Raw genomic sequence first — 57,671 nt, 5'->3', positions numbered from 1 at the left:
TGAACAAGATTCTCCTTGAAGAAATCAAAAAACGCTAAATAGCAAAAAAACCGCCTGATGAAAAAGGCGGTTTTTTTGATTGAAATGAAAGGGTCTTACTATAGATTCGGACCACAGCCGTATATCAATTTAGAGATACTTTTCTTATAATGAAGCATAAGCGAAAGTGCACATTCGAAGGGGGAAAGGTGAGCTAAATCAAAAAACAGCACGTTATGTTACTGAAGAAACAGCCTCAATTGTTCCACTGCTCTTAGAACAGCAGGATCCTCACACTTTTCTAAATTAGTCAGCATTCCTTGGATGACTGGCTTACGAGGTTCAGCTTTTGCCAGCTCTTCTTCAATCACTTCAATGGATACAACGGTATCATCAGAAAGCAGATGCTCCAGCTTTAACAAACGAAGCTCCTCTTGAAGGGAAGCAGCACTAGGCGCTTCATCGTCCCAAATGGTTTGCTTCAAAATCGGCTTCGTCTGAGAGCGAAGCAATCCTTGAACCAGATCATCAAACCGTTCGAGTATAAAGGATGAGAGCTCATCAAATGATAATTGCATTTGATCCTGTAAAAGCAGAACCTGCACATACGATTGGATAATTCCTTGAATCATGACTGACAGGTCAGTTATATATGGTTCGATCTTCTGTCCATAAGTGGTCAAGATGGAAATTTGAATTTCATCATTCATTTGCTTTTTCACAGTTTTTGAATACTTTTTAATTTGCTGGTTTTCCGGAATAATGTTCTCGCTGAGGATCAGAATGATAAAATCCTTGTTCTCAGCAAAATGCTGAAACTGTTCAGCAATTTGTTTCTGAAAGATCTCTCTCGGCGCGAGATGCTGATTCTCTTTTCGAATCGTTTCGATAGTTTGCATCGAAGTGTCGATATAATATTCAAACGCTCGGTTGAAAAGCTGTTCTTTTGATTTGAAATGTAAATAAAATGCGCCTTTTGATATTCCGCATTCATCTGCAATTTCCTGAATGGTCGTAGAAGAAAAACCCTTTTTCGCAAACAATTGGATGCTTGCTTTAATGATTTTTTCTTTTTTTTCGTTCATGAAATAAGGCCCCTTCAGCTTTAGAATGTTACGTCAAACGCAAGTGAAATGGTTGACGGCATTGTATATCACCGTTTATTATGATATAGAATGACCAGTCAGTCAATACATAAAGGAAAATGGAGGATATAATGAATTCGATCATCAATTTTGTATTAAAGAATAAGTTCGCTGTATGGCTCATGACGATTATCGTAACAGTTGCTGGTCTATATGCCGGATTGAATATGAAACAAGAATCAATCCCGAATATCAACACTCCAGTCATTACGGTTTCTACAACGTACCCTGGCGCAACGCCGGACGAAGTATCAGATAAGGTGACAGATCCAATTGAAAAGTCAATTCAAAACCTCAATGGGGTCAGCGTAGTCACTTCTAATTCTTTTGAAAACGCATCATCCATTCAAATCGAGTACGATTACAGCAAAGACATGGATGAAGCAAAAAAGGAAATTGAAGATGCGATTAGCAATATCGATTTCCCTGAAAATGCAGAAAAACCTAAAATCGCACGCTTTAGTATTAATGCGATTCCAATCCTAGCCCTTAGTGTCTCAGGTGATAAAGAATCATTACAAGACCTTACACGAAAAGTAGAAAATGACCTCGTTCCTTCACTTCAAGGGTTAGACGGCGTCTCTTCTGTTGAAGCTTCAGGACAGCAAATCAAAGAAGTAGAATTTTCGTTTAAAGAAAAGAAACTAAAAGAATACGGTTTAGATGAAGAAACCGTCCAAAACATGATCAAAGGCTCTGATGTGAATGTACCATTAGGTCTATACACATTTGGCAACAAACAAAAATCAGTTGTCGTGGACGGCAATATTTTAAGCGTCAAAGATTTGAAAAACATGCGAATTCCAGTCACACCAAGTGCAGGCGGCGGTGCGGGAAGCGCTGGAGCTGGAGCACCATCTAGCAGCGCAGGTGCGCAAGGTGCCGAGCAGCAGGCGGGAAGTGCAAGTCAGCAGCAAGCAGCAGCACAGCAGCAAACAGGTGCAGCAAGCAGTCAATCTGTAGAGCTGCCAACGATCAAGCTGTCTGAGATTGCAGATATTAAAGTCGTCAAAGAGGCAGAATCGATCTCTAGAACGAATGGGAAAGACAGTATCGGTCTGCAAATTGTCAAAGGCTCTGATGCCAACACAGTGAGTGTTGCAGAAGAAGTGACAAAAGAGCTTGAGAAATTCAAAAAAGACAACAAAGGAATCAAAGTAAGCACCACATATGATCAAGCAGAGCCGATTAAAGAGTCTGTCAGCACAATGCTGAACAAGGCGATCATCGGAGCAATCTTTGCGATCATTATCATTCTCTTGTTCCTGCGAGATATCAAATCAACATTAATCTCGGTCATCTCCATTCCGTTATCTCTGTTGATTGCTGTCTTACTATTAAATCAGCTGGATATCACGTTAAATATCATGACACTTGGTGCCATGACCGTTGCCATCGGGCGTGTTGTCGATGACTCGATAGTGGTCATAGAAAATATCTATCGACGAATGGCGTTAAAGGATGAACCGTTAAAAGGCAAGGCACTCGTCAGAGAAGCCACAAAAGAAATGTTTATCCCAATCATGTCTTCAACGATTGTGACAATTGCGGTATTCTTACCGTTAGCATTAGTAGGTGGAATGATTGGTGAACTATTCATCCCATTTGCCTTAACGATTGTGTTTGCGTTACTTGCTTCACTGCTTGTCGCTATTACAATTGTTCCAATGATGGCACACACTCTATTTAAAAAGAACCTGTACGGCACAGCGAAAAAGGTAAAAGAACATAAACCAAGCAAGCTTGCTGGCGGTTATAGACGTGTACTTAATTGGACACTCAACCATAAATGGATCACATCAGGAATTGCCATTCTTATGCTTGTCGGAAGCTTATTCTTAGCACCACTTGTCGGTGTCAGCTTCTTACCACAGGAAGCAGAGAAAACGGCGATGGTGACATATACACCTGAACCTGGACAAACGAGAGAGCAAGCAATTGATGAAACGAAAAAAGCTGAAGAATATTTGATGAAACGTGACCATGTCAATACAGTTCAGTATTCTCTTGGCTCTTCAAATGCCATGACAGCAAGTGTTGGCGGTAACTCTAACGGTGCATTATTCTTCGTACAATATGACGAGGACACACCGAATTTTGATAAAGAAAAAGATCGTGTAGTCAAAGCCCTGCAAGACAAAGCGTCTAAAGGGGAATGGAAATCACAAGACTTCTCATCTGCTGGCGCCAGCAATACTGTGACGTACTATGTGTACGGGGACAAAGCAAGTAATATTGAAGGCACAGTAAAAGATGTTGAGAACATCTTAAAAGATGAGAAAAACCTGAAAAATGTCAGCACAAGCTTATCTGAGAAATACGACGAATATACGTTTAATGCAGATCAAGAAAAACTGGCGAAACTAGGTCTAACTGCTTCACAAATCGCTCAAGCGATTGCACCTCAAAATAGTGAAACAACACTGACAAAAGTCACAGAGGACGGCAAAGAACTTGATGTGAAGCTTCAAACGGAAAAAGATGAATATAAGAGCAAAAAAGATTTAGAAAATAAAAAGATCACCACACCAACAGGGCAAGAAGTCCGAATTGGTGATGTCGTCAAAGTAAAAGATGGGACGACAGCAAATACGGTGACAAAACGTGATGGAAAAATCTACGCGGAAGTGTCTGGTGACATGACAACAGACGACGTCTCAAGCGTAACGCAGGATGTTCAGAAGAAAGTCGACAAGCTTGATCTAAAATCTGGCGTAACGATTGACACAGGCGGCGTAAGTGCGGATATCCAAGAATCCTTTACACAGCTTGGCCTTGCAATGCTTGCAGCGATTGCCATTGTGTATCTCGTTCTCGTCATCACATTTGGCGGAGGTCTTGCACCATTTGCAATTCTCTTCTCACTTCCATTTACGGTTATTGGCGCTCTCGCTGGATTGTTTATAGCAAAAGAAACCATCAGCTTAAATGCCATGATTGGATTGCTCATGCTGATCGGTATCGTTGTAACAAATGCCATTGTCTTGATTGACCGCGTGATTCATAAAGAACAAGAAGGTCTCTCAACAAGAGAAGCGTTACTTGAAGCAGGTGCAACAAGATTACGTCCAATCTTAATGACGGCACTTGCGACAATTGGTGCACTGCTGCCACTCGCATTAGGATTTGAAGGCGGAAGCCAGATCGTATCAAAAGGACTTGGTGTTACCGTAATTGGCGGTTTAACAAGTTCTACACTTCTCACATTGGTCATCGTTCCAATCGTGTATGAAATGTTAAGCAAGTTTAAACGTAAGAAAAAGTACGCAGAAGAAGAATAAGAGGAAGCCCCGCTCATTGGCGGGGCTTTTTTTATTTTGAAATCTGGCAAACAGCTTTTCTCATAAGTTCTTCAAATGCGTGGAAAAAGGCATCGCGATCGACATGGTCAATCACTTGAATTGATTTTCCATCTGGATGTTCTTCTGTCCGTCCTTGCTTTGGCGTCTCGGTATAAACGATCGCATTCACTTCTTTTGAACGGGTAAATGATAATGATGTAGAAGCAAGAGTAATTGTTGTCAGCACGTCCCATAAGTAATACGTCGAATTGGTTTCATGATGAATGAGCGGCGGACAAAAGGCGTAGCACTGACCGATAAAATCTATTCCAATATGAGAACGAAGAGAAGCCCAGCGCTGACGTACATCAAGTGTAAGCGGGACTTGATTTGTACTTTCAAGTGCGACCATTTCAATAGGAAACGGTTCCTGAAAGACAGTGCTCACAGCATAAGGATCCCAAAATGCATTCCATTCTGCTGTCCCGTCATGCTCGGGTTCTTCTACATTGCCTTTTTCAAGGAACGTACCGCCCATCCACACCAATTTCTCAATTTTGTTAGAGATTGAAGGATCTTCTTCTAAAGCGCGTGCAAGATCTGTGAGCGGACCAGTAAAGAGCAGGGTGACAGGTTCTTTTGTCTTCTTAACTGTTTCAATCAGATGAAGGTGTGCTGGCAGCTTGGACACTTTTGTATCAACAGTACCTTTTTCATTTAAAATTGGTAGAGCATCTACATAGAAAGCATGCATACGCCACTCCTTCGGAAATGGATTGACGCCTCTAGAAGTTGAAGCAGCGACTTCAATTTCATAAGGGCTGAATCGATCAATGATTTTTTGAGATGCACTGAGCGCAGGCTCTAAATAACAATCAGCAGGAATCACAGACATTCCGATGACTTTCAGATGTTCCATTTGAAGGAGAAGAAATAAAGAGACGAGGTCATCAACACCGCCGTCATGATTAAAATAGACAGGCTTTTTCATCGCATATCATCCTTTACAGCGTTTTCTTTTATCTTATCAGAATGCTTTCTTACTGAGTGAAATGTGCTTGGAGATTTTACATATTAGGTGGTTGTTTTGTTGCCATTTTCAAATCTCATAGTATAATTAAAGGTTGTTAGTGGTGAAAATAGATTGCATAATGAATATAGGATGATGATGAATGAAACGTGCTCGAATTATATACAATCCGACATCTGGGCGTGAACTCTTCAAGAAGAATTTACCGCAGGTTTTGCAAAAATTTGAACAAGCTGGCTATGAAACTTCTTGTCATGCGACGACATGTGCAGGAGATGCCACGCAAGCAGCAGAAAAGGCCGCACAGAGAGATTTTGATTTAATTGTAGCAGCAGGTGGAGACGGCACGATCAATGAAGTCGTCAACGGACTAGCACCGCTTGAAAAAAGACCAAAACTAGGAATTATTCCAGTTGGAACGACAAATGATTTCGCAAGAGCACTTGGAATTCCACGAGAAGGTGTTTTGAAAGCGACAGATGCCATTATTGAGGGTGTAGCGAAGCCGCTTGATATCGGTAAAGTCAATGGCCATTATTTTATTAATATTGCTGGCGGCGGCCGGTTAACAGAGCTCACCTATGAGGTGCCTAGTAAGCTGAAGACCATGCTTGGACAGCTTGCTTATTATTTAAAAGGCATGGAGATGCTTCCATCTATCCGCCCGACAGAAGTCGAAATTGAATATGACGGCAAATTGTTTCATGGAGAAATCATGCTGTTCCTTGTTTCACTCACAAACTCAGTAGGCGGCTTTGAAAAACTAGCGCCAGATTCCATTTTAGATGATGGGATGTTTGACCTAATTATTCTAAAGAAGGTCAATCTAGCAGAAGCAATTCGAGTAGTCAGCCTTGCTCTCAGAGGCGAGCATATTCATGATAACAATGTCATCTACGCAAAAGCGAATCGCGTAAAGGTAGATGTAAAAGATAAAATGCAATTGAATTTAGATGGTGAATACGGCGGCATGCTGCCAGGTGAATTTGAAAACCTGTATCGCCATATTGAATTTATTGTGCCAAAAGAAACAGCTGAAAAAATAGGGTGAAGACTGAACTTGGTTCCTTATGGCGGCCAAGTTTTTCTTTGCAAATGAGGTGATAAAATTGGTGAAAATGAAACCGCCTGTTGAAAAGAATGAATACTACAATGTAACCTTCGAAGACTTAACGCATGAAGGTGCAGGTGTAGCAAAAGTTGAAGGATTCCCTGTCTTTGTACCGAATGCCCTCCCTGACGAACAAGGGAAAATCAAAGTCACACGAGTCAAAAAAGGATTTGCTTTTGGACGACTCATGGAGCTGACAAAGGAAAGTCAGCACAGGCAAGATGCGCCATGTCCCATTTACAAGCAGTGCGGCGGCTGTCAAATTCAGCATATGAGCTATGAGGGCCAGCTGCTATTTAAACAGAAACAAGTAAAGGACGTTTTAGAGCGGATCGGCAAGCTTGATATGAGCCGTGTAAAAGTTCATCCTGTACTCGGCATGGATGACCCTTGGAATTATCGAAACAAAGCACAAGTGCCAGTTGGTGAACGCGAAGGCGGACTTGTTGCAGGATTTTATCAGCAGCGTACCCATGAAATCATTGATATGGAAAAATGCTTGATTCAGCAGTCAGAAAACGACGAAGTGGTACAGGCAGTAAAAGACATATGCAATGCGTTTGGCATCAAAGCATATAACGAAGAGCGACACAAAGGCTGGCTGCGTCATGTGATGGTTCGCTACGGTATTGCAACAGGTGAAATGATGGTTGTGTTTGTGACTAGAACGGCTGATTTTCCGCAAAAGCAGCAGGTGATTGAGCAGATTATAGCACGCTTCCCACACGTTCGGTCAATTGTACAAAACGTGAATTCAAAGAAAACAAATGTCATTTTCGGAGACGAAACAACCGTTTTATGGGGCGAAGAATACATTTATGACACGATTGGCGACATCAAATTTGCCATTTCAGCCCGCTCATTTTATCAAGTGAATCCAGCTCAAACAAAGGTGCTTTATGACAAAGCGCTTGAATATGCAGAGCTGCAAGGCGAAGAAACTGTTATCGATGCCTACTGCGGAATCGGTACGATTTCCTTATTTCTCGCACAAAAAGCAGGCAGAGTATATGGGGTTGAAATTGTTCCAGAAGCAATTGAAGATGCAAAACGCAACGCTGCCTTAAACGGAATCAATAATGTTGAATTCGCAGTCGGCGAAGCAGAAACCGTCATCCCAAACTGGTACAAAGAAGGCATCAAAGCAGCCACGCTAGTTGTCGATCCGCCTAGAAAAGGCTGTGACGAAGCACTGCTTGACACCATTTTAAAGATGAAACCAAACCGAGTTGTTTATGTTTCATGTAATCCAGGTACGCTTGCTCGTGATTTGCGCATTCTTGAAGATGGCGGGTATGTGACAGAGGAAGTGCAGCCTGTGGATATGTTTCCGCATACGTCACATGTCGAATGTGTAGCAAGTCTTGTGATTAATCAGTAATGTATTGAGACATCCCGATTTCGTGAAAAATATCGATATCGGGATGTTTTTTATTTTCGCTTGCTCTAATTGCATAAAAAAGGCTAACCAGAGGTCAAAAATTAATATTCACCCCGCATTTAGTTATGGAATGTCCTTTTTTGCAATTTTGCCCGGTTCATATTAAAGTATATAATGATAAAAATTACGGAAAGACTTTATAGAAGGACATGCCCTTTAGGCGCAATGTCATGAGAGGAATTGGATGAAAGATGAGTAAAAATTTCTGGCGTGATTTACCGCGGCCATTTTTTATATTAGCACCAATGGAAGAAGTGACAGATGTTGTGTTTCGTCATGTTGTGAGTGAGGCGGCGAGACCTGATGTGTTTTTTACAGAGTTTACGAATAGTGAGAGCTATTGCCATCCTGATGGCATTCAAAGTGTGAAGGGGCGTTTAACGTTTACAGAGGATGAGCAGCCGATTGTTGCTCATATTTGGGGAGACAAGCCTGAGAACTTTAGACAAATGAGTATTGGAATGGCGGAATTAGGATTTCAGGGGCTTGATATTAATATGGGCTGTCCTGTTCCAAATGTCACGCAAAACGGGAAGGGCAGTGGCTTGATTCTTCGTCCAGACGTTGCCGCAGAGCTGATTCAAGCGGCAAAAGCTGGGGGATTACCTGTCAGCGTGAAAACAAGACTTGGTTTTACTGAGGTCGACGAATGGCGCGGATGGCTTAGACACATTTTGGAGCAAGATATTGTGAATTTATCAATCCATCTTCGTACAAGAAAGGAAATGAGCCAGGTGGATGCGCATTGGGAGCTCATTCCTGAGATTAAAAAACTTCGTGATGAAGTAGCCCCTGATACTCTTTTGACAATCAATGGTGATATTCCTGATCGTCAAACAGGCTTAAAGCTCGCTGAACAGTATGGAGTGGACGGAGTGATGATTGGGCGCGGGATTTTCCATAACCCATTTGCCTTTGAAAAAGAGCCGAAGGAGCATACAAGTGATGAACTGCTTGGTCTTTTAAGATTACATCTTGATCTCCATGATCAATACTCATCACTAGGTTTGCGTCCATTCAAGGCACTGCACCGTTTCTTTAAGATTTATGTAAAAGGATTCAGAGGAGCGAGTTTCTTAAGAAATCAATTAATGAATACATCATCAACAGATGAAGTGCGTGCCATGCTGGATGAATTTGAAGCGAGAAATCAAGAACAATCATGACCAACAAGAGGAGGGGGGCAAACCCTTCTCTTTTTTTATTAAATAGGACTATTGAACTAGTTCTCTTAAATGGTGAAATGAGACAGAAATAACAATTGAAGGTATTTCATTTGAAACCATTTTGGGATAAAGACAGTGAAAGCGAAGAAATATTTAAGAAAATCGATGAGAAAGGTATTGCAAAAGCGGAAAAGAAGCTAGGCGTCATCTTGCCGGATACATATAAAAAACTGATTCTCGAACAAAATGGCGGGTATACCCTGCATAACGCTTTTCCCACGGACCAACCGAATGGATGGGCAGAGGATCATGTGTCATTTGATCATTTAAGAGGAATTGCCAAGAATGAAGGCATTATGGATAGTGATTATTTAATAGAAGAATGGGAATTGCCTGAGGGACTTGTGCTCATTTGTGGAGATGGTCATACGTGGATTGCATTGGATTACAGAGAAACAAAGGAACATCCGCCGGTTCATTACTTTGATCTAGAATATGAGACGGATTTCAAATTAGCAGATTCGTTTGATGAACTGCTTGCTGGGCATTATACTGCTGAATAGGAAAAGGCAGCCGCAAGTAGATATATTTCATTAAATCCGCTGTTATACAGTGTTTTTTGAGAGAGACAAAAGAGTCTCTCTTTTTTTTGCGAAGCAACATTGAATCTCTCTCCAAAACGGTACCTGTTCTGTTTAAGTCCTATTATTCAATTGCTTCACTTTCCACTCACTAAATTTTCTGACGATAATATCTGCCACAATGTAAAATGGCAGAAAGCTGGAGTTGTCCACTTTGTTATATAAGTGAAACGGGGTGCTGCTTACATAGATGTTAAACATGGCATTTTGTGCAAGGAGGTTATTCCTTAATGTGGTCATGCTGATAAATTTGATATGTCTCGTTTTCACCAATTGAATGATTTCATCTAAATTCTTCGATTCACCTGATAAAGAAATGATAAATAAAAGGTCATCCTCACCAAATTCAATGATTCCATCTGTTAAGTCCCGCTTGCTTCGTAATACTTGAGATTTCTTATGCAGTGACCATAGCTGCCGCTGTACATCATTGGCCAAATCGAGTTGTGCAGTTCCTGTACCATAAATATAAATATACGGTGCGCGATCTATCAGTTGATTTAATTGATGAAAGTCCAGCTGCTCCATATATTTTCTTGTCTGCCGGATATCTTGATCAAGCAGCTGCATTAAATCTTGTGTTGTCTCTTCAGTGAAAGCATTTAATTTCACATAAGACTTTAAGTCACTATAGCCGTCGAACCCTATTTTCTTGGCAAGCCGATGGATGGATGAGATGGAAGTATGAGCATAACGGGCAAGGTCCTGAATTTTCATTGTCTTCATTTCTTCAAGATGATCATGGATCGTTTTAATAATGTGTAGGTCATTCTTATTTAAATCTTCGAAGTATTCATTAACCAGCTTGTCCAGTATCATGCGATGTGCCCTCCAACATGAAAATATTTTCTTCCTGTGAAAATATAATCTAATGTTACAACTTGATTTCTAAATACGTCAAACCTATTGGTTTTTGTAAGCGCTGCCTTTACAGTGGTGTTATGGATCAAGCAAAGGGGTAATGCTTATGAATGCAATCAAGCGGTTTGGCAGTGCTATGGTAGTTCCTGTACTTTTATTCGCGTTTTTTGGTATTGTTGTCGGCCTCGCGACTTTATGTAAGAATCCAGCGATTATGGGGGAAATGGCTGCAGAAGGTACGATGTGGTATAAGGTTTGGACACTGATTGAAAGCGGAGGATGGACGATTTTCAATCATATGGAATTAGCCTTTGTGATTGGATTGCCTATCTCACTTGCAAAAAAAGCGCAAGCCCGTGCAACGCTCGCAGCTTTGATGATTTATCTCGTATTTAACAATTATATTCATGCTATTTTGACACTTTGGCCGTCTGCTTTTGGTGTTGATTTATCGCAAGGTGTTGAGAATGTAGCGGGGGTAAAAGAAATTGCGGGTATACCTACGCTGGATACAAGTATCATTGGTGCGGTGATGATATCTGGAATCGTCATTTGGATCCATAATCGTTTTTATGATCAAAAGCTGCCTGAAATGCTTGGAATTTTCCAGGGGCTTGTATTTGTTGTCATCATCGGATTCTTTGTGATGATTCCTATTGCTTTTGCCGTTGCGTTTGTCTGGCCCTACGTTCAGCAGGGAATTCAATCTCTCCAAGGGTTCATGGCACAGTCTGGTTATATTGGTGTCTGGCTGTTTCATTTCTTGGAAAGGGTGTTAATTCCAACAGGACTTCACCATTTTATATATACACCTTTTGAGTTTGGTCCAGCGGCTGTAAATGGTGGGTTAAAACCATATTGGATCGCTCACTTAAATGAATTTGCGTCCTCAACTTCCGATTTGAAGGATCTTTATCCATACGGATTTTTATTACATGGGAACATTAAGATGTTCGGCTGTTTAGGGATAGCTCTAGCCATGTATTTTTCTACACCGAAGGAAAATAGAAAAAAGGTTTTGGCTTTGGTATTACCCGCCACATTGACAGCCATATTTGCGGGAATTACAGAACCGCTTGAATTTACGTTTCTATTTCTCGCGCCTTATTTATTTGTCATACATGCACTTCTTGGAGCCACCATGGTGACAATCATGAATATGTTTGGTGTTGTCGGCATGATGGGTTCCGGGCTGATTGAAATAGCTGCATTGAACTGGATTCCGCTCTCTTCAAATCATGGAGGGGTTTATCTAATCCAAGCGATGATTGGACTTCTCTTTACTGCATTGTATTTTGTCATATTTAGATGGATGATTGTGAAATTTGATATTCCATTACCAGGACGAAAAGATGAGGAGGAGACGAGACTATATACCAAACAAGATTATGAGAGTCATAAAAAAGCTCATGACAAAAAGGAATCACCCGTTTATGCATCAGAGTATGAAGAGAAAGCCGTTTATTTCTTAGAAGGCCTTGGCGGTAAAGAAAACATTAAAGATGTGACAAACTGTGCCACACGACTGCGTATTACAGTGATTGACCCTAGCTTGGTGAAAGATAGGGACTACTTTACAGAAAATAAACTGGCACACGGCATGGCTAAGAGTGGTCAAAGCATTCAAATCATTGTTGGCTTAAGTGTACCGCAAGTAAGAGAGTCCTTTGAGACTAAACTTTCATTAGATTGAAAAAGGAGCTGGATATCATGAAAAGATTTAATATTACCATTGCTGGAGGCGGAAGCACATTTACACCGGGAATCATTTTGATGCTGTTAGACTATTTAGAGGAGTTCCCAATTCATACAATTAAACTCTATGATAATGATGAAAATAGACAAAAGACGATTGCAGATGCATGTGAGATTATGTTAAAAGAACGAGCACCAGAAGTACGATTACTGGCAAGCACGGACCCAGAAGAAGCGTTTACTCAAGTCGATTTTGTGATGGCACATATTCGTGTCGGAAAATATGCAATGCGTGAATTAGATGAGAAAATTCCATTGAAGCATGGAGTTGTCGGACAGGAAACATGCGGTCCAGGCGGGATAGCTTACGGAATGCGTTCTATTCCAGGTGTATTAGAACTTGTCGATTATATGGAAAAATACTCACCTGAAGCTTGGATGTTAAACTATTCGAACCCTGCAGCGATAGTAGCAGAGGCAACACGTAAGCTAAGACCGAATTCTAAGATTTTAAACATATGTGATATGCCAATTGGCATCGAAGAATTAATTGCAAAAAATTTAGGCTTATCTTCACGGAAAGAACTAGAAGTAGATTACTATGGTTTGAATCACTTTGGCTGGTGGACAGATATTCGAGATAAATCAGGAAATAGCTTAATGCCTGAGGTGATTAAGCATGTAAGCCAGCATGGTTATGCAACAGATGGAACATCTGAACTAGAACAGCAGAAGAGCTGGAACAGCACATTAAAAAAGGCCAAAGATATTCAAGCGCTTGATCCAAAAACGGTCCCTAATACGTATTTGAAATACTATCTATTTCCAGATGAAGAAGTAGCACATTCCAATATAGAATTCACACGTGCCAATGAAGTCATGGAGGGACGGGAAGCTTTTGTTTTTAGTGAGTGTCAGGCCATCATTGATAAAGGAACTGCAAAGGAAACAAAGCTGACCATTGATGAGCATGCTTCCTATATCGTTGATTTGGCAAGAGCCATTGCTTTTAATAAAAAAGAACGGATGCTGATGATTGTAGAGAACAATGGCGCCATTAGAAACTTTGACCCAACAGCAATGGTCGAAATTCCTTGTATCGTTGGCAGCAATGGTCCAGAAAAATTAGTAGTTGGAGAAATTCCTAGATTTCAAAAAAGTCTCATGGAGCAGCAAGTTGGCGTAGAAAAATTAGTAGTAGAAGCATTTGAAGAAGGGTCCTATCAAAAACTATGGCAGGCCATCACATTATCGAAAACGGTGCCGAGTGCAAAAGTAGCAAAAGATATTTTAGACGACTTAATTGTGGCAAATCAAGCATTTTGGCCAGAATTAACATAACAGGAGAATAAGCAATATGGGCGTGACAGTGCTCATATTGCTTATTTATTGTGATGGAGACGAAAAGACCCCTTACCAAAAGGGGCCCGTCATTCCTTACTCCGCACTCTCCTCAACCTCACGGCTATCCTCAGTTTCACCAATATAAATAGGGCCGTTTGCGTGGTCGATTCGGATTGGCCATTCGTATGGAATTTGAAGACGTCTAGCGATGGCTCTCCAGAATTTTGTGGAATCCAATTCGAATTCTTGGAAGTCTTTTAATAAGTCTTTGTAAGACGAGCCATCAAATTGAATGTACATATCTTGAAGGCGCATGAACGCGACATGTCTCACTTCTAGTGCTGCTGCGGCTTCCATTTCTTCTTCTGTTGCTTCTCCGATGATTGTACCTGCGGGCGGTAGCATGTCGTATACGTTAAATTCCTCTTCTTCTTCGTGTGCTGCATTGTGCTGTTGATCTGACATTTTTCTTCACTCCTTCTCGTTTTCAAGCAAAACTTTATTCCGTGCTTACTTCTATTATCGGAAGGAAATGTGAAATGTGGAATGAAAAGAGGAGCAGATCCACAGCACTTGCTTTTTTCTCTTGAATCATCTATGATCAATTACAGATATAAAAGGTCTATAATAGATAGAAAGGAGTTTCCTCATGAAATATTCTAAAGCGACCAACTATGCGCTACATACGATGGTGTTTTTAACTCTGGCGCCAAAAGGTAAAGCGATTGGCGTTGAGCCACTTGCTAAGATGCAAGACCTTTCACCAACCTATTTATCCAAAATTTTAACAAAGCTTGTGAAGGCGGGATTGATTGAATCAACACCTGGTGCAAAGGGAGGATACACCCTTATCAAACGAAAGGAAGACATTTCGTTTTTAGATGTCATTCAGGCTGTAGAAGGACAAACGAATTTATTTCGCTGCTCTTTAGATCATGACTCCTTCATGCCTCATGATGGCTGTTTGATTGAACAAGTCATGCAGGATGTGGAAACGAAAATGCAGGAGACGTTAAGTCAAAAACGGTTAATTGATATTGCGAACCAAATTGAGCAGACAGAAAAAAATCCATTTTTCAAGATGTGATTTTTTTGAACTAATTATAGATATTAAGAGTCTTTAAAGTCTTTAATAAAAAGGAGAGATTGATATGTTATTAGATTGTGCGATTATCGGAGGCGGGCCAGCCGGATTAAGTGCAGCACTTGTTGTAGGACGAGGCAGAAAGCAGGTCATTGTATTTGATGATGAACTCCCAAGAAATCGAGTGACGCAGGAATCACATGGATTTATTACAAACGATGGAATGACACCATTTGAGATTAGACAAGCCGGAGAGGCAGACCTTCAAAAATACCCTAATATTAAAATCAAACGAAATAGAATTGTTGATATACAAAAGAAAGAGGAAAGCTTTACGTTACTGACACACGAAGGGGATGCATTCGAAGCGAAAAAAATCATCTTGGCAACTGGACTTCAGGATATACTTCCAGAGATCGATGGAATTCATGATGTGTACGGAAAAACGTTGTTTAGCTGTCCTTTCTGTGATGGATGGGAATTAAAGGACAAAGCACTTGCCCTCATTGCAGAGAATCAGCGAGCCTTGCATATGGCTAAGCTTTTATCCAATTGGACAAAGGATTTGATCGTGTTTACGAATGGGCACATGTTGGCTGAAGAGGACAAGTCACTTCTGACGGCGCATTCTATTCAAGTCATTGATGTGCCTATTGTATCGATTGATCATGACAATGGTGAGCTGCGCTCTCTCCAGCTTGCAAATGGGGAGACAGTGAAAAGGGAAGGCGGTTTTGTCGCAAGTGAATTCAAGCAGTCAGCGCCATTTGCCGAAAAGCTGGGCTGTCAAATGACGAAGAATGCGGGGATTGAAACAGATATTCTTGGACATACAACCGTCAGTGGAGTCTTTGCATGTGGTGATAATTTAGGCGGTCCTGCTCAGTTAGTTCTTGCAGCAGCAGCAGGGAGCCAGGCAGGAATGGGCGTCATTCATGAACTTGTGCAAGAAGAGTTTGAAGAAAAAACATCTCTATGAAAAGAGATGTTCAGCGGAGAGCGGTTTTCCGTTTTGCTAAGACGTGAGCTGTCCATTCAAAAAGTGCGTAGATCACAAAGAAGATCAGGATCCAGCTGCTGGCATCGACCCATACATTGGTGATATGAATGATGTTCGCCTGATCAAGTCCAGTCTGTATCCACATAGTGATCAATGCGGTGAGGAACACCTGTAAAAAACATTTTTTCAATTGGTTACACCTCCATCTCTTTCTATCATATAAGAAATGACAGTTAATTTCCAATTGTTTCCCTGTATGTTTCAACGGTAAAATAAGAAATAAAATCAATGGAAGGACATGACATGAGCGATCAAACAAATAGCTTTTTAAAAAGTCATTTTCCTGATCTTGTCCTCACCCCGCCTCTTTTTTATGAGTGGTCTATTGGGCTTCGCTTTGAAGTGGCAGATTGGTCATTAGGAAAGCAATCAGTTGTATTAGAAAAAGCGGGAGATCGTGCTTTTGAGATTGTAAAATATGCTTTTGATTCAGAAGACGAAATGCTGCTTGTAACGGATGTGTATACAGAACATGAACATGAATTAACGAAGCGTAAGCTCTTGGTATATCAAAAATATGTGCATCGGCAAGTAAGGAAGCGGTTGCGTCACGAGCTTTTGACTTATGTACGTCCAGAAATAGAAGATTCACTGACATTAGAGAGATTTACACTCAAATGCCAGCTGCAAGACATTCGATTGCGTCCGCTTCTCCATGCGATCTGCCAGGAGGACTTCTATGCACCGAATCAAATTTTGAAGGGGAAGCTTAGATATGAAATTTACCTAATGAATGTCTCGAAAAAAATGATTTTTCACTTATATGATGATCGAGGCTGTGATCTCATCGCGGCAGAGCCAGAGCGTTTAAGACCAGTCTATGAAGGCTTACAGCACTGGCTATTAGATTATGATCGCCCACAGATGGACCGGCTATTTACAGCCAAATAAAATAACCGCACTTTTGACAAGTGCGGTTTCTTTTTATGCTTCTACTTTATTGAAAAACTGTGGCAAATATTCTTTGTGTGCTTCTAGCATTTCATCTAGGATGCTTTTTGCAACAGCATCTGATGGGACAAGCGGGTTGATGGTCATTGCGACAAGGGCTGTGTTGTAATCGCCTGTCACAGCTGCTTCAGCGGCTACACGTTCAAAGGATTTAATTTGAGAAATGAGTCCTTTGACAGCGACCGGCATTTCACCAACAGCGATTGGTTTAGGACCGTCTTTTGTGATAACGCAGTTGAGTTCAACGGCAGAATCATTTGGAATGTCACTGATGGCGCCATTGTTAATCGTGTTTACAGGCTGAATGTCATGTTTATCGTTATAAATGGATGCAATTAAGTTACAAGCTGCATCACTGTAGTAGGCACCGCCTCGTTTTTCAAGCTGTGGCGGCTTGATGTCTAGATCAGGGTCTTTGTAAAGCTCGAACAGATCATTTTCTAATGCGCGAACGACTTCTGCACGAGTTCCTTCGTTTGCTGCTGCTTTCTTTTCCTCAGCCAGCATATCACTTGTTTTGTAGTAGTAACGGTGATACGGACAAGGAATAACGCCAAGCCCTTTTAAGAAATCAGCATCCCACGGAATCGCTTGAATGTTGTTCATCGACATGCTGGAGTTTGGATCAGCCATGTCTTCGATCACTTGGTCCATGATGCTTTTGCCGTCTAAGAATACATTGAGTCCAAAGACCATATGGTTTAATCCAGCAAAGCTGACTTCGACTCTGCTTGCGTCGACATCAAGCCCTTTGGCGATTCCCATGCGAATGCCGATCGGCACGTTGCATAAGCCAACGACTTTTCGATGGTTTGAATAACGAAGTACGGCTTCAGTGACCATACCAGCTGGATTTGTGAAATTCACAAGCCATGCATTCGGGCAAAGCTCTTCAATATCTTTGACAATATCAAGAATGACAGGAATGGTGCGAAGCCCTTTGAATAGACCCCCTGGACCATTTGTTTCTTGACCAATGACATCATATTTTAAAGGAATGCGTTCATCCTTCATACGTGCTTCAAGAAGTCCGACACGGAATTGTGTTGTAACAAAATCAGCATCTACAAGCGCTTTTCTGCGATCTAATGTTAAATGAACCTCGATTGGAAGTCCTGCTTTTTTGACCATGCGTTTTGCAAGATTTCCGACGATCTCAAGCTTTTCTTTTCCCGCTTCAATATCAACGAGCCAAAGCTCGCTAATCGGAAATTCATCGTATCGTTTAATAAATCCTTCTACAAGCTCTGGTGTATAGCTTGATCCTCCGCCAATTGTGACAACCTTTAATCCTTTTGCCATGCTCTGCACCTCCGAATAATGTAACGCGCAATGTTATAATAGAAAAAAGTCTTTTTTATTTTGTACATCTATAGCTTATCGTGAGAGCATCTCATGCGTAAATGACTTCAGCGTCTTTAGGCAAGGGTGCCCTATTTAGAGATTTGTTACATAAAAGAAACACCTTGTGACATGTTGTTGGAGAAAGGGGAAGTCAGATGTTTTCAAGTGAGGTCATTTCCAGCTTTAATGAACTAGAAAGCGCTTTATATCGATATATCATGGAAAACAGTGAAAAGGTCGTATACATGAGAATTCGAGACCTTGCAGATGCTGCACATATTTCCACCTCGTCTGTCCTTCGTTTTTGCCGAAAAGTAAATTGTGAAGGCTTTTCAGAGTTTAAAGTGAAGCTCAAAATGTATTTAGAATCAGAGCAGACACCCTCTTTAAAAAGCACACAGCACTTTCTATATGAATTTATTGAACGAACATTAAAGGGAGACTTTGAGGGGAAAATTAAGGAGGCAGCGAAACTCATTGCTGAGGCAAAAAATGTGCTGTTTATCGGGACAGGCAGTTCGGGCATTTTGGCGCAGTATGGGGCGAGGTACTTTTCAAGTCTTGAGAAATTTTCATTTTACATCAATGATCCGTTTTTCCCGATGAATATGCAGTATTTAGACAATAGTGTCACTATTGTGCTGTCTGTATCAGGGGAGAACAGTATTACGATCGATCATATTTCAAAGTTAAAAAGGGAAGGCAGCACAATCATTAGTATTACGAATAACCAGCACTGCACGATTTCGCGCATTTCAGATTTAAATATTGCTTACTACGTCACAGATGAGCGGGTCCACAGAGCCAATATCACCACACAGACGCCAGTTGTGTATATTTTAGAAGCAATGGCCCGTGACATGTTCGCGATGTTAAAAGAAAAGTAAAAGAGCCGCTGCATGAATCAGCTGCTCTCTTTTTTCTGCTTCATAAAAGAAAGGATGGCAATACCAGAACAGACGAGCACAAACAGACCGCCTAATAAATACACAAATCTCGCTCCGAATGTATCAGCAATTAATCCAACAAAGAAAATAGATAAACTGACAGACATAGAAGAGAGAACGTATTGAGCCGAATACACCTTTGATAAATCATGGACTGGCGTTTCTGTTTGAAGAATGGTTTGCTGCGAAACATCCCGAATTTGATAGGCAGGCCCCATCAAAATACAAAGCAGTAATGCAAGCCATGGCAGGCTGTTTAGCGAAAATAAAATGGTCAATATTGCATAGATAAAAGAGCCTGCAGCCATAAATATGAGAAGGTGTTTTTGAATAGACTGGTTTAGCCATGCAGCCAAGAGTCCGCCTAGAATGGCACCTATATAATAAGCGGCATTGATATATCCCCACCATTCCGCACCTTCCTTTAAAACAAGTGTGACAAAGGCAAGCGTAACCGGCCCGACCCACAAAGCACCTGCAATATTTTCACAAACATCCATGAAGGTCAGGGTGCGAACAGTTTTGTTTGTCCAAATGATCTTCCAGCCATCTTTGAACCTGTTCATCTTATTTGCTTTTTGAACCGTGTTTTCTTGCTTGAGTAGAGAAAAAACAGGGATGATAAATAGATAGGACAACACAATCATGAAACAAGAGGCCCACATTAAATAAAATGGACCAATCAACAGAACGAGCATTCCAGTAAACGAATAGCCGGCGATTTGAACAGATTGATAAAAAACGGAAGCTGTACTGTTCGCTTTCACAAGCTGATTTGTTGGTACAAGCATCGGCATGATGGCCTGTAATAAAGGGCTGATGAATCCGCCTGTGATGGAAATTAAAACGAACGCGCTAAACAGCCAGACGAGGTGCTGCTGAAAGAAATCAAATTGGGTCGTGAACACGACGAGCATCCCAATACGTAAAAGAGGGACCCATTTCAATAGACGCTTGGCTTGAAAGAGATCTGTCAAAACAGGAGAGAGGAGTCCAGCCAATAGCTGACATAGCGTTCTTATGAGCGGAAATACAGCCGCATAGGCGACAGATTGTGTATCTTGATAAATAACTAACGTGATCGTCATCAAAAATAAAATATCACTCAACATGAGAAGGCTTTTACTGCTTGTATAACACCAAAACTTGTTTCCCATATCAAACCGGCTCCTTTTCAAAAACAAGTTTAGTATAGCATGATGATGATGTGTCCATAGGCTTTCCATTGAAAAATACATCTTAAGGATGAGAAGATTGTGATAAGCTAAATGAAGGACATTGTAAGGAAAGGGGTTCAATCACTTGAGAAAATTACCTGCACATGACTTTTTGGACAAACATGGTATCCCATATGAGATCAAAACATTTTCTGCCGAAACAGAAAAAGGAGCAGCAAATGTAGCGGCAGCCCTTGGTTTTCGTGAAAGACAAATGATCAAAACATTGATCTTTGAAACAGGAGAAGGGGAGCAGCTGCTTGTGATGGTTGGCGCTGACCAGCATATTAAGTCAGGGAAACTAAAGAAAGCGGCCGGCTCCCGTAATATTAAAATGGCTTCACCGGAGAAGGTTCTTGAAGTGACGGGCTATCGAATTGGTTCGATTCCGCCGTTTTGCTGGCAGCCAGAAGGATTCCGCACGATCATTGAAGCTTCATTATTAGAGGAAGACATATTAGGAGTTGGAGCAGGTGAATGGGGAAATGAAATCCTCATCACACCAGAACAATTAGTGAAAGCCTCAAAGGCTGTACCGTTTGACATCGTGCAGCCAGCCGAATAGAAAAAAAGTGCCTGTTTTTGGAGCAGGCACTTTTTTAATTGGCAGCAGGCGTAGTGAATGGACCGATACCTTTCATTTGCAGGAAGGCATCCACGGTTCTATTTTCTTCAAGATCATTCGCTCGTTTGCACACAACAACCGGTCTGACAATTTCAATGTCTTCGATGTACACGCGCCCAATTTCTTTCCGCTTGAGACTGCCTTGAACCGCATCACGGGGAACAAGTGTGATACCATATCCAGCTTTGATCATTTGTATCGCTTCATGAACACCGCTGAACTGTAAGTCCACGGTCGGTTTTTTGATCCCTTTCGAGGTAAAAAGAGAAAAAAGTTTATCTCTTGTGGAACTGCCTTCTTCTCGCATCAAAAAAGGCTCCTTGCTAAGGCGCTCTAGCGGGACGGTTTTTCCGTTCAATGGATGGTCTGCCGGGACAATAAAATCATAGCTTAAATTCGTTAAATGAGAGGTGAGAATCTCCTCATGGTGCAAATCCTCGATCACAGCGATGGCCACATCTGATTCATATTGAAGTAGGCTTTCTAAAACCTGAGCGGAGTTTCCACTTTTTAATTCAATTTCCGTTTCAGATGAAGCTGTTTTAAAAGCAGCGAGCCAATCTGGCAGTAAAAAGTTGAGTGGTACATAGGTAGAAGCGATGCGGAGCCGCCCTTTTTTTCCGTTTTGTAAAAGTGTAATCTGATATTCTACTTCCTTTTCAGCCTCGAACACTTGCCGGGCATAAGGGTATAGAATTTTCCCCATTTCCGTAAGTGTAATACCTCTGCCATTTCGTTTAAAAAGACGGAACCCGATCTCACTTTCAATGCTTCTAAGCTGAGCCGTCACAGCGGGCTGTGTCAAAGATAGCACGTCTGCTGTTTGTGTAACACTTTTTGTCTCTGCGACCTTTGCAAAAATTCGAAGGGCATGTAAATTCAACTTTGCACCACCTATCAATTATTTTGATGGTTTAATCAAAAACATTCATTAGATTTATTATAAGGCATCCCTTATTGTAAAGATAGCGAAGGGGGAAGGGAAAATGGATCAACGTCAAAAGCAAGTGGTGTCAATATCGCTTATCACAGCATTTGCACTGATTGGGGATTCAATGCTTTATATTGTTCTTCCGATCTATTGGAAAGAGATTGGTTTATCATCTATTTGGGAGGTCGGGCTGCTGCTGTCCATCAACCGATTCATTCGCATCCCGCTAACACCTGTCGTTTGGTGGCTCTATCGGTTTGTCCCAATGAAGACCGGTGTATTGATCGCTATATTGATTGCATCAGTAACCACAATGCTATATGGTGTGAGCGGTTTTTGGCTGCTGCTGATCTGCCGCTGCGCTTGGGGGCTGGCATGGACGTTATTGCGTATGAGTGGAATGAGATTAATTGCTGAGATGGACGAAGGCTCACAGGGGCATTATACGGGCATTTATAATGGGCTTTACCGGCTTGGCAGTTTATTTGGCATGTTATTTGGCGGAATATTTGCCAGCCTGATCGGCTTCCAGTCCATGACGCTTGTTTTTGGTTTACTCACATTACTAGGGGTCATTTTTTATGTCTCTTTGGATGAGATTGAAAAGGGAGAAGAGGGGCAGGTGTATCAAGTCATCAAACAGAGGTGGCTTGTACGAGATGTTGTAAAAGTATTAATGACAGGTATGCTGATCGCACTTGTGATACAAGGGTTATTCGCATCAACACTCAGTCATGTCATTGAAGCAAGGATCGGTGATGGTGAATTTGCTCTGTTCGGCTTTGTCATCGGAGCTTCGGCTTTAAGTGGAATCATTCAAGCGCTCAGATGGGGGTGGGAACCATTTGTAGCACCGAAAACGGGCAGATGGTTTGATGGCCTTGTGATGAAGGAACGAACGCTTTGTTGGATGTTTCTTTCATTTGGAGGTCTCAGTCTTCTGGCGGTCATGCTGAAGGTAAGCGGCTGGTTTCTTGTGATGCTGCTTTTGATCCAGCTGCTGTCAACAGTCTTAACGACATTAACAGATACGCTTGCCTTTCAAAAAGCCTCTGCTCAAACCGATAAAAACCGCTTCCTCGCAAGCTATTCCTTTGTTCAAGATATGGGAGCGGCTTTAGGACCCTTGTTCGGATATACGCTGATTCAGTTTTTTGGATCAAGCAGCGTCTTTTGGCTGATGCTCATCATAAGTTTATTGCTTGTCAGCATGTGGGCAAGAGGCAGGGAGCTGCATGTTTCTTCTGATCCAGCATAATAAATTCAGGTCTTATACAAAAAAACTGCCTCTTGCGCTGAATGCAAGAGGCAGTCATGGTTTCTTATTCTACATCTGAATCATAGGCTTTTTGCGTCAGCTGGCTGACCACCTCTTTTAACCCATTTGGTTTATGAAACTCAACAGGTGTGCTTCCTTTTTCGAAGACGATTTGATCTGCTTCAACGAGCACGACATACCGATTGTTGAGCTTTGCAATATGGATCGAGTGGCCAAAGTCTGCTAGAAGACCTTTGATTTCCGTCTCGCCTAGACGCATTTTCATTGTGATATCAGGAGTTTGTTCAACAATATGAGAGGCTGCTTGTGTAACCTGCTCTGTATCGAGTGTTTCTCTAATTTCTCGTTTTTCACTCGCTTCCCATATTTCAAGATCCTCTTCAAACTGCTTTAATTCTTCACTTTCATCCTGTAATGTTTCAAAAACCTGTTCCTGTACCATATTCATGACCTGTGATTTCATGATTTCAGGCATGGATTCACCGTATTCGACGAACTTCAAAAAGTCCTCAAAATAACGAGCGTGTGAGGATTGGTGAATTTTCACTTCCGCTTCCTCAGTCATGCCCTCTTCTGGCATAAACGGGTATTGAATTGATTTCATGTTTTTTGTCGTAATGGCCATTTCGACTTTTCTGATCAAGGTAGATGTATCAGCGATAGAAGCCACTTTCTGCTCGAAATCGCATTTCATAATAAAGACAAAGGAATCGTCGAAATACTTTTTAGGAACGGCAGAAGCCACTAAAAAAACGCCGCCTCTGACAGCACTTGTATCTAAATATGTGCGAACAAACTGTTCACTGCATTCATTAAACAATTCTTTTGTATCTGCAAATCTCGTTTGATGAAATAGGTTGTAGTTTGGGTTTGAGTCGAGCTCATGACCGGGTTCTACAATAAATCGGCCAATTTTGGTCGGTACTTGTTCAGATTTAGGGTGTCTGTCCACTTTTCGTTTGACGATTTTCTTCAGTTCACCGTCTAAAAAGTCCTTCAGCTCACTTTGTTCAAATTCCTCTTGATCTAGTGTTTGATAATGTTTAAATCGTTTATTTGCTTGTTCATCTTTGCCTTCGATTTCCACGACAAAGAATGATAGAAAACGTATCGTAAAATCCATTGATTGGTCACCACTTTTTCTTCTTCGGATATGTTGAGTATAGAAAAAGGAGTGAAAATCGTCAACGAATGGAGAAATATCGTGTCATTATTTCCCGAGAAATGTTTATTGAAAAACACTTGATAATAATTATCATTCTTGATAGAATGATAAAAGAAAAGAAGGAACCTGCCAGTTCCTTCATCTCAGAGAAAAATAGATTATTTTGTTTCAAATGTTTCGCAATCAGTTTCAGTATTGCGAGTCACTTCAGTCATCGTGTTTTTACCAATTTTAATGGTAGAAGCGGTACAGCTGTTTTCAGCCCAGAAACGGCAAGAGTTCACTTCACAAAGAACGTTTTGTGCCATGGGAATTCACCTCCGTGATTCATATTGAGAATGAAACAAGCTGCCACTTGAATTCATTCGATCTAGTAGTCTCTTTATAGAAAGAGGCTGTTTGTGCTGGTTATGCACATGTTTATCATACCATCTACCCTGAAAATATACAATTTAAACTTTGAAAGAGCGAGAATATGAATCTCGCTCTTTTTTTATTTGTAAAAATAGTTAAATGCTAGGTGGCACACTCTCTCATTTCGACATATGAATAGAGTAGATTCAAAACCTGATGTCGGACAAAGTATGAGGGTACATGTACTGATTTTCCGCATAAAGATAGGGTTTTTAATCAAAATTTTCATAGAGAGATGAGGGGAGAAGATGAAAGCAGTCATTCTCTGCGGAGGAAAGGGAACGAGAATGAGTGAGGTCACACAAGCGCTTCCTAAACCACTTGCTATGATCGGAGATCGGCCTATTCTATGGCATATTATGAAAATCTATCAGTATTACGGTGTAGACGAATTTATCCTGTTGCTTGGTTATAAAGGAGAGAAGATCAAAGAGTACTTTCTGAACTACGACTGGCAGCACTACAGCATGCAGCTCGATATGGCGACAGGAGAAATGAAGCTTTTAGGGAAATCGGAGAACTGGAAAATCACCTTTTTAGATACAGGTGAAGATACGATGACAGGCGGACGTTTAAAGCAGGCACAGGATTACATCGGTGATGAGACCTTTATGATGACGTATGGTGATGGACTGGCCAATATCAATATGTTTCATTTGCTGAAACGTCATCAGGATCTTGGTGCAGCTGCGACTGTCACAGGCATTGAAAAGAAGTCCCAGTACGGGACACTCAAGGTGTATAACGGGATGGCACAATCCTTCTCTGAGAAGACAGACAGTATCGGGATGATCAATGGAGGATTTTTTGTGTTGTCTCCAAAGGTATTTGATTATTTAACAGACGATGATCAATGCGTGTTTGAAGCGGAGCCTCTTCAAAACCTGGCGGATGATGGAGAGCTTGCCGTTTATGAGCATCACGGATTTTGGACAGCAATTGATACGTATAAAAACCTTAAGGAAATCAATGACATGTGGACAGATGGAAAACAACCATGGAAGGTTTGGTGACAGCATGAGCGGATTTTGGAATGGAAAGAACGTATTTGTAACTGGATGTACAGGGCTGTTAGGAAGCTATCTCGTCAAGGAATTGATTGATCAAGGGGCAAACGTGACTGGACTTGTGCGTGATCAGGTGCCTCGATCGAATTTATATCAAGGCAGTCAATTTGAAAAAATGAATGTGGTGCAAGGCGCATTAGAGGATATGCAAACGATTGAACGTGCGTTAGGAGAATATGAAATTGATACCGTCTTCCATTTGGCTGCCCAAGCCATTGTTGGGGTCGCGAATAGACATCCTGTTTCTACATTTGAAGCGAATATCTTAGGGACATGGAATGTGCTGGAGGCTTGCAGAAGACAGCCGCTCATCAAACGAGTGATCGTGGCATCAAGTGACAAAGCATACGGTGATCAAGAGCAGCTTCCATATGATGAAGACATGCCATTAAACGGGAAACATCCGTATGATGTCTCGAAGAGCTGTGCAGATCTTATTTCTCATACGTACTACAACACATATGGTCTTCCGGTTTGTATTACACGCTGCGGTAATTTATACGGAGGCGGAGATTTGAATTTCAACAGAATCATTCCGCAAACCATTCAGCTTGTGTTAGAAGGAAAGGCGCCGGAAATTAGAAGTGACGGGACATTTATTCGTGATTACTTCTACATTGAAGATGCAGTGAAGGCTTATTTGCTGCTAGCTGAGAAGATGGAGGAAAAAGGGCTGGCGGGAGAAGCCTTTAACTTTAGTAACGAAATTCAGCTGACAGTGCTTGACCTTGTGGATAAGATTTTAAAGGCAATGGGAAGTGAGCTGAAGCCTCGTATTTTGAACCAAGGAACACATGAGATTAAGCATCAATATTTGTCGGCAGAGAAAGCGAGAAAGCTGCTTGATTGGAAGCCTGACTACTCCATTGATGAAGGTTTAGAGAAGACGATTGAATGGTATCGCGAATTCTTTCAAAAATAGAGGTGTAAAAAGATGAACAGCATATATTGTACGGTTCTTTCAAGTGGAAGACTTTATCAAGCCATTGCGTTTTTCTTATCGTTGAAGCAAGTAGAAGATGATGCTGTCATCAAGACGTTATGTATGGATGATGCTGCATTTGATTTGCTTCATCAAATGAATTTCCCGCATGTGGATCTTGTTCATGTACGGGAGCTCGAAACACCAGAACTGCTAGAGAAAAAAGAGGAACGGGATGCATCGGAATATTGCTGGACCTTAAAGCCGATTTGGATTGAGTGGTTATTTGAACAGGAGCAGGCAGAGAGCGTGACTTATCTTGATGCGGATTTATTCTTTTATGAGAGCCCTCAGGTTATTTTTCAACATCAGCCGAATGCCTCTGTTTTAATTTCAAGAGGGGATATTGTCATTCCAAGCTTTGATGCTGAGGAAGTGAAGATGCTTCAGAAGCTTTTAGGACGCTATAACTCAGGCTTTCTGCATTTTAAAGGAGATGAAGCCGGACGAAAATGCCTCAGCTGGTGGAAAGAAGAATGCTTAAAAGAATGTAAAAATGCACCGGGAGAAGGCAAGTTTGGCGATCAAGGATATCTGGATCATATGCCGAGGCTGTTTGACAATGTAGAAGATATTGAGACAAAAGGCGTGAATATTGGTCATTGGAACTATGGGCAGCATTCTTATCGGGAGGAGAATGGACGTATTCTTCTGGAGGATGGGCACCCGCTCATTTGCTATCATTTCAGCGGCTTTCGGATTGTGAGCAAGGATGAGATGCAGCAAATTCATGAAAAAGGACGAAATGACCTGCCGTTTTTCCAAGAAGCCTATCGGGAAGTGCTTCGCCATGTGATTGAATCTGTGGAGCAGGTCGATCCGCTGTTTAACGGCTATGCCAAACGGGAGGAGGATGACGCATGAACGAAAAGCCAAAGGTAAGCGTCATTATTCCAAGCTATAATGCCAAAGAGCGTTTAGAAGGAAGCCTTTTTTCCTTAACACTTCAGGAAACAGATATTCCATTTGAGGTCATTGTTGCCGATAATGGCTCAACAGATGGCACGATGGAAATGCTTGAGAACATTGAGGTGAACTTCCCGTTTAAAAAGGTGCGTATTCCTGTCAATCAAGGGATTGCAAAGGGGCGTAATCATGCCATTCGCGAGGCGGAGGGAGATCTGCTCATTTTCCATGACAGTGATATGCTGGCAGAACCGAGATTTATTGAAAAGCATGCAGAGGCCCATGCTGACAGAGAGGATCTCGTTATTTGCGGTGTGTGCTGGAAGCGGATTTATCGCTATTTTTACACAGCATTTGATAAAGATCATATGAAGCGGTTGAAAAAGCAAGGGCTGTATAAACGGAAAATGGAGGACAAAACGCCTTTTTTATCATTGGAAGAAGTCGAAAATGGTGCATTTCTTGAGAAAAGTTTCGATTTGCAGTCTGAGTTTATAGATATCCTGAAAGACATTTTAAATACGTACCACTATGATTTAGGTTCTTATGAGCTGCCATGGCGATTTTTTATTACAAATAACTCCTCTGTCAAACGTAAGCATGTCATGGCACTAGGGATGTTTGATGAAAATATCGTTCGGTACGGATTTGAGGATTATGATTTAGGGATTCGTCTGCATCAGCTTGGTCTCTCCTTTGAATTGCGAGAGGATATCATGAGCGTGCATCAAGAGCATCCAAGTAATTTAACGTCGTTTGATGACATCAAATACAACATTTTGTATATGTGTGAGAAGTACAACAATATTGATTCCATTGATGTCCATTTGGCTTTCTCTGGTCCGTTTTCTCATACTGTGACAAATGATATTGTGAAAGAAGTTCGGCAGCTGCGTGAGAATCCAGCATTTGATGACCTGTTATCTTATTTTTTAGAACTGATTCATTTGATCACAGAGCGGAATGTAGGCATCAAACGGGATAAAAAAGATATGCTGACAGCCAAGCATGTTCCTTTGAAAAAGCTGGCAGAAGCGGCGCAGCTTGCACGGCAGGAGTATGGCTGCACGGTACTTGTAGAAGCCATTCAAGGGCTGACGAAAGAGCTGTTACGCGTTGATTTGTTCCAAGTGGATGTGTTGTAAATGGCGTCTTATCACTTTACAACCATTGTGTCGAATACCCATGTCTTTAAGCTTTTGGCGCTGATTCATTCGCTTGAGAAAAACGCCCATGCATTCAAGCTGTCGGTTTTATGTGCAGACCCTTTGGCTTACAAGGTGTTAAAGGAGTTCCCTCACCCGAATGTTCAATATGAACAGCTTGAAGACATTGAGGATGACTCCCTGCGAAAGGCAAAAGAAGATCGTACGTTTCATGAGTATTGCTGGACGTTAAAACCTGCTTTTCTGCTCAACATTCTTGAGTCCTCAGATGCGGATTATCTTGCCCATCTGGATACAGATTTGTATTTTTATCATGATCCAGAGGCGATTTTTGCAGAGAATCCAAGCGCTCATTTATTTTTAACGGATCATATGAATTCCAAGCGGTTCTATCGTTATTACGAGTTGTCTGGCCGTTTTAATACTGGGTTTGTAGGCTGTCGTAACACAGATGTTGCCAAACAGGCAGTCACACAATGGAAAGAAAACTGTCTTGCACATTGTACAGTAGAAATGGATACAGAAAAAAAGACGTACGGAGATCAGCGGTATGTGGAAAGATGGGTTGATGATTTTGAAGGGGTTCATATCGTTGCATCTAAAGGAGCCAATGCGGCGATTTGGAACATTGAAAACTACAAACTTTCAATTGTAAAAGGGGATATGTATCTCGACGAATGTCCACTCTTGTTTTATCATTTTTCTGCCTTTACGATCATTGATGAGAAGACCTTTAATCTGAATTGGTATTACTATATGACAGAACAAAAGCTTGTGGATCATCTGTATATTCCTTATGCTGACTTGATTCATCGAAAAATCAAACAGGTGCAAAAGGTATTTCCAGAATTTCAACAGGGGTTTATTGCAAAGAAGCATGTTCCTGATACACATTTCTATGAGATGTGAAAAAGCCGCTCATATTGATTTGAGCGGTTTTTCCTTTTATGATTCATTCCATTTGGAGATGGTTTGATCGCTAGGAAGTAAGAAGGCTAGGATACCTAATATCGGTAAAAAGGCAACGCCAATCATAGTAGGCGTTAAACCGAAGGCATCAATGAATGAGCCGAGGGCAACCGAGCCGATTGCACCCATACCAAATGCCAGCCCAACTGTTAAACCAGACATTGTGCCAATTTTCCCGGGAAATAGTTCTTGGGCATAAACCACTGTGACAGAGAAGCTCGATGTCAAAATGACCCCAATCAGTCCGAGTAAAACGTACGCAAAGACAGGTCCGGCAAATGGCAGCAGCAGGGCAAGAGGGAAGGACGCCAATAGGGAAACTAAAATCACGTTTTTCTTGCCAAAACGGTCTGCAAGCGGCCCGCCTAAAAATGTCCCAATTGCACCTAGAATGAGAAATAAGAAAATATAAGTCTGTGATTCTTTAATCGTCAATCCGTACTGTTCAATCGCATAAAACGCATAGAAATTCGAAATGGCATTTCCATACCAAGAGCGGGCAAAGATGAGAAAGACGATAATGCCAAGTGCAGTGAGTGCTGATTTACGGTGAATGTCAGATCGCGCAGCTTTTGCAGGCGCTTTTTTTGCTTGCGCTCGAATGGTTTGGAGTCTTCCTGCGTACCATCTTGAAATATAAAGAAGAAAACCGACAGCAATCATTCCAACAATTGTAAACCAAGCCACGCCTGGCTGACCGAGCGGGACGAGCATGAATGCAGCGATAAGCGGAGCAAAGGCTTGACCTGTATTTCCGCCTACTTGATAGATGGACTGTGCAAGTCCTCGTCTTGGACCAGCTGCCATGTTTGCAACACGGGAGCCCTCTGGATGAAAGATCGCAGAGCCGAGTCCGATAAGAACAACGCAAAGCAAGATGGTTGCAAAGGACGGAGCAAAGGCAAGTCCGAATATACCGATAGCACTTGAAAATAAAGCAATAGGAAGTGCATAAGGCATCGGCCGTTTATCTGTGTACCAACCAATAGCAGGCTGCATCACGGAGGAGACCATATTTAATGTAAAGGCAATCAGCCCTAATTGTGTAAAGGTCAGCCCCATTGAGCGTTCTAATATAGGGAACATGGCAGGAATAACGGCTTGCAATGTGTCATTCAGCATATGACAAATACCAATAATCAATAAAATGGGATAAACCGTTGAGCCGGTGACAGATTTTTGAGGCTTATCCTTTGTACGAGCAGCAATAGCCAATGAGACTTCCTCCTTTCATTTTTCACTGTTTTCTGTTTTTGCATTCTTCTCATTTTATTCATAAGGTGAACTATAAAACAATAGCAAATTGTCATCATTTAGAAAAAAAGAGACACAAGCCCTTGTTGGAGCTTGTGTCTCTAAAGAGTTATTTGTAAAAAGAAGCAATCAAAGGCTTCATTTTTTGAACGACGAGTCCACTTCCGCCCCGGTTTTTCACCCCTTCGATCATGCCGACGAGGACATAATCTTCTTTTTTAGGATTAAACGCAAGTAAAAATCCATTTTCAGTGCCGTCTGTTGCACCTTGTTTGCTTTTCAGCTCTGCCGTTCCAGTTTTAGCAGCGATATCAGCTCCTTCGATTTGCAGGGAGTGGGCTGTACCATTTGGACTTGTCACGACCTGAGTCAAAGCGCCTTTCACTGTGTTTGCTGTGTCTTCTTTGATGATTTGTTTCGGTGATGCTGTTTTTTCATCCTGAATCACTCGAGGATAAACAAGCTTGCCCCCTGTGGCAAATGGAGAATAGGCATGTACTTGCTCAATCGGTGACATGAGTAATTCACCTTGGCCATACGCTGAGTCAGCCAGTAGGATTTCTGATTGAATTCCATCGTTCGATACTTGTGCAGGCTTCATTGTAAATGGCATGTGTAAGTCTTCGCCAAATCCAAATGCTTTCACTTTTTTCTCGTAGGTGTCTTTGCCAATTTCGAGTGCTTCCTGTCCAAAGTAAATATTGTCTGAGTACACGAGGGCATCAACCATATTTACTTTTTCTTTATCGTGAACGCGTGTGATGCGATAATTTCCCCAAGATTGATCCTTTTGCCATTTCAGTCCATGAATGGTGCGCACTTTGTTAGGCTTTGTGACACCTGTTTCAAGCCCAATGGCTGCTGTAATGGTTTTGAATGTGGACCCTGGTGCATACCGGCTCGCATATCGAGCTTGAAATGGAAGATCTGGGTTTTCACTGTATGCCTGATATTGCTTAGGTGTTATCCCGTTTGTCATAAGATTGACATCGTAGGAAGGGGCGCTGACAAGTGCTAATAGATCACCCGAAGATGGATTCATGATCGTGACGGCTCCTTTTTCACCTTTCAGCTGTTCATAGGCTTTTTTCTGTAAGGAAGCATCAATCGTTAGCTTCACGGTTTCTCCGTCTTTTCGATCTGATTTTTGTAATGTTTCTTCAATACCTGTTTCATCATGGGCGATGAGAATGCTTCCGCCATCTTGTCCTCGTAATTTTTTGTCAAATGTGAATTCAAGGCCGGTTTTGCCGATGGTTTGATCCGCTTTTAATGCCGGATTTCTTTTGATGTCATCCGCATTTGCCTTTCCGACATACCCGGTGAGATGAGCGGCTGCTTCGTTATATGGATAGTAGCGCATTTCCTTCGATTGATAAGTGACGCCTTTTACGTCTTTTGGAATCGGCTTCTGTTCTAACATCGATTTGAGCGGGACAAACGTGTCGTCAGTGACCCATGCTTGTTTCAGTTGATTGTCAATGAGTTCTTCCTCTATATCAAACGCTTTGCTGATTTTTTTGATATTGCGTTCTTTTTCTTCCCCTGTTCCGAGTTTTCCTGGGATGATGCCAAGTGCGTTTCCACCAGTTGTTTCTGCCAGTGTACGTCCTTTTCGGTCGACAATGTTTCCGCGGACAGCAGGGTCTGATTTGACTTTGATGGTATCTCCCTTTTCCATTTGCGGGAAGATGAGATTTGGTTTCCAGTCCACTTTCCACTTGCCGTCCTCTTCGGAGAGAATGCCTTTGTAAGAGAGCTTATGCAGTTTACCAAGAGACGTTTTCATCGTCACATCATAGGAGAATTGATACCCATTTCCTTTGTCCTGTTTTTCAACGTTGAGCTTTGAAATGTTCAGATCATGAGCACCAATGCCATTGAAGATATTGTCGTATTTTTCGGCTAGTTGTTTTTTTGAAAAGTCATTGGCTTTTAAAGATGCACTTGTCACCTCATCTGCCAGCTTCGTAAAGTCTTTCTTCTCCATTTCTTTCGTAAAGTTTTGAGCGGCTTTTAGCGCCTCTTTTTCTTTTGAGAAAAGATGATCCTTTAAGAAAAAGAAAGCAGCAGCAACTACAATGATGCTAAGAAGAGGGATGATGACTTTATTCTGTTTCCAAAATGATTTTTTTTGATCCGTATACAATGAAAACACCTCAATTTTTGATTAGATCCTCTATATTTTACAGTTATTGCTCGTGATTTGTATAGTTTCTCATAGAAACCTTACGGGTGAGACGGGACAAACGAACTGTGGTTTGTCCTTTATGGTGCCGAATTTCATCGTATGAAACATGACTTTCTGCCTGTTCTTTATAAAAAGGAAATCACTTTAGATCATCGAAGGATCATAAGGACAAAATCGCTTGAAAGCGATGATAAAATGGAGGGATGTTTCATCGCATATCAAAAAGTCAATATCACAGGATTATGGTTTGGGCCGTGTTTATTTCTCATCCTCATGCTTTTCATCCCAGAGACTGAACTGGCCTATGCACCTAAGGTGGTACTTGCCGTGACAGCCTGGACAGCTGCTTGGTGGGTGACAGAGGCATTGCCGATTCCGGCAACATCTCTTTTACCAATTATTTTGCTACCAACACTTGGAGGGCTGCCGATGGATGCAGCGGCAAAATCTTATGGTGACCCGATTGTCTTTATGTATATGGGTGGTTTTATGATTGCGATTGCCATTGAAAAGTGGCACTTACATCGACGAATGGCGCTGCATATCCTCAGCTTTATTGGGACAAGAAGTGATCGTATCGTGCTCGGTATCATGGTATCTACAGCTTTTTTATCTTTATGGATTTCAAATGCAGCGACTGCTTTAATGATGCTTCCTGTGGCACTGGCAATCATTAAAGAAGTGAAAGCCAATCAGATTTTAACAGGGCTTTCACTTGAAAAGTTTAGTAAGAGCATCCTGCTATCCGTTGCGTATTCTGCTTCCATCGGCGGCTTGGCAACACTCGTAGGCACAGTACCAAATGCAGTGTTTGCCGCGATGTCCAAAAAATTATTGGATCGAGAAATCATGTTTTTTGAATGGTTTTTATTTGGTTTTCCTGTCACGGTTGTGATGCTGTTTCTCTTATACTTATATTTAACTAAAATCCAGTTTCGAGTGGAGCACCAGAGTGATATGACAGCACACTTCATTCAAAAGGATTTGAAGGATCTGGGGAAGATCAAGCAAGAGGAGAAATGGGTTCTTGCGGTTTTTCTCATGACAGCATGTTTATGGATTTTTAAATCTTTTCTGTTCGGAGGAATCTATGTATCTGATACTTCGATTGCAATCTTTGGTGCGATACTGCTTTTTCTCATTCCATCAACTACTGGTGAGAGGATCCTAGAGTGGCCTGATATGAAACAGCTTCCTTGGGGAATGCTGCTTTTATTTGGGGGCGGTTTATCGCTTGCCACTGGATTTGCAGAAACCGATTTGACGGGCTGGATGGGGGAGAAGCTTCAACTGTTAAACGGTCTTTCTTATCTCATGATCGTGGTCATTTTAACAGCGGCTGTTCTTTTTATGACTGAATTTATGTCAAACACAGCTGTTGCCAATATGGTGATTCCGATCACTGTGGGGCTTGGTCTGGCGATTGGCATAGAGCCGTATGGTTTAATGGCCGCTGCTGCTTTGGCTTCCTCTTGTGCGTTTATGCTGCCGATTTCCACACCGCCTAATGCCGCTGTCTTTAGTGCGGATATGCTGAAAATATCTGATATGGTCAGGGCCGGCTTTTGGTTAAATATCATTAGTATTGTTGTGATTGTTCTTGCGGTCTATTTCTGGCTGCCAATTGTGCTGAAAAGCTGAATTGGTTAAGAAGATGACCTGGATCGAAAGGATACTGTCGGTGCTGGGTTTTCCTTTTCCTTTTCTTTTTCCTTTGGCTGCGGCATTGCGGTTGATTTTTTGAGCGGCGTGTCCTTTGGCGTATAATAGGTTGCCCCAATATTGAGCCTGCCTTGAAGCTGGTCAATAGAAAGCTCCCCAAATTCTAAATGGTAATCAATTTTGTCCACGTGCAGGGATTCGATATGAATATGTGTATCCTCTGAGACAGGAGGAGCTGGTGCAGACATTTTTTGCTCAAGAGCGGCGAGTCTTTTTTCTAGCTCAATGACAGATGGGGATGGACTGGATTCAGTTTTTTTAAAGAGTGATTGAATGAAATGTTTCAAGTAGACCACAACCTTTTCTTCCGCCTTACTCTAGTCTATGGAAAAGCTGCCCAGTATATACTTATAGAGATGACAAGAAAGGGGAGAAGTATATGCTGCCTACTCAGATTCACATTGCCCATATGAAAACGAATTCGATCGGCACAGGATCATCCATGACGTTCGGCTCGACGTTTGTTCGCAATCATTGCAGTACAATCAAACGAAACAATGGCTTTGGGGAACAGAATGCTGATGGCGTGATCACGATCCTGCCAATTGAAACAATTGATGATCGTGATCAAATAGACGCGGTGAGTATCAATATTCGTCATCTATGATGATAGCAGTCGCTTTTCCTTCATCCTTTTGCAGGCGGATGTAAAGTACACCGTCTTTAAAGGCAGCATTCATTTGACCAAGAATCATTTCTGGAAGGCGGATTTTCTTTTCAAACGGACCATACTTCCCTTGCTTTTGGCGAAAGTCCTGCTCGTTAAAAAAGGAAAAACGCTGCCCTTTCACAACCAAATATTCACCATATGATAACACCTGAACATCCTCCTTTCGGTAGCCAGGCAAATAAATTAAGTATTGAATTTCTGTAGGGGTTTCCACCATGTCGATTGGTGGAAACGACGCATCTGATCCCCGCTGATCCTGCTGTGTGAATGTAAATGGAGATGGACCGTTTGCCATAAAGGGGGATCTTTGCTCATCATCAAAGATCATTTTCCAAAAATCATCTCCATGCATTTGCTGGGCAATATCCATCCACTGTTTCATTTTTTCGAAGTCCATGTGAAGACCTCCCGTTAACATACTTGATGGGTGCTTGCATATACCTATAAAAAGGAGGTTTATCTGTGGTTCAACCAACTCCGTATATCAATATTAATATTTTCATGTTAAAAATTAATTCCTTTGAAAATGCGTCGGCGGTGAATGTCGGACAAAATTTGTTAGCAGAGTGGCAAAACTCAGATAAAAAAAATCAGGGTTACGGACAGAATTTTGGAGATGCCAGCGGTTTTGTCGGTACAAAAAGCCATGTAGATGATCGAGATCAAGTGGACTCACCTGCCTCTTTTTCACCAGCAGCTAAACCCATTCAAAGGAAGTGACGTGTGATGTTATTCTCACCTTCAGTCGTCAATGTCGGTGCTTTTAAAATCAATGCAATGGATCGGGGTGCATCACTGACGCTAGGACCTTATCAGCAGATTGATTATTTTCTCTCGATGAAATTAAATCAAGGTTTTGGTGAGGACAATGGAGATTGTTCACCGCTTGTCATTCCGATTTCAAGCGTGTTAGATCCAGATATGGTGGACTCAAATTCAGTCAAAAACAGCGTGGTTTAAGAAAAAAAAGAGACCGGGAATCCCCGAGTCTCTTTTCTAATTTGTTTCATTCAGATGGCTTTTTCGTCTTGCATAGGTGAAATAGACAACAACACCGATGGCGATCCAGATGAGGAAGGCTCTCCATGTCTCCCATTTCAGTGTGGAAGCCAATGTCATACAAATGATCGCACTGATAATCGGAAGCACAGGCACGAACGGTACTTTAAATGCTGCTTTAAGATTCGGATGTTTTTTCCGTAAAATGATGACCGCAATGGAAATCACCGTGAAGGCTGCCAGTGTACCGATGCTGACTAAATTCGCGAGCGTCGATAAATTCACAAAACCTACGATACACGCTGCGACTGCACCTGTCAGCCAAGTGTTGGCAACGGGCGTTTGTGATTTTGGATGAACCTTTGAGAAAATATTTGGCATAAGCCCATCGCGGCTCATCGCAAAGGTTAAGCGAACCTGTGCATATACCAAGGCAATGAGAACCGTTGTAATCCCAATAATAGCACCGGCTGATATGATACCCGCCACACTATTCAGGCCAACCACTTGAAGAGCAAATGCGACAGGATCACTCACATTCAGCTTCGTATAGTGAACCATGCCAGTTAAAACAAAGGAAACCCCAATGTATAAAATGGTACAAACACCGAGCGCTCCCATAATCCCGATCGGCATCGCTTTTTGTGGATTTTTGACCTCTTCAGATGCATTGGCGATTGCATCAAATCCAAGGTAAGCAAAAAAGACGGTGGCCGCGCCTGCAATCACGCCGTTAAAGCCCATTGGCATAAAGGGTGTCCAGTTTTCAGGTTTGACGTAAGCAAAGCCTGAGATGATAAAGAGTAGGACAATGGCAATTTTGATCAGCACAATGATGTTATTCAGCTTTGTGCTTTCTTTGACGCCTCTTGAGACGATAAAGGTGATGAGCAAAATAATGAGTGCGCCTGGAAGATTAAAGACGGCCCCATCAGCGGCTCCAGGTGCAGCTGATAAAGCCTTCGGTATGTGAAGACCGAATCCGCTGAGCAGTGATTGAAAATAGGACGACCATCCACTGGCCACAGCAGAGAGGGCAATGACATATTCAAGCATGAGATCCCAGCCCATTAAAAAGGCGAGAAATTCCCCAAGTGTTGCGTAGGAATACGTATAGACGCTTCCTGACACAGGAATAGACGAGGAGAATTCAGCGTAGCAAAAAGCGGCAAGGGCACATGCGATCGCAGCTAAAATAAAAGATATAATAATCGCAGGTCCTGCATCATTTGCCGCAGCAACCCCCGTAATCACAAAGATTCCAGTCCCGACCACACAGCCAATGCCAAGCAAGATTAAATCAAACGTATTTAATGAACGACTGAGCCGCTTCGTTTGACTTTCAAGCATGAGCTGGTCGAGAGATTTTTTTCGAAATAAAGAACTCATGTGGACCTCCTAATGGATAAATCTTTTCGTAAGACGAATGTTAGTATATGCGTAAATAACAATTTAGTCAATTGGTTGAAAAACGCTTTAAATCACTAAAGTATTAAACGTCACAACCGAAGAAGTGTATAAAAAGAGACATCCGCCGGGAGATCGAAGGCGGATGTGGTGTCAGACAATCTATGTCTGTTCAGCAAATATTTTTTCATTGTACAGCACACTTGGATGAGTTGGATGATGGGCGGAGGAGGCACGGTGATGTATTTTGGCTTGTTCCAGGTTGCCGAGCTGATAATAACAGTAGCAAAGCTGAAGGTGAGGATACCACGTTTTATATTGTGTAAGTGTGAAGGCTGTTTCGTTTTCAGGAGCCTTCAGCGCCTGCTCATACCAAAAGATGGCTGCTTGATGTTTATTTTGTATTTTTAAATGATCCCCGATCCGGCAGCAAAATTCTGGCCGGGGCTGATCATATAAGAAGGAACGTAATAATGAGGATAAGGCTGCTTCCTCATAGCCTTCCGCATAATAGCAGTCCGCTAAATATTGGCATGTGCGGATTTCATCCTCAATCCAGCACTGTTTTGTGTTTAAAAATTCATGATAAAAACGAATCGCTTTGACACGCTGACCGTTGTCTCTTAATTCATTGGCAAAGTAAAAGAGATCACGGGGTGTCATATCTTCTCCTTTTGCCAGCATGTCTTCATAAATTCGCAAGTTGCGCCCAGGCTCACCAGCAGTTGTTTTCTTGCGTTTTTGATGTGTGACGGCGATATCTGCAGGAAGGATGTTTCCATACACTTGAAGAAACTCATGAACGGCCCCGTACCACTGAAAGTTCAAGGAACGCTTCACAAGGCGATTTCTTCTATATTTGAAATTGACTTGACCGTTTTCATCGAATCCTACATGATAAAACATCGAAACGGCATCCACCGAGGGATCAAGTGTCTGTTTGAGCTGAAGCAGTTTTTGGCGATCTTCTTCAAGGAGAACATCGTCAGCATCGAGCCATAAAATATACTCTTTCACTGCATGTGAGAAAGCAAAGTTGCGTGCTTTTGCAAAATGCTGAACCCATTCAAAATCCAGCACTTTTGCTGAAAAGGAATGAGCGATTTCCTTCGTTTGATCTGTTGATCCTGTATCAACGATGATCATCTCATCGACAATGTCTTGAACAGACGAAAGGCAGTCCGCCAGCACCTCCTCTTCATTTTTCACAATCATACATAAGCTAATGGTTATCATCTTTAGATCACCTCTTCATAGTGTATCGAGCATCAAAAGGAAACATTCTTTTCTGCAGCGGGTTTTTTAAAACTAGTTTTCTGCTACTGGCTGATTTAAAATAAAGAAAGAATCTATGTAAGGGCTGATAAAATGAGTTTATTGAATGTTGAAGGATTATATAAAACCTATGGCGAGAAAACGCTGTTTGATCATATTTCTTTTCATATAGAACCAAAGGAACGCATCGGATTGATTGGTCCAAATGGAACAGGGAAGTCAACGCTTCTAAAGGTCATTGCAGGACTTGAATCGTTTGAAGAGGGTGACATCACGAAAGCAGGGACACTTGATATCGAATTTCTCGAGCAAGATCCTGAAATGAGCGGGAATGAAACGATTCTTGACTATATTTTTTCAGGAACGGCACCAATGATTCAAACGATGAAGGCGTATGAAAAGGCACTCGCCGATTTAGAGCATGATCCGCAAAATGAGGCAAAACAAGAGGCACTGATGCGTATGCAAAATCGAATGGATCAAGAAGATGCTTGGGATGCGAACCTTTCAGCCAAAACGATTTTGACAAAGCTTGGCGTGAAAGATGTAAGCCGCTCTGTACATGCATTATCAGGCGGACAGAAAAAACGTGTCGCCATTGCTAAAAATTTAATTCAGCCTGCTGGTTTGCTGATTTTAGATGAACCAACCAACCATCTTGATAATGCAACGATTGAATGGCTTGAAGGATACTTAAGCCAATATAGCGGTGCTGTCATCCTCGTGACGCACGATCGTTATTTCTTAAATCGGGTGGCCAATCGGATTTATGAGTTAAATCAAGGACAGCTTTATACGTATAAAGGAAATTATGAAGTCTTTTTAGAAAAAAGAGCAGAGCGGGAAGCAGAAGCTCAGGTGAAAGAAACAAAGCGTCAAAACTTGCTTAGACGAGAGCTTGCATGGCTCAGACGAGGAGCAAAAGCAAGAACGACAAAGCAAAAAGCACGTATCGGCAGAGTCGAAGAGCTGAAGGATCAAAAAGGACCTGATGCGAAGGGAGAGCTTGATTTTGCCATTGGCTCACACCGCTTGGGAAAACAAGTGATAGAGGCAGAAGACTTATCGATTTCATTTGCTGGCCAGACCCTTGTGGAGCGGTTTACAGATTTAATCGTGCCAGGCGATCGTATCGGTTTTATCGGACCGAATGGAGTCGGCAAAACTACTCTGCTGAACTGTCTAGCAGGTAAGATTGAACCAACTTCAGGACAATTGACCATTGGACAAACCGTTCGTATTGGTTATTACACGCAGGATCACAAGGAAATGAATGATGAGCTGACCATCATTGAGTACATCAAGGAAACAGCTGAGATCGTCAAGACGTCTGATGGCGCCATAGTCACAGCAGAGCAGATGCTGGAGCGCTTCCTTTTCCCAAGATCGATGCAGCGGACGTATATTCGTAAGCTGTCAGGGGGAGAACGCCGCAGATTGTATTTATTGAAGGTCTTAATGGAAGAGCCGAATGTTCTCTTTTTAGATGAGCCGACGAACGACCTTGATACAGAAACCCTCAGTATTTTAGAGGATTATTTAGAGCAGTTCCCTGGCGTCGTCATCACCGTGTCCCATGATCGTTATTTCTTAGACCGAGTGGTTCACCGCCTGCTTGTCTTTGAAGGAAATGGGCGAATCTCACACTTCCAAGGGGCTTACAGCGATTATATGGAACAGGAAAAAGAGCAGAAGCGGACAGAGACAAAGCCTGCTGAAAAACAAGTAGAAGCTGCGCCTAAAAAGAGAAAAAAACTTTCTTATAAAGACCAGCTTGAATGGGACGGGATTGAAGACCGGATACAAGCATTAGAGGAAAAACATCAGCAGCTCGAAACCAGCATTGCAGAGGCAGGCAGTGATTTTGGGAAAATTCAAGAGCTGATGGACGAACAAAAAGCCGTTGCGGAAAAATTAGAACAAGCAATGGACCGCTGGACAGAACTATCTCTTATGATTGAGGAAATGAATGAATAAAGATGTGGAAATAAAAACCTGTAGAGCGATCTACAGGTTTTTTTGATAGGAGCATTTGGCATACGCATCATGCTGATGGATGGATTCCTCATTACGACACTCGACTTGAAAGCCTTTAATCCATGGCTGCTCATATAATTCAATGGCAATTAATCTTGTGATATCTTCTACAAAGCGCGGATTTTCATAAGCCTCTTCTGTCACTTTCTTTTCATCAGGTCTTTTGAGCACGGGATAAAGCGGTGCGCTCGCATTGGACTCAATGATATGTAAAAGAACGGCCTTGATGTCGTCAGGGAGCGCTGCTTGTTCAAACAACTCTACTTGAATGGAAACAGACCCGCGCTGATTATGGGCACCATATTCACTGATTTCTTTGGAACAGGGACATAATGTTGTGACCTGTGCATCGCAGCCCACATGACAGGTCCATCCGTCCTTTTCATGAAAATGGACGTCATATTTGACAGTCGCATGCATCAAGCCTGACTGCCCGGTGACTGGACTTTGTTTTTCCATGTACCATGGAAAGGAAACTTGAACGGAAGCAGAGGATTGATTCATTTTCCGGGCGAGCGCGACCGTCAAATCTTTTAGGGTATTCACATCAAGCGGCTTGCTGCTTTCATAAAACGAGTGCAGCTGTTCAGTGAGACGGCTCATATGAATGCCTTTTTGATGGGCTGGCAGGGATGTACTCAGTGAGAATTCAGCAGTGGTTGTTTGGCGCTGTGGTGCTGTTTTAGATACGATATGTATGGGATAGGACATGCGACAGATCCCGACTTGTTGAAGATGAAAATAAAAGTCCTGCTCTGTTTTTTGAATGTCAGACATGTCCTCTTTTTGCCAAGGCTTTGTGCCAAGACTTGGCGGTACTGATCCAAATAGCTGGTGCCGTTCTACTTTAGGTGGAAATGAGCGCATATAGTACCTCCTGTAAATCGTAATTATTACTATTTATTTTGCGATAACATATGAAATAAATCAAGTGTTAAAACTTTGACGTTTACGTTAAGGTTATAAAGGTGTATAATAAAACATGAATTGATGAGCAGGAGGCACTGGCGATGGAATGGATGAAAATTGATCAAGTGGCGAAAAGAAGCGGACTGACAAAACGGACGATTCGTTTCTATGAAGAGATTGGTTTATTATCAGCACCAAAGCGGACTGAGGGCGGTGTCAGACTTTACTCAGAGGACGATATGGAAGAGCTAGAGAAAGTGATGCAGGCAAAAGAGGTACTCGGCTTTTCTTTACAGGAGCTTCAATCGTTTATGGAAATCGGAAAGCAGCTAGAGTTGAATAAAGAAGGCTACTTGCTGTCGCTTGATCCGAAGGAGCGATTAGAGAAGCTTTTAGATATTGATGCGCAGCTGACTGTGCAGCATCAATTGATAACAAAAAAGCTTGAAACGATTCAATCCTTTAAAAAGGATCTTGAAGCGATGAAAGAAAGAGCGGCTCATGCAATTGAGCAATTACAAAAATAAACACCTCTGCGTGTTTATTTTATTTTGTCAACATTTGAAGGAAAGGTTCTGATGGAATGAAGGAAGAAGAAGTGTTGAAACAGCGTACAAGTCTGCTTAGGCAGCCAAAAGCCGTTTGGGCTGTTGCCTTTGCGTGTGTGATTTCGTTTATGGGGATAGGACTCGTCGACCCGATCCTGCCAGCCATTGCATCGCAATTACACGCATCTCCAAGCCAGGTCTCTCTTTTATTTACAAGCTACTTACTTGTGACCGGCTTTGTGATGTTCTTTACCGGCTTTATTTCTAGTCGGATTGGTGCGAAATGGACGTTATTAGTTGGACTCATTTTTATTATTGTTTTTTCTGCTTTAGGTGGTACTTCTTCTACGATTAATGAATTAATTGGCTTTAGAGGCGGATGGGGCATTGGGAATGCTTTATTTATTTCAACTGCACTCTCTGTCATTGTTGGTGTATCTGTTGGAGGAAGTGCGAAGGCTATTATTTTATACGAGGCAGCACTAGGTCTTGGGATATCGGTTGGACCGCTGCTTGGCGGTGAGCTTGGCACAATTTCTTGGCGCGGGCCTTTCTTTGGTGTTGCCGTGTTAATGCTTATTGCTCTTTTAGCGATTACCTTTATGCTTTCACCTATGCAAAAGCCGCAGAAAAAAGTGAAATTATTTGAGGCTGTCGGGGCGTTAAAATATAAAGGGCTTTTAACGATGGCATCTGCCGCTTTCTTATACAATTTCGGTTTCTTTGTGCTTTTAGCGTATTCGCCATTTGTGCTCCATCTTGATGAGCATGGACTTGGATATGTCTTTTTTGGATGGGGGCTATTCTTGGCTGTGACCTCTGTCTTCTCAGCGCCAGTCATTCATCGCAAACTTGGGACATTGACCTCGCTTGTCGTTCTGTTTGCTTCGTTTGCTGTGATTTTATTCGGTATTGGGGTATGGACGTCTCATGCTGTGGTCGTGATCTGCGGAATTGTCATTGCTGGGGGAATTCTCGGTATGATCAATACAGTGCTCACGACAGCTGTGATGGGGTCAGCACCGGTTGAACGTTCAATTGCTTCATCCTCTTACAGTGCTGTACGATTTATTGGGGGCGCGATTGCTCCTTGGATTGCCGGAGTTCTCGCTGAATCCTATACAGCAAGTACACCTTATTATGTCGGGGCTGCTGTGGTTCTCTTAGGGATGATCATCCTGCTCCTTGGACGTAAACATTTGGTGAATATCCAAGCAGGTCATTAATTAGAAAAAGCCTTATATCTTTTGAAGATATGAGGCTTTTTTGTCGTTATAATACTTTTGTCGTCCAAGATTCGCAATTCCAAGTTTCGGTTGCCACATCTTGATAAAATTCAGGTTCGTGAGAAATCAATAAGACGCTGCCTTTATATTCTTTTAACGCGCGTTTTAGTTCTTCTTTTGCATCGACATCTAAGTGGTTTGTCGGCTCATCGAGAACAAGTAAGTTGGTTTCTTCGTTTATCAGCTTGCAAAGACGAACCTTTGCTTTTTCTCCTCCACTTAAAACAGATACACGGCTTTCAATATGTTTTGTCGTTAATCCGCATTTTGCAAGAGCGGCTCTGACTTCATATTGCGTGTAAGAAGGGAAGGTGCTCCATACTTCTTCAATACAAGTATTGCTGTTCTGCTCTTTTACTTCTTGCTCAAAGTAGCCAATATGCAAGAATTCTCCACGTTCCACCTCACCAGAAATAGGTGTGATTTCCCCAAGAAGACTTCGGAGCAGTGTCGTTTTACCGATACCGTTAGCACCGTACAACGCAATTTTTTGCCCGCGTTCCATTTTCAAATTCAATGGGCGGGAGAGTGGTTCATCATAACCGATGACCAAATCTTTCGTTTCAAAAATCAGTTTCCCAGAAGTACGTGCCGGTTTAAAATGGAATTCAGGTTTTGGCTTTTCTGCTGCGAGTTCAATCATATCCATCTTATCCAGTTTCTTTTGGCGGGACATCGCCATATTTCTTGTGCTGACACGTGCTTTGTTTCTTGCGACAAAATCCTTTAGTTCAGCCACTTCCTGCTGCTGTCTTTTATAGGCTGCTTCGAGCTGCTGCTTTTTGACTTCGTACACTTGTTTAAATTGGTCGTAGTCGCCAACATAGCGCGTGAGCTCTTGATTTTCAACATGATAAATCAAGTTGATGACACTGTTTAAAAACGGAATATCATGTGAAATGAGGATGAACGCATTTTCATATTCCTGTAAATAACGCTTCAGCCACTCAATATGCTGCTCATCCAAATAGTTGGTCGGCTCATCGAGAAGAAGAATTTCTGGCTTCTCTAACAGCAATTTCGCTAGCAGCACCTTCGTACGCTGACCGCCGCTGAGCTCCGTCACATCACGGTCCAACCCGAGATCTGTTAAGCCAAGACCTCTTGCAATCTCCTCGACCTTAGAATCAATGATATAGAAATCATTGTTTGTCAGTGCATCCTGAATGACGCCCACTTCCTCTAACAGCTTTTCCAGCTCATCAGGATCGGCTTCACCCATTTTGCCATAAATGTCATTCATCGCGGCTTCCATTGAAAATAAATAATGGAATGCATCCTGAAGGACTTCACGGATCGTTCTTCCCTTTTCTAGCACGGTATGCTGATCAAGATAGCCGACACGGACATTTTTCGCCCATTCGACTTTTCCTGCATCTGGCTCCAGCTTGCCAGTAATAATATTCATAAACGTTGACTTTCCTTCACCGTTGGCGCCGATTAAGCCGACATGCTCGCCTTTTAATAAACGGAAGGACACTTCGTGGAAAATGGCTCTGTCGCCAAAGCCATGACTTAAATCTTTAACAGATAATATCATTTTTTACACCTCAAATAGATTCAAAACGGCTAGTGCCTCTCATGATTATATCGAACTGTCCGGCTCGATAAAAGCATCAAAAGAAAAATTGCGTTTCAAAGCTGATTTTGAGATACTAAAGGATAGATTGAATGAGGATAAAGGAGATCGACATGACGGAAAATTGGGCATTTTTGAAAGAAGCAAAGCCATTTATTCAAGAGAACTTTCAAGCGGCTGGCTTCGAAAAACCAACAGCTATACAAGAAAAAACAGCAGAGTGGATTACGGAGAAGCGTGATGTGATCGCAGAATCGCCAACTGGAACGGGGAAGACACTTGCGTATGTTCTGCCGCTTTTAAATAAAATTGATGTCAATATCAAGCATCCGCAAGTCTTAATCTTGGCACCTTCAAGAGAGCTTGTGATGCAAATCTTTGATGTCGTGCAAGAGTTCAAACAAGGATCAGACATCAAAGCGGTCTCCTTGATTGGTGGAGCGAACATCAAGAAGCAGCAAGAAAAGCTAAAGAAACACCCGAACGTCGTTGTGGCGACACCTGGCCGAGTACAAGAATTAATCAAAATCAAGAAACTCAAAATGCATGAAGTCAAAACGATCGTATTAGACGAAGCAGATCAGCTTCTTGTGCCAGAGCATATGAAAACGATCCAAGCGATCATTAAGTCCACATTAAAAGAAAGACAAATCCTTTGTTTTTCTGCCACGTTGAAAGAAGAAACCGTTCAGCTGATCAAAGAAATGACATCTGAACCAGAAGTATTGAAAATTGCTAGAAGCGAGGAAGAAGCGCAGAAAGTGGGTCACTATTATCTGTTATGTGATCAGCGTGACAAAGTGAAACTACTGCAAAAGCTATCACGGCTTGAGGACATGCAGGCGCTCGTTTTTGTGCGTGACATTACGAACTTAAGCATTTATGCAGAGAAATTAGCGTATCACCATGTCGACCTTGGTGTCCTTCATAGTGAAGCAAAAAAAGCTGAGCGTGCTGTAATATTAAAATCATTTGAACAGCGTGAATTCCCGCTCCTCCTTGCAACAGATATTGCAGCAAGAGGAATCGATATTGATGACCTGCCATATGTCATTCATGCAGATATGCCAAATGAAGAGGGCTACATCCACCGTTCAGGCAGAACCGGACGTGCTGGAAAAGAAGGCGCAGTCATCAGTCTTGTCACACCTCAAGAGCAATCAATGCTGAAAAAAATGGCGAAAAAGCTGAATCTTTCGCTTGAAGAAATTGTGTATAAGCAAGGCCAGCTGCACCTTGCGCCTAAGCAGGCATAAGAAAAGGACCCTTCCATATGGAGGGGCCTTTTTTGTTATGAAATTTTGACAAGCTGTTTTCCGACATTTTCCCCTTTGAATAATCCAAGGAATGCATCAGGAATGTTATCAAAGCCTTCAATGATTGTTTCTTTATATGTGAGTTTGTCTTCTTTTACCCATTGTGCGAGATCCTTCGCTGCCTCTCCAAAACGATCTGAATAGTTGGCAACGATGAAGCCTTGCATCAATGCGCTTGTTTTGATGAGTTTTGTTTGCACACGCGGTCCGATATCTTCGCTCGCACTAATATTATAAGAAGAAATGGCACCGCATACTGGAATGCGTGCAAAACGGTTCAAATGATTCATCACCGCATCTGAAATCTCGCCGCCTACATTGTCAAAGTACACATCAACGCCGTTAGGACAGGCTTTTGCAATCGCATCATCTAAATCACTCGTTGTTTTATAATTAATCGTTTCATCAAAGCCTAATTCTTTTAAATAAGCGAGTTTATCATCAGATCCGGCAATTCCCACGACGTGTGCGCCTTTGATCTTAGCGATTTGTCCCACAACGGAACCAACGGCACCTGCGGCTCCAGAAATGACAACCGTCTCGCCTTCTTTTGGCTGGCCAATCGCAAGCAGGCCAAAGTAAGCGGTTTGCCCTGGCATCCCCAAAATGCCTAAATAATAGGACAATGGCGCAATGGACGGATCAATTTTAGTCAGAGATTCAGCTTTGGCAGTGGAATATTCTTGCCATCCAAGGAAACCAAGGACAAAATCACCCTTTTCAAATTGAGGCGATTTCGACTCAACGACTTCTCCGACGACACCGCCCTGAATCACTTCATTTAGCTTGAACGGAGGTGTATAGGATTTTGTATCCTGCATTCGTCCTCTCATATAAGGATCTACAGAAACATATTTCGTTTGAATCAAGACCTCTCCATCTTGCGGCACAGGTATATCTACTGTTTCAAAATGAAAAACATCTTTTGTAGGTAATCCTTTTGGACGTTTAGCTAATTGAATTTGCTTTTGTTGACTCATGTCAAATCCTCCCTTTCACTTACAGCCTAGATTTACATTAACATGATGCTTCTTTTCGTTCAAAACATACGGTCTTTTCAAAACACACACAAAAAAGCAGCCGCCATCTCATTGGAGGGGACTACTTTTTCTGAAAAGATACAGAGAGGAGCGGCGGGAGACAGCCAAACAGCTGATACACATCCGCATCACGTTCTTTTAACAAATATTCGTTTGCATTTTGCATGGAGGCTTTCATCATATCGCGCGTCACAAAAGGAAAAAGGATATTCAAATATGAGGACAACAGGTCTTGTGGATCTTGTTCAATTGACTCGATATCTCCAATGTTAATAATGATGGAAAAGAGATAATCAATGGAGATGCGAAAGTGCTGTTCGGCAAACAATGTAAGCGGCTTTGTATTTGCTTCTTCAGGATTCCACTTTTGAAAAAGCTGTTTCACCAAATCACTGACAACCCAAGCATTAAACTGCTGCTCCGCTGAAAAGTAATACATCAGCTCTCCCTCATTTCTAGCCTCCAGTATAAGAATTGTACAACAAATCCACAGGAATGAACACGATATTTCAGAAAATTTAGTCATTTTAACAGGCTTTTTGTCAAAAATAAGTCGATAGGCATGGTATGTTCATTAAGCAAATTGGATGTGCTCTTGTAAGGTTTAATGTCAAAAGTGACGGGTAAAAGATTCGTAAGACGTTAAAGGAGGAATATAAAATGAAACCTGTTGTAAGAGAGTATTCAAATGATGAAACACTTCAAAGAGATGTAGAGCAATTAAAATCAATCGGTGTTGCAAGAGAAGACATTTATGTTCTATCCCATGACGATGATCGAACAGAGCGTATTGCAAATAATGCAGATGCCAATACGATAGGCTCAAGAGAAGTTGGACTTAAACATGCGGTCGGGAACATCTTTAGTAAAAAGGGAGATGAGCTCCGCAATAAAATTCATGAAATTGGTTTCACCAAAGAAGAAGCTGAGACATTTGAAGAACATTTAGATGAAGGGAAAGTGCTTCTCTTTGTCACAGATCATGAAAAAGTGAAAAACTGGGCGTAAACGCCAACTGAAAAAGCCTCTTACTTTTGTAAGGGGCTTTTTTTCATGCCTCCATGTCTGAAGGAGAGACATATATCTTTTTTACGATAAAAAACAAATACGGAAGTATGGAATAAATAGTAAACTCTCTAATTGAAAATGCCGCTATACCAAAGAAAAACAAGGGGAATCAGAAAAAATAGTCGAAATATCACAAAAAACCATTCGGGAAATAATTATTGTATCTTTCTATTTTGATTTAAAATTAAATAAAAAAATTGTGTAATTTAGTAGATAAATTTCTTAGTTCTATTGGTTTAAATTGTATTTTTGTGTAGAAATGATTGTTTTAAGGTCAAAAAACCACGAAAAATACCTGTATTTTCAATTAGAAAATTCATTTTAATGTTTAGGAAATAATTTGTTGACAAAATAAACTAAAAACAATATATTTGGCTTATTCCAGTCATTATGGAATTAGTTGTTAAATTTCTGACGAGTTTATTCGGAGCATAACTTAGTGAAAGGGGGTGGCAGAAACCAAGGCCTAAGCGCCTTTAAGTTACAAAAGTGTCTACTAAAACAAAAAAAGAATCATTTACTTGAAAAAAAATGATAGTCATTCTAAACAGTAGATTGGTTTTTCTACTATGAACACTTTGCAAGAGATAGTCAAAAGGCGTTAAGTCCTTATACAAAAGAGAAAGCGGTTTCAATAAAGGATGTGAGTTGATCGAACGGTGAAGGAGGTGAACTCATATGAAAAAAAGAGAGAACAAGCTGAGGCGAGGCGGCCTTCAAACGGCTGCATATGAGGAGGATGAATGCTGAAAAAGAAGAGTGAACATGTGGGATGCTGCTCTCCTTTTTCAGACAAACAGATTTTCCTAAAAAATCCATCTCTCATTCTAACATAAGGTTTTTGGCTTGAAAACCACCTTTGCCCGAAAAGACGATTGTGAATTGAAGGAGGTTTCATGATGAAAAAGGCTTTGTACCATGAAGACAGTGGATTGTATTTAGAAAAGATGCGCATGGCATTCCAAGAGCATTATGAGCAAAGAACAGATATGTGGTCCACTGATCCATCCTTAACAGACGCAGCAGTGAGGTCATTAAAGGCATGGCGTTCAAGGGAAAAGAATGCACTTGCTTCTGTACTGGATATCGGATGTGGCAACGGCCGTGCACTTGAACATTTAAGCGGGCTTTCCGCATATGTCGGTATCGATCTGTATGAGCATGAGGAGTGGGAAGGGTTACAGAAAAGAGAAACAGTTCCTGTCCACTTTGTTCATCAAGATTTTATGTCATGGTCCATGGATCAGGGACGCGGGATGCAGTTTGATTTAATTTTAGATCATGGCTGCTTTCATCATCAACATCCTGATGACCATGAACGTTATTTAAAACAGGTCTCTTCTTTACTTCATGAAGGCGGTGTCTTTTCACTTGTTGTCTGGGGAGAACAGTGGAAAACAGGATTAATCGGAGAAGATGGTCGTTTTCATTTTTCATTTTCAGATTCTCAGCTTGGCGAAAAAATTTGTACATCAGGTCTGGAGCTTGTATCCATATCACCGTTACAAGCGAAGGCCGGAATAAGCCAGCATCATGTCATTGCCGTCAAAATCTAGTACAAAGGTGAGTGATTCAAAGCTAGCAGAGGTGTTCAAGTTAAGAACGAGCGTCTGCCAATCAAGGGTGTTTGCTGCTCTGACAGAAAAGCATATGAACCAAGATTTCTGCTCCTTTGTACTGGAAATGGACAAGGTCTAAAGCGATGAGAGACACTGCACATTCATTTCCTTCTGCGGGAGCACACAGGCAGAGGGAGTGCATACACATATTCATCACTCCATCACTGCGCTATGGGAGTCGATTTGGGTGCAGTGATGAATAGGGGGGAGACAAATGAACAAGTTTGTAGATGAATTACAATCAATGATTCATCATTTTACCTTTCAAGAAAAACACTATTTGCTCGTGGGGCCTGTGAATTTGCCAATTTCCATTCAACATGAAGAAGTGCCATTTAAGTGGTATGCCTTCGCACGTGTTGAACGGGATACAAAACCAACGATCGAATCGATTGTCCAAATGAGTACCGCGCAGCAAACCTTTTCCTCTTGTCTCTTATTTGGCGACTTTGAAAATGAACGGCCGCCGCTTGTGCGAATCCATAGTGTCTGCCAAACAGGTGATGTGTTTGGGTCACTGAAATGTGACTGTGGTCCACAGCTTGCATTATCGCTGAAGAAAATCACCGATTACGGAAAAGGCATGCTGGTGTATATGGCCAATCAAGAAGGGCGGTCTATTGGGCTGATGGCAAAAGCATTGACGTATAAATTACAGGAAATGCAGCTGGATACTTTTGAAGCCAACCGTCTGATCGGCTGCGGAGATGATGATCGGCATTACGAGGAAGCAGCAGCAGTTCTGCACTATTTAAACAAAGGGAAACCATTGCATTTACTAACGAACAATCCAGATAAAGTCGATTCTATTGCAGCTTACGGTCTTCCTGTTTTGCGGTTTGATCATACGGTCGAAGCCTCTCTCTACAATGAAGCCTATTTAAAGGCAAAAGCAGCCTCAGGGCATATGGTCGATGAGAAGAAATTAATTAATCAATAGACGAGTTTATTGAAAGAAGGCGGGAGAAAAGCGTGAAACCTGATATCAATTGGATTCAAATTCCAAGCGGCTATGCAACGATTGGAAGTAATGAAGAAGATATGAAAAAGGCATCAGAATACTGGAAGGACAAGCTGCTCAATCCAACCTACGGCCGTGAGAAAAAATTTCAAAAATGGCTGTACAAAGAATTTCCATCCTATCAGCCGTATATCAACGAATTTTTTATCTCAGATACGGTCGTCAGCAATGAACTGTATCAAAGCTATTGTGATGAAACAGGCCAGACATACCCGGAGAGTTTAACGAATGAAGAGCTTGGCGGGGGAAAAGATCATCCAGCTTGGGGCATGGACATTGAGGAAGCCTTCTCGTTCTGTCAGTGGCTGAGCGGGAAACTGGGGATGGATGTGTCGATTCCTACGGAAGAAGAATGGGAGTATGCTGCCCGGGGAAACACGAGAAATCAATATCCATGGGGAGATGAGTTTGATCCTTCTTACTGCAATACGCACGAATCAAATATTGAAAAAACGACGCCTGTCCGTCATTACGAAAAGGGCAGATCCTTATTTGGTCTTTATGATATGGGGGGCAACGTCGAGGAATGGGTCAACACCAAATATCATGTATATGAAGGCGGCATCGAGGTCGTCGATGATTTAACGGAAACACTCGGAAGTGACTACTACATTTTAAAAGGCGGCTCCTTCGCAAGAGGTGGAGATTTATGCAGAGTCGCAAGAAGACACGGGAAGCACCCAGATCCCGTTTTTCGATTTACTGGTTTTCGTTTAGTGACTCGTCAAAAACAACATATAAAGGTGGGAGTGTAAAACTATGCATAGAGGACCAATTACATCTGTTTTATCAACTCAGCACGACCAAATCGTTTATACTGGCGGCTATGACCGCTGTATTTATCAGTGGAACCGGGCGACGGGAGAAGGAACGTTTATTGGCAGTCACGAGCATATCATTAACTCAATATCTCTTTCTGAAAACGGAAAGTATTTAGCGAGTGCATCGTCAGACTATACCATTCAGTTATATGATACAGGCACAAATACCCGAATTCGCACGTTGTTTGGTCATGCGGATGATGTAGAAGCCGTCGCTTTTGCGAAGCAGGATACTTTGCTTGTATCCGTGTCCAGAGATAGAAGATGCTTAGTGTGGGATATCGAAACGGGTGCTATTTTAAGAGAATTCCATGGTCATAGCAAAGATGTATTAGCTGTATGGATACATGGTGATAAAGCTTACACAACAGGTGATGATGGATACGTCCTTGTATGGCTGTATGAGACCGGAGAAATTGTAGGGGAAATCGGCCCGTTTGATTATGAGCTGGATACAATCAGCGGCAGCAATCAAAAAGAAGTATTCGCACTTGGCAGAGATGATGGCACCGTTATTATTTACGATGCAGCGACTTTACAGGAGAAGAAAATCATCAAAGCCCATTTACAGGGCGTCAAGCGCGTGAATTTTTCTCCAAGCGGCAATTACTTGCTGACAGCAGGCTACGACCATTTAATTAAGCTGTGGAATTATGAAACAGGTGATTTAGTCGATACGCTGCTGCCTCATAAATATCAGTGGGAGCGCTCGCTTGTCTGGACAGAGGATGAGAAGTCAATACTAGGAGCCAGCTTTGGAAAAACATATTGTGAATGGTCGATTGAAAAGGGCAAAGTCATATCAGATGAGATCGAAATGGCGACACCATCTATCAATGATATTGCGCTGACTGATGCAGGTGATATTATTACCGCATCAGATGATGGAAAATTCAGAAAAAACGGAATTGAAATTGCCAAATCGACGGGTGTTTTAACAAATGGAGTAGCTGTTGCACGGGATGGAAGCTATTATGCGTGGGGAGACCATGCAAGTCAGGTGCATATTGTTCATGAATCATTACAGCAAATGGTTTCGTTTGATCTCAACACAGGTCCGGTCAACAGCGTGTATTTCCACGAGGAGGATCGTCAATTTTATATTGGAACTTACGGCGGTTATGTACATGTCATTTCAACAGAACACTTAAAGGAAATCGGCCGTTCCAAAGCACACGATTGTGCGGTCAAAGCATTAAAGGTAGAAGGAGATCATATCATCACAGCAGCAGTTGAAGGAACCATCTGTCTTTTAGATAAAAAGAGTTTGTCCTTAAAAGCGGAATACATCGGTGCGACAGAGCTGTTAAATGATGTCTTTATTGATAGTAAACGAGACCGTATCGCCATTGTCAGCCGTGACAAGAATGTGAGATTGTTTGATTTGCATACAGGAAGAATTTTAGACCAGCATAACGAACACCAGTATTCGATTAAATCGGTCACAGTCACAGACTCTGGCTATATTGTAAGCGGTGATTATTGGGGCTATATCGTAGTGTGGAATCCAGAGCTGAATGTCAACACCGGCCCAATTAGAATTGCCCAAAATGGGATTAGTGCCATCAGACAATTAGGCAATGATGTATACGCAAGCTCATACGACGGCGGGATTTATCACGTTCGAGAAGATGGGACGCATACCGAAGTACTACGCTTATTCGAACAATTTCCGAAAGAAGTAATCTCTCATTAAGAAAAAGAATGTAAGCGGGGGATTCTCATGATAAGTGTTTGCAAGGAACATATGAAAAAAGGTCTGTCTGTACTCAATTGTCCGCATGTGCTCCTCATTAATAAATATGAATGTCGCAAATGCTGTTTTTGTAAACAACGAGCATCTTATAAACTTTTTTATTCCTTGCCTTACTATGATCGATCTGAAAAGAAACGGATGGAAAAAATATAGCACATGAGAATAGAACTCCTTCATTCCCTGAAGGAGTTCTTTCCCTTGAAAGAGAGGAAAGGAGACTTACATGAAAGACGATGTTTTTTATATGAAGCTAGCGATTGCCAACGCAAAGGCCATGAAAGGACAAACCTCACCAAATCCGCTTGTCGGGGCAGTAGTAGTCAAAAAAGGTGAGATCGTCGGAATTGGTGCTCACATGAAGGCGGGCGAACCGCATGCTGAAATTCATGCGCTGCAAATGGCAGGAGATAAGGCGAAGGGAGCTCATATGTATGTGACGCTCGAACCTTGTTCGCATCATGGAAAAACAGGGCCTTGCTCAGAAGCCATAATAAAGAGCGGGGTGAAACGTGTGGTCATTGCCACTCATGACCCAAATCCGCTTGTAGCAGGTAAAGGGGTCACGATGTTGAAACAAGCAGGGATAGAAGTAGAAGAAGGGATATGTAAACGGGAAGCGGACAGCTTAAATCTTCCTTTTTTTCATTCCATACAATCAGATCTTCCATATGTCATATTAAAAACAGCCATTTCGTTAGACGGGAAAATTGCAACAGCTCATCAAGAAAGCAAATGGATTACGGGAACAGAAGCGAGGAATGAAGTGCAGCAATTACGTCAAGAAGCAGATGCTGTGATAACAGGCGTCGAAACCATTATTCAAGATGATGCAGGTCTTATTGTAAAAGATTCATTCGTGACACAGCCCATTCGTGTCATTTTAGATTCCACCTTAAGGATTCCGCTTCATGCGAAATGTTTAAACGATCATATGGCAGAAACCATTATTTGTACTTCAAACAAGTACGATCAAAAAAAATATCATCAACTGATGCAAAAAGGAATTCAAGTATTTGTCACAGGCGGAGAAATTCGGACAGATCTTCATGCGGTGTTACGTATGTTGAAAAAGCGTTCTGTGATGTCGGTACTTGTGGAGGCGGGAGGAAGTGTGAGTGCATCCTTTTTAGAAGCATCACTTGTGAACGAAGTCATTATTTATATGGCACCATTATTAATTGGAGGGAAAGATGCACCTACTTTCTTTGAAGGAGAAGGTACGAAAACATTAAAAGAAGCCATCCGTCCAAAAGATATGGATTATAGTATGGTAGGAAAAGATTTAAAAATGACGATGAGACTTTAATGAAAGAAAGATCTTGTACATGAAGTGCAAGGTCTTTTGATTAATAAAAAAATAAAAGTGTACATACACCTTTCTAAATCATGATGAATACGATGGATGGGGGTGATTCCATGAAAAGATGTAGGCAATGTGGTAAGACATATCCAACTCATTCGACAGACCACTACCAAAAAGGAAGCTGGTATGATGCGTATAAGGATGATGGCTGGGAATGTGATAGTTGTAAAAAAGGGAAATCAGAAAAGCAAAGGAAACCAGTGAAAAATCCTTGCTGCGGAAAAGATCCTTGTGTTTGTGTGATTCAAGGTCCGCCAGGCGGGAGAGGAAGAAGAGGCCCAGCAGGTCCAGCGGGTGCAGTGGGTCCAGCGGGTCCGGCAGGACCAGCAGGTCCAATCGGTCCAACAGGCGTAGGTTTAACAGGCATCCTGGCATTTGATCCAGCAGTAGCACCAACCTACCCAGTAGGTCAAGTGGTGACATACGATGGCAGTACGTATGTGGTCAGTTCAGCACCGCCATTAGGGACGCCAGATACGTCGGCGGATTATACGTTATTAGCCGCTGCGGGGGCAACGGGTACAGGACCAACAGGTGTCACGGGAGATCCAGGACCAACGGGAGAGACTGGGGCAACAGGTGTAGGTTTAACTGGGGTCGTACCGTTTGATGCGGGTGCAGCGCCAGGGTATCCAGTAGGTCAAGTGGTGACATATGACGGTGGAACGTACCTTGTGAACACAGCATCGCCAACAGGTACACCGGATACGTCCCCAGACTATACGTTATTAGCAGCCGCAGGCGCGACCGGCATAACTGGAGCCACCGGTGTCACCGGAGCCACAGGGGAGACTGGAGTAACTGGAGTCACCGGAGCAACGGGAGAAATAGGTCCAACCGGAGCCACCGGTACGGGTGTGACCGGGGCAACAGGAGCAACGGGAATCACCGGAGCGACTGGAGTCGGATTATCCGGCGTCGTAGTGTTTGATCCAGCGGTAGCACCGACGTATCCAGTAGGCCAAGTGGTGACGTATGAAGGTGGAACTTATATCGTCAACACAGCACCACCAACAGGCACACCAGATACGTCCCCGGATTATACGTTATTAGCAGCTGCAGGCGCGACCGGCATTACTGGAGCAACCGGCGTCACCGGAGCCACAGGGGAAACCGGAGCAACTGGCGTCACGGGAGCAACGGGAGAAATTGGTCCAACAGGAGCTACAGGCACTGGTGTAACAGGGGCAACAGGAGCCACAGGAATCACCGGAGCGACTGGAGTTGGATTATCCGGCGTCGTAGTGTTTGATCCAGCAGTGGCACCGACGTATCCAGTAGGCCAAGTGGTGACGTATGAAGGTGGAACTTATATCGTCAACACAGCACCACCAACAGGCACACCGGATACGTCCCCAGACTATACGTTATTAGCAGCCGCAGGCGCGACCGGCATTACTGGAGCAACCGGCGTCACCGGAGCCACAGGGGAAACCGGAGCAACTGGCGTCACGGGAGCAACGGGAGAAATCGGTCCAACTGGAGCCACCGGCACAGGTGTAACAGGAGCAACAGGGGAAACAGGTGCAACTGGAGTCACGGGAGCAACGGGAGAAATCGGTCCAACCGGAGCCACCGGCACGGGTGTAACAGGAGCCACAGGAATCACCGGAGCGACTGGAGTTGGATTATCCGGCGTCGTAGTGTTTGATCCAGCAGTGGCACCGACGTATCCAGTAGGCCAAGTGGTGACGTATGAAGGTGGAACTTATATCGTCAACACAGCACCACCAACAGGCACACCAGATACGTCCCCAGACTATACGTTATTAGCAGCCGCAGGGGCGACCGGCATTACTGGAGCCACCGGCGTCACCGGAGCCACAGGGGAAACTGGTGTAACTGGACTTCCAGGAGTAACCGGAGCCACGGGCGTAACAGGGCCGACTGGAGTGACAGGAGCCACAGGTCTAACTGGACTTCCAGGAGTAACCGGAGCCACGGGCGTAACAGGGCCGACTGGAGTGACAGGAGCCACAGGTCTAACTG

General features: G+C 42.3%; 52 protein-coding genes and 2 pseudogenes (1 of these 54 only partly in view). 34 read left to right on the top strand and 20 right to left on the bottom strand.

The window, feature by feature from the left end; all coding sequences use genetic code 11:
• Positions 1 to 38, top strand: partial view of an Asp-tRNA(Asn)/Glu-tRNA(Gln) amidotransferase subunit GatB gene (gene gatB, locus QSJ46_RS17505; RefSeq protein WP_024424551.1) — the end only. 1,393 nt of this gene lie to the left of the window's left edge; the window shows 38 of its 1,431 coding nt (coding positions 1,394-1,431); its start codon lies beyond the left edge, outside the window; its stop codon occupies positions 36 to 38.
• A gap of 180 nt (positions 39 to 218) precedes the next feature.
• Here gatB and QSJ46_RS17500 read toward each other — a convergent pair whose 3' ends face one another.
• Positions 219 to 1,064, bottom strand: a complete 846-nt coding sequence (locus QSJ46_RS17500; RefSeq protein ID WP_048239987.1) for a TetR/AcrR family transcriptional regulator — start codon at positions 1,062 to 1,064, stop codon at positions 219 to 221.
• A gap of 131 nt (positions 1,065 to 1,195) precedes the next feature.
• Here QSJ46_RS17500 and QSJ46_RS17495 point away from each other — a divergent pair, with 131 nt between their 5' ends.
• Positions 1,196 to 4,405: an efflux RND transporter permease subunit gene (locus QSJ46_RS17495; protein ID WP_285605099.1), complete on the top strand. Its 3,210-nt coding sequence runs from the start codon at positions 1,196 to 1,198 to the stop codon at positions 4,403 to 4,405.
• Between the two features lie 31 nt (positions 4,406 to 4,436).
• Here QSJ46_RS17495 and QSJ46_RS17490 read toward each other — a convergent pair whose 3' ends face one another.
• On the bottom strand, positions 4,437 to 5,396 hold the full coding sequence (locus QSJ46_RS17490; protein WP_224930649.1) for a nucleoside hydrolase: 960 nt from the start codon (positions 5,394 to 5,396) through the stop codon (positions 4,437 to 4,439).
• 181 nt (positions 5,397 to 5,577) lie between these two features.
• Between QSJ46_RS17490 and QSJ46_RS17485 the strand changes: the two genes are divergently transcribed.
• The 4 genes and pseudogenes from QSJ46_RS17485 to QSJ46_RS17470 all read left to right on the top strand — a co-directional run.
• Complete coding sequence (locus QSJ46_RS17485) at positions 5,578 to 6,486, top strand: diacylglycerol kinase (RefSeq protein WP_039177003.1); 909 nt, start codon at positions 5,578 to 5,580, stop codon at positions 6,484 to 6,486.
• A 61-nt stretch (positions 6,487 to 6,547) separates the two neighbouring features.
• Positions 6,548 to 7,927, top strand: a complete 1,380-nt coding sequence (rlmD, locus tag QSJ46_RS17480; RefSeq protein ID WP_285605098.1) for a 23S rRNA (uracil(1939)-C(5))-methyltransferase RlmD — start codon at positions 6,548 to 6,550, stop codon at positions 7,925 to 7,927.
• A 251-nt stretch (positions 7,928 to 8,178) separates the two neighbouring features.
• Positions 8,179 to 9,153 (top strand): tRNA dihydrouridine synthase, encoded by a 975-nt coding sequence (locus QSJ46_RS17475; protein ID WP_017366774.1) that lies wholly within the window; start codon positions 8,179 to 8,181, stop codon positions 9,151 to 9,153.
• Positions 9,154 to 9,263: 110 nt separating this feature from the next.
• Positions 9,264 to 9,713, top strand: a pseudogene (locus QSJ46_RS17470) (SMI1/KNR4 family protein); the annotation flags it as partial.
• 135 nt (positions 9,714 to 9,848) lie between these two features.
• Here QSJ46_RS17470 and QSJ46_RS17465 read toward each other — a convergent pair.
• On the bottom strand, positions 9,849 to 10,613 hold the full coding sequence (locus tag QSJ46_RS17465; RefSeq protein ID WP_041087125.1) for a MurR/RpiR family transcriptional regulator: 765 nt from the start codon (positions 10,611 to 10,613) through the stop codon (positions 9,849 to 9,851).
• Positions 10,614 to 10,761: 148 nt separating this feature from the next.
• On the opposite strand from QSJ46_RS17465, the gene QSJ46_RS17460 reads away from it, so the two are divergent.
• Entirely contained in the window at positions 10,762 to 12,348 is a 1,587-nt protein-coding gene (locus tag QSJ46_RS17460) for an alpha-glucoside-specific PTS transporter subunit IIBC (protein ID WP_047204222.1), read from the top strand.
• Between the two features lie 17 nt (positions 12,349 to 12,365).
• Positions 12,366 to 13,691 carry a 6-phospho-alpha-glucosidase gene (locus QSJ46_RS17455; protein WP_039177012.1) on the top strand — a complete coding sequence of 442 codons (1,326 nt, stop codon included), beginning with the start codon at positions 12,366 to 12,368 and terminating at the stop codon, positions 13,689 to 13,691.
• 96 nt (positions 13,692 to 13,787) lie between these two features.
• On the opposite strand, the gene QSJ46_RS17450 is transcribed toward QSJ46_RS17455, so the two are convergent.
• Positions 13,788 to 14,159, bottom strand: a complete 372-nt coding sequence (locus QSJ46_RS17450) for a hypothetical protein (protein WP_039177014.1) — start codon at positions 14,157 to 14,159, stop codon at positions 13,788 to 13,790.
• A 184-nt stretch (positions 14,160 to 14,343) separates the two neighbouring features.
• Between QSJ46_RS17450 and QSJ46_RS17445 the strand changes: the two genes are divergently transcribed.
• Both QSJ46_RS17445 and QSJ46_RS17440 read left to right on the top strand, forming a co-directional pair.
• Positions 14,344 to 14,781 carry an Rrf2 family transcriptional regulator gene (locus tag QSJ46_RS17445; protein WP_047204221.1) on the top strand — a complete coding sequence of 146 codons (438 nt, stop codon included), beginning with the start codon at positions 14,344 to 14,346 and terminating at the stop codon, positions 14,779 to 14,781.
• Positions 14,782 to 14,845: 64 nt separating this feature from the next.
• On the top strand, positions 14,846 to 15,757 hold the full coding sequence (locus QSJ46_RS17440; protein WP_285605097.1) for an NAD(P)/FAD-dependent oxidoreductase: 912 nt from the start codon (positions 14,846 to 14,848) through the stop codon (positions 15,755 to 15,757).
• Between the two features lie 10 nt (positions 15,758 to 15,767).
• On the opposite strand, the gene QSJ46_RS17435 is transcribed toward QSJ46_RS17440, so the two are convergent.
• Positions 15,768 to 15,968: a hypothetical protein gene (locus QSJ46_RS17435; RefSeq protein ID WP_285605096.1), complete on the bottom strand. Its 201-nt coding sequence runs from the start codon at positions 15,966 to 15,968 to the stop codon at positions 15,768 to 15,770.
• A 113-nt stretch (positions 15,969 to 16,081) separates the two neighbouring features.
• Here QSJ46_RS17435 and QSJ46_RS17430 point away from each other — a divergent pair, with 113 nt between their 5' ends.
• Positions 16,082 to 16,729 (top strand): DUF3885 domain-containing protein, encoded by a 648-nt coding sequence (locus QSJ46_RS17430; protein ID WP_285605095.1) that lies wholly within the window; start codon positions 16,082 to 16,084, stop codon positions 16,727 to 16,729.
• 33 nt (positions 16,730 to 16,762) lie between these two features.
• On the opposite strand, the gene QSJ46_RS17425 is transcribed toward QSJ46_RS17430, so the two are convergent.
• Positions 16,763 to 18,091: a 6-phospho-beta-glucosidase gene (locus QSJ46_RS17425; protein WP_039177025.1), complete on the bottom strand. Its 1,329-nt coding sequence runs from the start codon at positions 18,089 to 18,091 to the stop codon at positions 16,763 to 16,765.
• 197 nt (positions 18,092 to 18,288) lie between these two features.
• Here QSJ46_RS17425 and QSJ46_RS17420 point away from each other — a divergent pair, with 197 nt between their 5' ends.
• On the top strand, positions 18,289 to 19,020 hold the full coding sequence (locus tag QSJ46_RS17420; protein WP_039177027.1) for a MurR/RpiR family transcriptional regulator: 732 nt from the start codon (positions 18,289 to 18,291) through the stop codon (positions 19,018 to 19,020).
• 17 nt (positions 19,021 to 19,037) lie between these two features.
• Here the strand turns inward: QSJ46_RS17420 and QSJ46_RS17415 are convergent, their stop codons facing one another.
• Positions 19,038 to 20,237 (bottom strand): MFS transporter, encoded by a 1,200-nt coding sequence (locus QSJ46_RS17415; RefSeq protein WP_047204217.1) that lies wholly within the window; start codon positions 20,235 to 20,237, stop codon positions 19,038 to 19,040.
• Positions 20,238 to 20,382: 145 nt separating this feature from the next.
• Between QSJ46_RS17415 and QSJ46_RS17410 the strand changes: the two genes are divergently transcribed.
• Positions 20,383 to 20,862, top strand: coding sequence for an aminoacyl-tRNA deacylase (locus QSJ46_RS17410; RefSeq protein WP_285605094.1), 480 nt, complete (start codon positions 20,383 to 20,385; stop codon positions 20,860 to 20,862).
• 34 nt (positions 20,863 to 20,896) lie between these two features.
• Here the strand turns inward: QSJ46_RS17410 and QSJ46_RS17405 are convergent, their stop codons facing one another.
• The gene (locus QSJ46_RS17405; RefSeq protein WP_285605093.1) at positions 20,897 to 21,805 is read right to left on the bottom strand and encodes a LysR family transcriptional regulator; all 909 of its coding nucleotides are present in this window, start codon (positions 21,803 to 21,805) and stop codon (positions 20,897 to 20,899) included.
• 103 nt (positions 21,806 to 21,908) lie between these two features.
• On the opposite strand from QSJ46_RS17405, the gene QSJ46_RS17400 reads away from it, so the two are divergent.
• Positions 21,909 to 23,111 (top strand): MFS transporter, encoded by a 1,203-nt coding sequence (locus tag QSJ46_RS17400; RefSeq protein ID WP_047204215.1) that lies wholly within the window; start codon positions 21,909 to 21,911, stop codon positions 23,109 to 23,111.
• Between the two features lie 64 nt (positions 23,112 to 23,175).
• Here the strand turns inward: QSJ46_RS17400 and QSJ46_RS17395 are convergent, their stop codons facing one another.
• Positions 23,176 to 24,255 (bottom strand): DUF3900 domain-containing protein, encoded by a 1,080-nt coding sequence (locus tag QSJ46_RS17395; protein ID WP_039177040.1) that lies wholly within the window; start codon positions 24,253 to 24,255, stop codon positions 23,176 to 23,178.
• 200 nt (positions 24,256 to 24,455) lie between these two features.
• Positions 24,456 to 24,605 (bottom strand): DUF1540 domain-containing protein, encoded by a 150-nt coding sequence (locus QSJ46_RS17390; RefSeq protein ID WP_072367870.1) that lies wholly within the window; start codon positions 24,603 to 24,605, stop codon positions 24,456 to 24,458.
• 354 nt (positions 24,606 to 24,959) lie between these two features.
• Here QSJ46_RS17390 and rfbF point away from each other — a divergent pair, with 354 nt between their 5' ends.
• From rfbF to QSJ46_RS17365, 5 genes are read left to right on the top strand one after another with little or no spacing between them, the layout of a single operon-like run.
• Entirely contained in the window at positions 24,960 to 25,724 is a 765-nt protein-coding gene (rfbF, locus tag QSJ46_RS17385) for a glucose-1-phosphate cytidylyltransferase (RefSeq protein ID WP_285605092.1), read from the top strand.
• Between the two features lie 4 nt (positions 25,725 to 25,728).
• Positions 25,729 to 26,700, top strand: a complete 972-nt coding sequence (locus QSJ46_RS17380) for a GDP-mannose 4,6-dehydratase (protein WP_039177044.1) — start codon at positions 25,729 to 25,731, stop codon at positions 26,698 to 26,700.
• Positions 26,701 to 26,712: 12 nt separating this feature from the next.
• Positions 26,713 to 27,624, top strand: coding sequence for a putative nucleotide-diphospho-sugar transferase (locus QSJ46_RS17375; RefSeq protein ID WP_041087151.1), 912 nt, complete (start codon positions 26,713 to 26,715; stop codon positions 27,622 to 27,624).
• On the top strand, positions 27,621 to 28,811 hold the full coding sequence (locus tag QSJ46_RS17370) for a glycosyltransferase family 2 protein (RefSeq protein WP_285605091.1): 1,191 nt from the start codon (positions 27,621 to 27,623) through the stop codon (positions 28,809 to 28,811). Before QSJ46_RS17375 ends, QSJ46_RS17370 begins: the two co-directional genes overlap by 4 nt.
• The gene (locus QSJ46_RS17365) at positions 28,812 to 29,741 is read left to right on the top strand and encodes a putative nucleotide-diphospho-sugar transferase (protein WP_047204211.1); all 930 of its coding nucleotides are present in this window, start codon (positions 28,812 to 28,814) and stop codon (positions 29,739 to 29,741) included. It begins immediately after the preceding gene.
• A 36-nt stretch (positions 29,742 to 29,777) separates the two neighbouring features.
• Here the strand turns inward: QSJ46_RS17365 and QSJ46_RS17360 are convergent, their stop codons facing one another.
• Both QSJ46_RS17360 and pbp4 read right to left on the bottom strand, forming a co-directional pair.
• Complete coding sequence (locus QSJ46_RS17360) at positions 29,778 to 31,016, bottom strand: MFS transporter (RefSeq protein ID WP_047204210.1); 1,239 nt, start codon at positions 31,014 to 31,016, stop codon at positions 29,778 to 29,780.
• A 148-nt stretch (positions 31,017 to 31,164) separates the two neighbouring features.
• On the bottom strand, positions 31,165 to 33,204 hold the full coding sequence (gene pbp4 / locus QSJ46_RS17355; protein ID WP_285605090.1) for a penicillin-binding protein PBP4(5): 2,040 nt from the start codon (positions 33,202 to 33,204) through the stop codon (positions 31,165 to 31,167).
• Positions 33,205 to 33,441: 237 nt separating this feature from the next.
• On the opposite strand from pbp4, the gene QSJ46_RS17350 reads away from it, so the two are divergent.
• The gene (locus QSJ46_RS17350; protein ID WP_047204243.1) at positions 33,442 to 34,887 is read left to right on the top strand and encodes an SLC13 family permease; all 1,446 of its coding nucleotides are present in this window, start codon (positions 33,442 to 33,444) and stop codon (positions 34,885 to 34,887) included.
• A 5-nt stretch (positions 34,888 to 34,892) separates the two neighbouring features.
• Here the strand turns inward: QSJ46_RS17350 and QSJ46_RS17345 are convergent, their stop codons facing one another.
• Positions 34,893 to 35,264 carry a hypothetical protein gene (locus QSJ46_RS17345; RefSeq protein WP_285605089.1) on the bottom strand — a complete coding sequence of 124 codons (372 nt, stop codon included), beginning with the start codon at positions 35,262 to 35,264 and terminating at the stop codon, positions 34,893 to 34,895.
• A gap of 83 nt (positions 35,265 to 35,347) precedes the next feature.
• On the opposite strand from QSJ46_RS17345, the gene QSJ46_RS17340 reads away from it, so the two are divergent.
• Positions 35,348 to 35,575 carry a hypothetical protein gene (locus tag QSJ46_RS17340; protein ID WP_039177063.1) on the top strand — a complete coding sequence of 76 codons (228 nt, stop codon included), beginning with the start codon at positions 35,348 to 35,350 and terminating at the stop codon, positions 35,573 to 35,575.
• Here QSJ46_RS17340 and QSJ46_RS17335 read toward each other — a convergent pair.
• Positions 35,556 to 36,035, bottom strand: a complete 480-nt coding sequence (locus tag QSJ46_RS17335) for an Hsp20/alpha crystallin family protein (protein WP_039177065.1) — start codon at positions 36,033 to 36,035, stop codon at positions 35,556 to 35,558. The two genes, QSJ46_RS17340 and QSJ46_RS17335, sit on opposite strands and share 20 nt — an antisense overlap.
• A 65-nt stretch (positions 36,036 to 36,100) precedes the next feature.
• Here QSJ46_RS17335 and QSJ46_RS17330 point away from each other — a divergent pair, with 65 nt between their 5' ends.
• Positions 36,101 to 36,358, top strand: a complete 258-nt coding sequence (locus tag QSJ46_RS17330; protein WP_003213975.1) for a hypothetical protein — start codon at positions 36,101 to 36,103, stop codon at positions 36,356 to 36,358.
• Between the two features lie 6 nt (positions 36,359 to 36,364).
• On the top strand, positions 36,365 to 36,598 hold the full coding sequence (locus tag QSJ46_RS17325) for a hypothetical protein (protein ID WP_024424583.1): 234 nt from the start codon (positions 36,365 to 36,367) through the stop codon (positions 36,596 to 36,598).
• Between the two features lie 36 nt (positions 36,599 to 36,634).
• On the opposite strand, the gene bcaP is transcribed toward QSJ46_RS17325, so the two are convergent.
• Positions 36,635 to 38,026, bottom strand: coding sequence for a branched-chain amino acid transporter BcaP (bcaP, locus tag QSJ46_RS17320; RefSeq protein ID WP_107164036.1), 1,392 nt, complete (start codon positions 38,024 to 38,026; stop codon positions 36,635 to 36,637).
• Between the two features lie 180 nt (positions 38,027 to 38,206).
• Complete coding sequence (locus QSJ46_RS17315; RefSeq protein ID WP_285605088.1) at positions 38,207 to 39,280, bottom strand: tetratricopeptide repeat-containing glycosyltransferase family 2 protein; 1,074 nt, start codon at positions 39,278 to 39,280, stop codon at positions 38,207 to 38,209.
• A gap of 132 nt (positions 39,281 to 39,412) precedes the next feature.
• On the opposite strand from QSJ46_RS17315, the gene QSJ46_RS17310 reads away from it, so the two are divergent.
• Complete coding sequence (locus tag QSJ46_RS17310) at positions 39,413 to 41,296, top strand: ABC-F family ATP-binding cassette domain-containing protein (protein ID WP_285605087.1); 1,884 nt, start codon at positions 39,413 to 39,415, stop codon at positions 41,294 to 41,296.
• 30 nt (positions 41,297 to 41,326) lie between these two features.
• On the opposite strand, the gene folE2 is transcribed toward QSJ46_RS17310, so the two are convergent.
• A complete protein-coding gene (folE2, locus tag QSJ46_RS17305) occupies positions 41,327 to 42,223 on the bottom strand; it encodes a GTP cyclohydrolase FolE2 (protein ID WP_047204205.1) in 897 nt (298 codons plus the stop codon).
• A 143-nt stretch (positions 42,224 to 42,366) separates the two neighbouring features.
• Between folE2 and QSJ46_RS17300 the strand changes: the two genes are divergently transcribed.
• Together QSJ46_RS17300 and QSJ46_RS17295 are read left to right on the top strand one after the other, a co-directional pair.
• Entirely contained in the window at positions 42,367 to 42,792 is a 426-nt protein-coding gene (locus tag QSJ46_RS17300; protein WP_039177074.1) for a MerR family transcriptional regulator, read from the top strand.
• 56 nt (positions 42,793 to 42,848) lie between these two features.
• Complete coding sequence (locus QSJ46_RS17295; protein WP_285605086.1) at positions 42,849 to 44,039, top strand: MFS transporter; 1,191 nt, start codon at positions 42,849 to 42,851, stop codon at positions 44,037 to 44,039.
• Positions 44,040 to 44,085: 46 nt separating this feature from the next.
• Here QSJ46_RS17295 and QSJ46_RS17290 read toward each other — a convergent pair whose 3' ends face one another.
• Complete coding sequence (locus QSJ46_RS17290) at positions 44,086 to 45,639, bottom strand: ABC-F family ATP-binding cassette domain-containing protein (RefSeq protein ID WP_024426645.1); 1,554 nt, start codon at positions 45,637 to 45,639, stop codon at positions 44,086 to 44,088.
• Between the two features lie 152 nt (positions 45,640 to 45,791).
• Between QSJ46_RS17290 and QSJ46_RS17285 the strand changes: the two genes are divergently transcribed.
• Positions 45,792 to 46,934, top strand: a complete 1,143-nt coding sequence (locus QSJ46_RS17285; protein WP_047204204.1) for a DEAD/DEAH box helicase — start codon at positions 45,792 to 45,794, stop codon at positions 46,932 to 46,934.
• Positions 46,935 to 46,969: 35 nt separating this feature from the next.
• Here the strand turns inward: QSJ46_RS17285 and QSJ46_RS17280 are convergent, their stop codons facing one another.
• Together QSJ46_RS17280 and QSJ46_RS17275 are read right to left on the bottom strand one after the other, a co-directional pair.
• Positions 46,970 to 47,974 (bottom strand): NADP-dependent oxidoreductase, encoded by a 1,005-nt coding sequence (locus QSJ46_RS17280; protein WP_047204203.1) that lies wholly within the window; start codon positions 47,972 to 47,974, stop codon positions 46,970 to 46,972.
• 121 nt (positions 47,975 to 48,095) lie between these two features.
• Positions 48,096 to 48,473: a YfmB family protein gene (locus tag QSJ46_RS17275; RefSeq protein WP_039177083.1), complete on the bottom strand. Its 378-nt coding sequence runs from the start codon at positions 48,471 to 48,473 to the stop codon at positions 48,096 to 48,098.
• Between the two features lie 221 nt (positions 48,474 to 48,694).
• Here QSJ46_RS17275 and QSJ46_RS17270 point away from each other — a divergent pair, with 221 nt between their 5' ends.
• From QSJ46_RS17270 to QSJ46_RS17240, 7 genes and pseudogenes are all read left to right on the top strand, one after another.
• Positions 48,695 to 49,042, top strand: a complete 348-nt coding sequence (locus QSJ46_RS17270) for a YflT domain-containing protein (RefSeq protein WP_039177084.1) — start codon at positions 48,695 to 48,697, stop codon at positions 49,040 to 49,042.
• Positions 49,043 to 50,001: 959 nt separating this feature from the next.
• Positions 50,002 to 50,658, top strand: a complete 657-nt coding sequence (locus QSJ46_RS17265; protein WP_269772993.1) for a class I SAM-dependent methyltransferase — start codon at positions 50,002 to 50,004, stop codon at positions 50,656 to 50,658.
• 277 nt (positions 50,659 to 50,935) lie between these two features.
• On the top strand, positions 50,936 to 51,661 hold the full coding sequence (locus QSJ46_RS17260; protein WP_039177087.1) for a GTP cyclohydrolase II: 726 nt from the start codon (positions 50,936 to 50,938) through the stop codon (positions 51,659 to 51,661).
• A 32-nt stretch (positions 51,662 to 51,693) separates the two neighbouring features.
• Complete coding sequence (locus tag QSJ46_RS17255) at positions 51,694 to 52,497, top strand: formylglycine-generating enzyme family protein (protein ID WP_039177089.1); 804 nt, start codon at positions 51,694 to 51,696, stop codon at positions 52,495 to 52,497.
• 4 nt (positions 52,498 to 52,501) lie between these two features.
• Positions 52,502 to 54,259 carry a WD40 repeat domain-containing protein gene (locus tag QSJ46_RS17250; protein WP_047204201.1) on the top strand — a complete coding sequence of 586 codons (1,758 nt, stop codon included), beginning with the start codon at positions 52,502 to 52,504 and terminating at the stop codon, positions 54,257 to 54,259.
• A gap of 283 nt (positions 54,260 to 54,542) precedes the next feature.
• Positions 54,543 to 55,625: a bifunctional diaminohydroxyphosphoribosylaminopyrimidine deaminase/5-amino-6-(5-phosphoribosylamino)uracil reductase RibD gene (gene ribD, locus QSJ46_RS17245; RefSeq protein WP_285605085.1), complete on the top strand. Its 1,083-nt coding sequence runs from the start codon at positions 54,543 to 54,545 to the stop codon at positions 55,623 to 55,625.
• Positions 55,626 to 55,735: 110 nt separating this feature from the next.
• Positions 55,736 to 57,671, top strand: a pseudogene (locus QSJ46_RS17240) (exosporium glycoprotein BclB-related protein); the annotation flags it as partial.

This window comes from Bacillus sp. YKCMOAS1, from assembly GCF_030268125.1.
In the GTDB taxonomy this organism is placed as follows: domain Bacteria; phylum Bacillota; class Bacilli; order Bacillales; family Bacillaceae; genus Bacillus; species Bacillus safensis.
Note: the sequence above shows the minus strand (reverse complement) of the source record. Positions and strands in the feature narration are given on the sequence as shown.

Coding starts and splice junctions, on each gene's coding strand:
- QSJ46_RS17445 (WP_047204221.1), top strand. CDS start 14,344: ATGAAATATTCTAAAGCGACCAACTATGCGCTACATACGATGGTGTTT.
- QSJ46_RS17260 (WP_039177087.1), top strand. CDS start 50,936: ATGAACAAGTTTGTAGATGAATTACAATCAATGATTCATCATTTTACC.
- QSJ46_RS17430 (WP_285605095.1), top strand. CDS start 16,082: ATGAGCGATCAAACAAATAGCTTTTTAAAAAGTCATTTTCCTGATCTT.
- QSJ46_RS17265 (WP_269772993.1), top strand. CDS start 50,002: ATGAAAAAGGCTTTGTACCATGAAGACAGTGGATTGTATTTAGAAAAG.
- QSJ46_RS17285 (WP_047204204.1), top strand. CDS start 45,792: ATGACGGAAAATTGGGCATTTTTGAAAGAAGCAAAGCCATTTATTCAA.
- QSJ46_RS17425 (WP_039177025.1), bottom strand. CDS start 18,091: ATGGCAAAAGGATTAAAGGTTGTCACAATTGGCGGAGGATCAAGCTAT.
- QSJ46_RS17315 (WP_285605088.1), bottom strand. CDS start 39,280: ATGATAACCATTAGCTTATGTATGATTGTGAAAAATGAAGAGGAGGTG.
- QSJ46_RS17415 (WP_047204217.1), bottom strand. CDS start 20,237: ATGGGAAACAAGTTTTGGTGTTATACAAGCAGTAAAAGCCTTCTCATG.
- QSJ46_RS17375 (WP_041087151.1), top strand. CDS start 26,713: ATGAACAGCATATATTGTACGGTTCTTTCAAGTGGAAGACTTTATCAA.
- QSJ46_RS17460 (WP_047204222.1), top strand. CDS start 10,762: ATGAATGCAATCAAGCGGTTTGGCAGTGCTATGGTAGTTCCTGTACTT.
- QSJ46_RS17280 (WP_047204203.1), bottom strand. CDS start 47,974: ATGAGTCAACAAAAGCAAATTCAATTAGCTAAACGTCCAAAAGGATTA.
- rfbF (WP_285605092.1), top strand. CDS start 24,960: ATGAAAGCAGTCATTCTCTGCGGAGGAAAGGGAACGAGAATGAGTGAG.
- QSJ46_RS17365 (WP_047204211.1), top strand. CDS start 28,812: ATGGCGTCTTATCACTTTACAACCATTGTGTCGAATACCCATGTCTTT.
- bcaP (WP_107164036.1), bottom strand. CDS start 38,026: ATGAGTTCTTTATTTCGAAAAAAATCTCTCGACCAGCTCATGCTTGAA.
- QSJ46_RS17335 (WP_039177065.1), bottom strand. CDS start 36,035: ATGGACTTCGAAAAAATGAAACAGTGGATGGATATTGCCCAGCAAATG.
- QSJ46_RS17250 (WP_047204201.1), top strand. CDS start 52,502: ATGCATAGAGGACCAATTACATCTGTTTTATCAACTCAGCACGACCAA.
- QSJ46_RS17485 (WP_039177003.1), top strand. CDS start 5,578: ATGAAACGTGCTCGAATTATATACAATCCGACATCTGGGCGTGAACTC.
- QSJ46_RS17350 (WP_047204243.1), top strand. CDS start 33,442: ATGGAGGGATGTTTCATCGCATATCAAAAAGTCAATATCACAGGATTA.
- QSJ46_RS17490 (WP_224930649.1), bottom strand. CDS start 5,396: ATGAAAAAGCCTGTCTATTTTAATCATGACGGCGGTGTTGATGACCTC.
- QSJ46_RS17340 (WP_039177063.1), top strand. CDS start 35,348: ATGCTGCCTACTCAGATTCACATTGCCCATATGAAAACGAATTCGATC.
- QSJ46_RS17495 (WP_285605099.1), top strand. CDS start 1,196: ATGAATTCGATCATCAATTTTGTATTAAAGAATAAGTTCGCTGTATGG.
- QSJ46_RS17390 (WP_072367870.1), bottom strand. CDS start 24,605: ATGGCACAAAACGTTCTTTGTGAAGTGAACTCTTGCCGTTTCTGGGCT.
- folE2 (WP_047204205.1), bottom strand. CDS start 42,223: ATGCGCTCATTTCCACCTAAAGTAGAACGGCACCAGCTATTTGGATCA.
- QSJ46_RS17400 (WP_047204215.1), top strand. CDS start 21,909: ATGGATCAACGTCAAAAGCAAGTGGTGTCAATATCGCTTATCACAGCA.
- ribD (WP_285605085.1), top strand. CDS start 54,543: ATGAAAGACGATGTTTTTTATATGAAGCTAGCGATTGCCAACGCAAAG.
- QSJ46_RS17450 (WP_039177014.1), bottom strand. CDS start 14,159: ATGTCAGATCAACAGCACAATGCAGCACACGAAGAAGAAGAGGAATTT.
- QSJ46_RS17325 (WP_024424583.1), top strand. CDS start 36,365: ATGTTATTCTCACCTTCAGTCGTCAATGTCGGTGCTTTTAAAATCAAT.
- QSJ46_RS17300 (WP_039177074.1), top strand. CDS start 42,367: ATGGAATGGATGAAAATTGATCAAGTGGCGAAAAGAAGCGGACTGACA.
- QSJ46_RS17395 (WP_039177040.1), bottom strand. CDS start 24,255: ATGGATTTTACGATACGTTTTCTATCATTCTTTGTCGTGGAAATCGAA.
- QSJ46_RS17380 (WP_039177044.1), top strand. CDS start 25,729: ATGAGCGGATTTTGGAATGGAAAGAACGTATTTGTAACTGGATGTACA.
- QSJ46_RS17295 (WP_285605086.1), top strand. CDS start 42,849: ATGAAGGAAGAAGAAGTGTTGAAACAGCGTACAAGTCTGCTTAGGCAG.
- QSJ46_RS17465 (WP_041087125.1), bottom strand. CDS start 10,613: ATGATACTGGACAAGCTGGTTAATGAATACTTCGAAGATTTAAATAAG.
- QSJ46_RS17455 (WP_039177012.1), top strand. CDS start 12,366: ATGAAAAGATTTAATATTACCATTGCTGGAGGCGGAAGCACATTTACA.
- QSJ46_RS17420 (WP_039177027.1), top strand. CDS start 18,289: ATGTTTTCAAGTGAGGTCATTTCCAGCTTTAATGAACTAGAAAGCGCT.
- QSJ46_RS17370 (WP_285605091.1), top strand. CDS start 27,621: ATGAACGAAAAGCCAAAGGTAAGCGTCATTATTCCAAGCTATAATGCC.
- QSJ46_RS17270 (WP_039177084.1), top strand. CDS start 48,695: ATGAAACCTGTTGTAAGAGAGTATTCAAATGATGAAACACTTCAAAGA.
- QSJ46_RS17310 (WP_285605087.1), top strand. CDS start 39,413: ATGAGTTTATTGAATGTTGAAGGATTATATAAAACCTATGGCGAGAAA.
- QSJ46_RS17440 (WP_285605097.1), top strand. CDS start 14,846: ATGTTATTAGATTGTGCGATTATCGGAGGCGGGCCAGCCGGATTAAGT.
- QSJ46_RS17290 (WP_024426645.1), bottom strand. CDS start 45,639: ATGATATTATCTGTTAAAGATTTAAGTCATGGCTTTGGCGACAGAGCC.
- QSJ46_RS17500 (WP_048239987.1), bottom strand. CDS start 1,064: ATGAACGAAAAAAAAGAAAAAATCATTAAAGCAAGCATCCAATTGTTT.
- QSJ46_RS17475 (WP_017366774.1), top strand. CDS start 8,179: ATGAGTAAAAATTTCTGGCGTGATTTACCGCGGCCATTTTTTATATTA.
- QSJ46_RS17275 (WP_039177083.1), bottom strand. CDS start 48,473: ATGTATTACTTTTCAGCGGAGCAGCAGTTTAATGCTTGGGTTGTCAGT.